Raw genomic sequence first — 57,671 nt, 5'->3', positions numbered from 1 at the left:
GGTGTAGGTATGTCCTGCGTAAACGCGCTGTCTACCCACATGACTACACAAGTATTCCGTAATGGCAAAATCTATCAGCAGGAATACGAGATCGGTAAACCGCTTTATTCTGTAAAGGAAGTCGGTACAGCCGACATTACGGGAACCCGCCAACAATTCTGGCCGGATGGTACCATCTTTACTGAAACGGTATACGACTACAAGATTCTGGCTTCACGTCTGCGCGAATTGGCTTATCTGAACGCCGGTCTTCGCATCTCTCTGACTGACCGTCGGGTAGTGAACGAAGACGGAAGTTTCAAGAGCGAGCAATTCTATTCAGAAGAAGGTTTGAGAGAGTTCGTGCGTTTTATCGAGTCTTCACGCGAGCACTTGATTAACGATGTGATCTATCTGAACTCCGAAAAACAGGGAATTCCTATTGAAGTGGCTATCATGTACAATACCGGATTCTCCGAAAACGTTCACTCATACGTCAACAATATCAACACCATTGAAGGTGGTACGCACTTGGCAGGTTTCCGCCGTGCGCTGACTCGTACGTTGAAAAAATACGCCGAAGACAGCAAGATGCTGGAAAAGGTGAAAGTTGAAATCTCGGGAGACGACTTCCGTGAAGGTTTGACTGCCGTTATTTCTGTAAAAGTAGCTGAACCACAGTTTGAAGGACAGACTAAAACAAAGTTGGGTAACAACGAAGTGATGGGTGCTGTTGACCAGGCAGTGGGCGAAGTATTAGCATATTATCTGGAAGAACATCCGAAGGAAGCCAAAACAATTGTCGACAAAGTGATTCTTGCCGCTACTGCACGTCACGCTGCAAGAAAAGCCCGTGAAATGGTACAACGCAAGTCGCCGATGTCGGGTGGCGGTCTGCCGGGTAAATTGGCTGACTGTTCGGATAAGGATCCTTCTAAATGTGAATTGTTCCTCGTCGAGGGAGACTCGGCAGGTGGTACTGCCAAGCAGGGACGTAACCGTATGTTCCAGGCGATCCTCCCATTACGCGGTAAGATTCTGAACGTAGAAAAAGCCATGTATCACAAGGCTTTGGAAAGTGATGAAATCCGCAATATCTACACAGCTCTCGGTGTGACTATCGGAACTGACGAAGACAGCAAGGAAGCAAACATACAGAAGCTGCGCTATCACAAGATTATCATCATGACCGATGCCGACGTCGATGGTTCTCACATCGACACACTTATCATGACGTTCTTCTTCCGTTATATGCCGCAAGTTATCCAGAACGGTTATCTGTACATCGCTACTCCCCCGCTCTACCTCTGCAAAAAGGGTAAAGTAGAAGAGTATTGCTGGACAGACGCACAACGCCAGAAGTTTATTGATACTTACGGCGGTGGTTCAGAAAATGCAATTCATACACAACGCTACAAAGGTTTGGGTGAGATGAACGCCCAGCAGTTGTGGGAAACAACTATGGACCCTGAAAACCGTATGCTGAAACAAGTAAATATTGACAACGCCGCAGAAGCTGATTATATCTTCTCTATGTTGATGGGTGAAGATGTAGGGCCACGCCGCGAGTTTATTGAAGAGAATGCAACGTATGCAAATATCGATGCATAATTTAAATAATACGTTTTTATAAACCAACCTCACATCTTACAACGAGGAAACGCCGATGGCGAAGGAACATCCTTCGATCGGCGTTTTTCTTTTATCTGAAGGGGCTTTCATGTTCGAATCGTTCAACCGCCCATCTCTTAATAAAACCTAACAGCAGAAACGTTTTCCATACAAAATCACTATCTTGCATAAAAAGCAAAGAAAACATAACTATGAAAATGAAAACTACTGCCCCCAATCCGTTATTTGCAAAGATCAGGTTGTTTCTTATTGTACTGACTTCCTGCGTGATCGCGACTTGTATCTTCTTGATTATTATCCATCCGGAAGCATGGATTATGCCGGCATGCGGAATCATAATCGCATTGTGCATTTTGCTTTATCAGCTATATTGCATACGCAAGAACCGGAAGAGAATTTAAATATATTGTTGCTTTTTCAGCTCTTCAGCAACAGTAACCAGCTCTTTGTACCATTCTTCACCGAACTTACGGATTAAAGGCTCTTTCAAAAACTGATATACGGGAAGATTCTCTTTTTTCCCCAGCAAAACTGCTGCTTTGCATACATCCCAACGATTATAATTCACCGCTTTATAGGGCCCGTAATCGCCGATCCGGATAGGATAAAGATGACAGGACACCGGTTTATAGAAGTCTGTTTTCCCCTCCCGATAAGCCTTCTCAATAGCACAGTAGCAACAGCCTTTTTCATCGTAGCAGGTAAACACACAGTCTTTATTATTAACAATAGAAGTCACCAGATCACCTTCCTCATCCGTATATACTACTCCTTGCTTTTCAATCACCGCACGTGCTTCCGGAGCCAGTTCATCCCAAATAACCGGCAAAACCTCTTCCAACTCCATCACCTCGTCCAGCTCTACCGGAGCACCGGCATCACCTTCAATGCAACAGGCCCCCTTACAAGCGCCCAAATCGCAAAGGAACTTCTCCTGAAATACATCAAGAGACACTACTACATCACCTATTTGTATCATTTTAAACCTTATGTGAGACAAAAAGGGCGGAGTTCTACTCCGCCCTCCCAATTATAGAAATCTAAATTACTTAATCAAAACGTTTCCGTCCATTTCTGCCGGAACTTCCAGTCCCATAATCTTTAAAATAGTCGGAGCAACATCTGCCAAACGACCATCTTCTACTTTCGCAGCCTTATTCTCTGTCACGTAAACACAAGGAACAGGATTCAAAGAGTGAGCAGTGTTCGGAGTACCGTCTTCGTTCAAAGCATGGTCAGCATTACCATGATCGGCAATGATAATTGCTTCGTAATCTTGTGCTTTAGCGGCTTCGATTACATCTTTCACACAAGCATCTACAGCAACAACCGCTTTCTCGATTGCTTCGTAAATACCGGTATGACCAACCATGTCACCATTAGCGAAGTTCACTACGATGAAATCATATTTGTTCTCGTTGATGGCAGCTACCAGTTTATCTTTTACTTCAAAAGCGCTCATTTCCGGCTTCAAGTCATAAGTAGCAACTTTTGGAGAAGGAACAAGGATACGTTCTTCTTTATCGAATGGAGTTTCACGTCCACCGTTGAAGAAGAATGTTACGTGAGCATACTTTTCTGTTTCAGCGATATGAAGTTGGCTCAAGCCTTTGGAAGCAAGATATTCGCCCAATGTGTTGGACACGTTTTCTTTGTCGAACAAGATATGAACGCCCTTGAAAGATGCATCATACGGAGTCATACAGTAATATTGCAGCCCCGGGATAGTATGCATGCCAACTTCCGGCATATCTTGTTGAGTCAGTACGACAGTCAACTCTTTGGCACGGTCGTTACGGTAGTTGAAGAAGATCACTACATCACCCTCTTTGATTGTTCCGTCGCAGTTAGCGTTTACAATCGGTTTGATGAATTCGTCTGTCACGCCTTCGTCGTAAGATTCCTGCATTGCCTGAACCATATCAGTAGCTTTCTTGCCTACACCGTTTACGAGCAGGTCGTATGCTTCTTTTACACGTTCCCAACGCTTGTCACGGTCCATTGCATAATAACGGCCGATGATAGAAGCAATCTTTCCTGCTGATTTCTCGCAGTGTGCAGAAAGTTCTTCGATAAAGCCTTTACCACTCTTCGGGTCAGTATCACGGCCATCCATGAAGCAGTGGATAAATGCATTGTTGATGTTGTATTCTTTTGCGATATCGCAAAGTTTGAAGAGATGAACGAGTGAGCTGTGTACACCACCGTTAGAAGTCAGCCCCATAAAGTGAATATTCTTTCCATTTTCTTTTGCATAAGAGAAAGCAGAAACAATTTCAGGATTTTTCATGATGCTATTGTCCGCACATGCACGATTGATTTTCACCAAGTCCTGATAAACCACGCGTCCGGCACCGATATTCAAGTGACCTACTTCCGAGTTACCCATCTGTCCGTCGGGCAAACCCACGTTTTCACCGCTTGCCTGAAGTTGAGAGTGAGGATAAGTACTCATCAGATAATCCCAATAAGGAGTGGGAGTGTTGAAGATTACGTCGTCTTTCTTTTGGTCGCCTAATCCCCAACCATCGAGGATCATTAAAAGGGCTTTCTTACTCATAATATTTTAATATTTAAATTATCACACTGATTTTCGGGTGCAAAGGTACAAAAAAGATGGTTACGTAAACGTTTAATCTATGTTAAGTTACAGGGCAGAAGTGTATCAGGCTATGGGTCTTTTTCTTACTTTGTAAAACAACTTTCAACATGTTTATCGAAAAACAGGATACAAAAGGCGGAACTTACTTCATTTTTCCGTACCTTTGCCTCGCTTTTAAATTAAAATCATAGAAATATGGACGATTCAAACCCGCGAACGTGCACAACTAGTATTAATTAAAGCGAACAGAGCCATTGAAGACTGATGCCTCTGCTCGTGTCAAACAAACGAAAGGAGGCAATAAGATGAGAACGTATCTTTATTGTGAGGCTGGCTTTGTGGAAAAAGCACAATGGCTTCCCAACAGCTGGGTAAATGTAGTATGCCCAAACAATGATGACTTTGAATTTCTAACTCAAACTCTCAACGTACCCGAATCATTTCTGAACGATATAGCCGACACGGACGAACGTCCGCGTACGGATACGGAAGGCAACTGGTTGTTGACGATTCTTCGTATCCCGGTAGTGAACAAACAGAATGGCAGTCTGCCTTTCGACACCGTACCGATTGGAATTATCACTAATAACGAGATTATTGTGTCCGTCTGTTATCACAACACAGATTTGTTACCGGATTTCATAGAGCATACCCGTCGAAAAGGGATCGTTGTACGCAACAAGCTGGATCTGATTTTCCGGTTAATCTATTCTTCTGCCGTGTGGTTCCTGAAATATCTAAAGCAGATAAACATAGACATCAGTGCCGCAGAAAAGGAATTGGAACGGAGTATCCGTAACGAGGATTTGCTTCGCTTGATGAGACTGCAAAAAACACTTGTCTACTTCAATACTTCCATCCGTGGAAATGAAGTGATGATCGGTAAGTTAAGGACTATTTTTCAGGATACGGATTATCTGGACACTGAATTAGTGGAAGATGTAATTATCGAGCTGAAACAGGCGCTCAATACGGTGAATATTTACAGTGATATCCTCACAGGGACAATGGATGCTTTTGCCTCTATTATCTCCAATAATGTGAATACGATCATGAAACGTATGACAAGCCTCTCCATCGTCCTGATGCTTCCGACATTGATTGCCAGTTTCTATGGCATGAATGTGGATATTCACCTGGAAGAAGTGCCCTTTGCTTTCTCTTTGATTGTGCTCTTTTCCATCGGATTGTCAACGCTTGCGTTTGTAATATTCCGGAAGATTAAGTGGTTCTAAAAGGAGGAACATAAAAAAACAGCTTACCATCTATAACCCTTTATAAGGATTCTTTATGACGGTAAGCTGTAATTATACGTTTTTTATTCTATAGAGAATTAATTAAAAGAGAATGTTTAGAGAGAAATTAAAATATTTATCCTTCTTTATTTGCTTTTCTTCCACCTAACGGAATAGATACCCCAACGAATCCATTAACAGAGTTAGAGTTCTTTCCTAAGAACATATAGTCAGTTCCGACAAACAGAGGACCTAACTTCAGACCCAAACCGAAAGATTTACCGGCTGACTGGATAACTGAATAACTAAGTGCTACATTGAACCAACTTTTCGGACGGTAGTTTGCAGAGAATGTTAATTCAGTAAGTGCATCGGGTTGCACAAAACGAGTTGTAGACAATGCGCCAACAGCCAGTTTGTTATTGAAAAATCCGTATTCTGCACCTATTACTAATGTAGAAGCCAGACGAGACTTGCGAGACTTGCTTGCTTCTTCCGTTCTAAGTTGCAACATTTCATAGTCAAGTACGTCACCGCCACTAACACGTTCCATATATCCATTGGCATCCGTCTGCAAATTCTTTATGTTATTTTCAATAGCAGTAATACTTCCAGGAATATCACTAGGATCAATACCTGATGTATAGTCACTTCCCTTCATATCAATACCTGATGCTTTAGCATTAGCTATTTGAGTGCTACTTTTCGACCATGATATAAATCCCAAGTCCAAAATAGAAGCAGATACAGTCAGATTATCCATAATCTTATAAGATGCTCCCAAGTCAATACCAAAACCGTAACCTGCGATTCCCATATCTTTACTCTCAAATTCGAAATCACTAATATAGTCTTGTCCATCTTCCTTTTTCAAATTCAACCCCTTGAAAGAACTTTCCAAATGAGCATCTACTGCCAGATTAGCATGGTAGCTCTCAATTTCACTTCTTAACTTCGTTATATCGTCAACACCCAAACCTGATAAATATGCAGGATCCTGTAATTGACTAATACGAGCATCACTAGGCAAACTAGCGTTCATTGCCACATTATTAAGTTTCAAATCCATATTACCAATACCCAGCAAAGCTTTCACTCTAGCACCCACCGTCAAACGACTATTGATTTGACGTGAAAGTCCTAAGCCAACTTCAGCGTAAGCATTTATATTCAGTTGTTGATTGCTAATATCATAGTTACTATTTCTCCAATTATCTTCTATTCCATCCATCTCATTCAAGAAGGTAAACATAGATTTTGTCAAGTTAGCACCGATATCTGTACGCAGACCGATATTGAATGACCAGAAGTTTTTACCTTTATACCATCCTGCAGAAAGAATTTCCGTACTGAAATTCACATTCAGCTTATTATTATCTTTCAGACGATTCATAAAATCTGGTTTAGTATAGAAATCGTCACCATCATCAATGATATCAATGATATCTTGATAACCTAATGAAGTAGAACCAACAGTTGCATTAACTGCACCAATTACCGGAAGGTTGAAATAACCTTTCGTCGGTGTTAAAGCCGGATTTAGTTGTTGACGATAATGAGTACCTTCCATGAAATAAGAAGTACGTAAAAACTGTGCATTTGCAGAAAGAGTGCAAACCAACATCATAAAAAATACCCCAATAATTTTAGAAGACCACAATAGTTTGTTCGTTGCCATGATTTTAAACTTTTTAATTCTTATTATTGTTTGCAAAGATATAGCATTTCAATAACAAATAAAAGCACTAGATAACACTTTTTTAGCCTAAACAGAACAATCTTAGGGTTATCCGTAACAAAATCGTGCTTATTTTGCAGAAAAATGTAGAAAATATGTGCAAAATGAAACAAAGTGACTTTAGAAGTTCAAAGTTAGCTGTCCATCTCCTAATAGATTGAACGTCATTCGATGGTAAGGAGTGGTTCCACGTTCGGCAATGGCGGCGCGATGTTTTTTAGTTGGGTAGCCTTTATTGTGATCCCAGTCATAATAAGGAAACTCTTCGTGGAGACGGTTCATATAATCGTCCCTGTATGTCTTGGCTAAAATAGAAGCCGCAGCTATTGAAAGATATTTCCCGTCGCCTTTCACTACCGTGGTATGGGGGATGTCGGGATATTTAGTGAAACGGTTTCCGTCGATTAGTAAATGCTGTGGGCGGGTAGTCAGTTGATCCACTGCACGATGCATGGCTAAGAAAGAAGCCCGCAGGATATTTATTTCATCAATTTCTTCCGGTGACACGACGCCAACCGCCCAGGCTATCGCTTCCTTCTCTATTACCTCACGCAGTGCATAACGTTGCTTTTCCGACAGTTGCTTGGAATCATTCAACAGTTCATTCTTAAAATCTTTCGGAAGAATAACCGCAGCAGCGTATACTGCTCCCGCCAAACATCCACGACCGGCCTCATCACATCCGGCTTCAATCAGATTCTCGTTCAAATAAGGTAATAACATATTTATCGCTTCTATTTTGACACAAAGGTAATTCAAATTAAAAAAGGAGACTTGTTTTGCCTCCTTTTTCTTACTTCTTTCCTGCTTTTTTTAGAATAAACTCCAGGCAACAGTAAGCCCTGCCATTACAATGGCTACCATGCTCATTAGCTTTATTAAGATATTCAAGCTCGGCCCGGATGTATCTTTAAACGGATCGCCCACGGTATCTCCTACTACGGTTGCTTTATGAACTTCACCGCCTTTTCCTCCAAAGTTTCCTTCTTCTACATATTTCTTTGCATTATCCCATGCACCGCCGGCATTAGCCATGAAGATAGCCAGTACGAAGCCACTGCTCAAGCCACCAATCAGCAAACCGAGCACACCGGGAACACCGAAAATAAGACCTGTAAGGATAGGGGCAATAATAGCGATTAAGGAAGGCACAACCATTTCACGTTGCGCACCTTTTGTTGATATTGCAACACAACGTTCGTAATCCGGCTCCGCTTCTCCTGTCAAAATACCCTTTATTTCACGGAATTGGCGACGTACTTCATCTACCATGTGCCCCGCTGCACGTCCTACGGCATTCATTGTCAATCCACAGAACAGGAAAGCCATCATGGAACCGAGGAACATACCCGAAAGAACTTTCGGATTCATCAGATGTACTTCATAATAATCCATGAAGTCGATAAAAGTAGCATTCGCCACACTGATGGAACTACCATCCGCAAAGGTCAAATCTACATTACCAAGCCGTGTAAGGCCGATTCGGATTTCTTCAATATAAGAAGCCAGCAAAGCCAAGCCTGTCAATGCAGCGGAACCGATTGCAAAACCTTTTCCGGTGGCAGCAGTCGTATTCCCCAATGAATCGAGCGCATCGGTACGTTTGCGGACTTCGGCACCCAAGCCAGACATTTCTGCGTTACCTCCTGCATTATCCGCAATCGGTCCGTAAGCATCCGTTGCCAGAGTGATACCTAAAGTAGAAAGCATGCCGACAGCCGCAATACCGATTCCATACAGTCCCATACCGACATTGGCAAAATCGCCGGCGGAAGCCAACAAATAGGAAGCAATGATACCAATTACGACTGCAATTACCGGAATAGCCGTAGAAAGCATACCTAAACCGATACCGGAGATAATTACGGTGGCGGGTCCGGTCTTACCGCTTTCACTTAGTTTCTGGGTAGGGCGATAGGATTGGGAAGTATAATATTCCGTAGAACGTCCGATGATAATACCTACTACCAGTCCGACTACTACGGCACAAGAAATCCAAATCCAGTTATCAAGTTGCAGAAGCCACAGAATAAGGAATGTAGCAGCAACAATTAATACGGAACTAAGATTCGTGCCGAAAGCCAACGAACCGAGCAGGTCCTTCATAGTCGCATTCTCCTTGGTACGGACAGCAAATATACCTATAATAGAAAGGATAATACCAACAGCCGCGATCAGCATCGGGGCGATCACTGCCTTGAATTGCATCACTGTATCTGCCGAATGGATAAAAGCAGCAGCACCCAGAGCGGCTGTTGCCAGAATCGAGCCACAGTAAGATTCGTATAAATCGGCTCCCATACCGGCCACGTCGCCTACATTATCGCCCACATTATCGGCAATAGTGGCAGGATTACGAGGGTCATCTTCCGGGATTCCGGCTTCTACTTTGCCTACCAAGTCGGCTCCGACATCGGCTGCCTTTGTATAGATACCACCGCCTACACGGGCAAAGAGCGCCTGGGTAGAAGCTCCCATACCAAATGTCAGCATGGTGGTAGTGATTACACAGAGTTTATGAGTAGGTGTCAGTGCATCAGCAGGAATCACTGCATTCAGCAACAGATACCAAAAAGAAATATCGAGCAGTCCCAGGCCAACGACTACCAGTCCCATTACGGCACCACTTCGGAAAGCAATTCTTAACCCTGCATTCAGAGAAGTACGGGCAGCATTAGCGGTACGAGCGGACGCGTATGTCGCCGTCTTCATTCCCAGAAACCCGGAAAGTCCGGAGAAGAATCCACCTGTAAGGAAAGCAATGGGAACCCAGGCATTCTGTACATGAAAGCCATAAGCCATAATTGAAAACAAAATAACCAGCCCCAAGAATACCCAACCTACTATTTTGTATTGTTGTTTTAGATAAGACATAGCTCCTTTGCGCACAGCAGCAGCTATTTTTATCATTTGGGATGTACCTTCACTCTCTTTCATCATTTGCTTATGAAAGTAATAAGCAAAACAGAGGGCTAACACGGAAGCGACTGGAACGAGCCAGAAAAGAATGTTGTCCATAGGGTCAATTTTTAAAGGATTACGGAGGCTAAAAGTATGGAAATCAATCGAAATAAGCAAGTAAAAAAGAAAGAATTTACAGAGTTGAATCATTCTATTTTTTATACGTCTCTTTGGACAAATGAGCAGATGGTAGTTATTTTTAGACATAAGAACAAAAGAACATAAAGGCTGCGCTTTGAAAATTATTTCTGTTGCTTATTGAACTGCTATTCTATTTTTTGTTCTTATGTTCTTCTGTCTGAATTAAATTCCCATTTAACCAGAAACTGCCTGGTTTGGAACCAATTGCCACTAATGATTTTATTAGTTATTTTTAAGCAAGCGTTTACCTATTAATAGTTATTTCATTGCCTAACAAATTTTCGTTTGACTATAGTCAAGCGATAGTTCAACATATGTCAAGCGTTCGTTCAACTATAGTCAAACGAAAACTCCTTAGGCAATTGAAAAAATAATATAAGCAAGAGAAAGAAATAAAAGCTGCATACTGACGAGTTATTGCCAGCAATAGTATTTGGGGTTATTTCCGTATAGAAATGAACTAATTTCAGTTCAAATTCAAACAAAGAGATAACGAATAATAGCCAATAACAACTAACTATATGCCATTCTCTACTTATTCTGCTGGGCAAACTCCGTAGAAGTAACTTTAAACTGTTTCTGAAATACTTTGGCGAAGTAAGAAGGTGACTGAAATTCTACCCTGTCGCAAATTTCATTGGTGCGCAATTCTCCCTCCTGCAACAATTCCGCAGCATGTTTTAGCCGGATGATACGGATAAAATCGAGTGAGGAAAGGTCGGTCAATGCCAACGGAATGATCGTAAAAGAGATCCCGCAGATACTTGTCGAACTCGACCCAAGCTACAACATCACGAAAGACTTACGCCTCTAGCTTAGTTTCCGCTATTTCGGCAAGACGTACGCCAATCTTCAGGAAGCGCTCTACTTCAACGGCCGCTGGGAAACGTTCGGAGGAATCAACTGGAACGTAAACAAACACCTGTCTCTGGGGGCAACAGTCATCAACTTCCTGAATCAGAAAGGAGCCAGCGGAACCATCAACGGTTCGGAACTGATTACGAAAGAAGAAGCTGCCCAATACACCGGAAATTATATGAGTGGAAATTATTTACGCCCATTCACCGTAGAATTTAGCGCAAGCATCAAATTCTAGTTCATACCAAACGAATTATAACTATCTTTGTGACATTATATGCCCACAAACTAACTAATACCTAATTAATTATTAAAAACCATGAAGAAACTTTTCGTATTACTTACGGCATTGTTTACCCTGGCACAAGTGAATGCCCAGGAAAAGAACGTTATCCGCATCGCAACGGACAACACCGACTTAATTCTCCAAGTAGCTCCCAACGGACGACTTTATCAGGCTTATCTGGGCGATAAGTTACTGAACGAGAAAGACATCAACAACTTTTCTCCTTATGTGAAAGGTGGCAGTGACGGCAGCGTATCCACCCGTGGATGGGAAGTATATCCGGGCTCCGGCGCCGAGGATTATTTTGAACCGGCTGTAGCAATCACGCACAATGATGGAAACCCAAGCACGATTCTCCGTTATGTATCTTCCGAGCAAAAAGCAGTGGCAGGCGGCACGGAGACAGTCATCCAACTGAAAGACGATCAGTACCCGGTGGAAGTCACACTTCATTACATCGCTTATCCAAAAGAAAACGTCATCAAGACGTGGAGTGAAATCAAACATGCTGAAAAGAAGCCTGTCACCATCTGGCGTTATGCTTCGACCATGCTTTATTTCTCGGGAAACGAGTATTATCTGACTGAATTCAGCAGCGACTGGGCTAAAGAAGCACAAATGAGCACACAACCTCTATTGTTCGGCAAAAAGGTGATCGACACCAAACTGGGAAGCCGTGCCGCCATGCATACCCACCCGTTCTTCGAACTTGGTTTTGAACAACCGGCACAGGAAACACAAGGACGTGCCATGTTAGGGACCATCGGATGGACAGGCAACTTCCAGTTTACCTTTGAAGTGGACAACGTAGGCAACCTCCGCGTCATCCCCGCCATCAACCCGTATGCATCTGATTATGAACTAAAACCGAACGAAGTATTTACCACACCCGAATTCATCTTTACTTTCAGCAACAACGGTACGGGCGAAGCCAGCCGCAACCTCCACGCATGGGCACGCAACTACCAACTGAAAGACGGACAAGGCGACCGCATGACTTTATTGAATAACTGGGAAAATACGTACTTCAAATTCGATGAGAAACTGCTTGCCGAACTGATGAAAGAAGCCAAACATCTGGGTGTAGACATGTTCTTGTTGGATGATGGCTGGTTCGGCAACAAGCATCCGCGCAACAGCGACAATGCCGGACTGGGTGACTGGGAAGTGATGAAATCCAAACTGCCGGGCGGTATTCCCGCACTCGTGAAGTCTGCCAAAGAAGCCGGAGTGAAATTCGGTATCTGGATCGAACCGGAGATGATAAACCCCAAAAGTGAATTGTTCGAGAAGCATCCTGACTGGGCTATCACTCTGCCCAACCGCGAAACATACTATTACCGTAACCAACTGGTGCTCGATCTTAGCAACCCGAAAGTACAGGATTTTGTGTTTGGCGTAGTGGATAACATCCTGACAGCGAACCCGGAAGTGACTTTCTTTAAATGGGACTGCAACTCTCCCATCACAAATATTTATTCTCCCTATTTGAAGAATAAACAAGGACAACTTTATATCGACCATGTACGTGGTATATATAATGTATTGGAACGTATCAAAGACAAATATCCGAACGTACCGATGATGCTTTGCTCCGGCGGTGGCGCCCGTTGCGACTACGAAGCATTGAAATACTTCACAGAATTCTGGTGCAGTGACAATACAGACCCGATAGAGCGTCTGTTTATCCAATGGGGATTCTCACAAATCTTTCCTGCAAAAGCAATGGATGCACACGTAACCAGCTGGAACAAGAAGACAAGCGTGAAATTCCGCACCGATGTAGCAAGTATGTGTAAACTGGGCTTCGACCTCGGACTGAAAGAACTGAATGCGGACGAACAGACTTTTTGCCAAAACGCAGTTGCCAACTGGACGCGTCTGAAGAAAGTGATTCTGGATGGTGACCAGTACAGACTGGTTTCTCCATACAATGGTAATCACATGTCTGTCATGTACGCCGCACCGGATAAGAACAAAGCAGTGCTTTATACCTACGATATCCACCCACGCTTCGGTGAGAAGCTGCTCCCGGTTAAACTTCAGGGACTGGATGCGAAGAAAATGTATAAGGTGAAAGAAATCAACCTGATGCCGAACTCTAAATCGAATCTTGCTGCCAATGAGAAGACTTATTCAGGAGATTATCTGATGAAAGTAGGAATCAATGCTTTCACTACCAATCAGGCTTTCAGCCGTGTGATTGAGCTGACTGCCGAATAATATTCACCACAGAAGTACGGAGGACACAGTGTTTTATACTATTGATACTAAACAAAGTATATGCGCTGCGTCTTCCGTGTTCTCTGTAGAAAAAAACAATAATCAATTAATCCTCTTCAATCTTTACGGCTGTGCCGTTAGCAGTCACCATCAGCATACTGCCACTACCTCCAACTGTCTCATAATCCAAATCAACACCTATCACGGCATTAGCTCCCATTTGAGCTGCTTGTGCCTCCATTTCCTTCAACGCTGTATCTTTTGCCATACGCAGCACTTCTTCATAAGAACCGGAACGACCACCCACAATATCCCGAATACTTGCAAACAAGTCGCGGAATACATTAGCACCTATGATTGTCTCTCCGGAAACTATTCCATAATATTTCACTATTCGTTTTCCCTCAATGATGGGAGTGGTTGTCATCAGCATAGTTTTTTCTTTATTAGTTATCTGTAAGTTATATGTATTTAGTTAGACGCAAGTCCCCCTAAAAAAGTTGCAGCTACACCGTAATTTCTTACGATATAGCTGCGATTAATGTTAAAGAGAGAGAATTTATATAATATGAGCATGGTCTCACGACCCTCCTAATATTCAATGAACATTTTGTTTCTTTACCTATTAGACGCACAAAAGTTCAAATCACTGCACTTGAAGGCATCTTTTTTTAGTTAAAGAATAAAAAAAGCCGCCATCCCACAGGAATAGCGGCTTATATTGTTAGAACATCTTGCTGACGCGTTCAATTCCTGCCACCAATGTATCTATTTCCGATTTCGTATTGTACATGGCAAACGAAGCCCGTACAGTTCCTTCTATACCAAGACGTTGCATGAGAGGTTGTGCACAATGATGTCCCGTCCTCACGGCAATACCCAAACGATCCAGCAACGTTCCGAGGTCGAAATGATGGATATCTCCTACCAGGAAGGAGATGACTGCTCCCCGTTCGGCTGCTTCACCGAATATACGCATCTGGGGAATCTCTTTCAGCCGTTGCAAAGCGTAAGTTGTCAGTTCATGCTCATGGGCGGCTATCTGCTCAAGTCCATGTCCATTCACGTAATCAAGGGCTTTTGCCAGTCCAGTAGTTCCAATGTAGTCGGGCGTACCGGCTTCAAACTTGAAAGGAAGTTCGTTGAAAGTGGTCTTCTCAAAAGAGACATGCTGAATCATCTCTCCTCCTCCCTGATAAGGCGGAAGGCGGTCTAACCACTCTTCTTTTCCATAAAGCACTCCGACACCTGTCGGACCGTATATTTTATGGGCAGAGAACACCAGAAAATCAGCATCCAACTCCTGTACGTCCACTTTCATGTGAGGGATAGACTGTGCAGCGTCTATCAGGCAAGGTACGCCGTGCGCATGAGCCGTTGCAATCATTTCTTTCACCGGATTCACCGTACCCAGCACATTCGAAACATGAACCACGCTGACTATTTTCGTTCGTTCGGAAAATAGTTTTTCGTATTCATCCAGCAAGAGTTCGCCTTTGTCATTCATTGGAATCACTTTGATGGCAATTCCCTTTCGGGCAGCCAACAGTTGCCAGGGAACGATGTTACTGTGATGTTCCATTACGGAAAGAATCACTTCATCCCCCTCTTCCATAAATTCGTCGCCAAAACTGGAAACAAGCAGGTTGATGCTTTCCGTCGTTCCGCGGGTGAAGACAACTTCGTTCGTGCTACGGGCGTTGATAAACTGACGCACCGTTTCACGGGAAGCCTCATGCAATTCCGTAGCTTGTTGCGAAAGATAATGCACACCGCGATGCACATTGGCATTAACGGAATAATATTCATCCACCAACGCATCAACCACCAGACGGGGTTTCTGCGTTGTCGCACCGTTGTCGAAATAAACCAAAGGTTTACCGTAAACCGTACGGCTCAATATCGGAAAATCCTCACGTATCTTTTGAATATCCACGTTTATTAATTATTAGTGGTTACTTACAAATGGCACAGCCCTGACATCTATTCAGCTCGCCACGGAAACGTTTCTCTACCAACAGATGCAGGCGGTCTTTCAGTGCCTCCAAACGGATGGTATCAATCACTTCATTGACAAATGCGAACATCAATAACAAACGGGCTTCTTTCTCTGCAATACCTCGTGAACGCATATAGAATAATGCACCCTCATCCAACTGGCCTACCGTTGCTCCATGCGAACATTTCACATCATCCGCGTAAATCTCCAATTGAGGTTGTGTGTACATTCTCGCATCACGCGTAGCACAAAGATTCCGGTTAGTTTGCTGGGAGTTCGTATGTTGCGCATCGGGACGCACCAATACCAATCCGGCAAACGCGCCTACCGACTGATCGTCGAGTACGTACTTGAACAGCTCATTGCTGGTGCAGTTCGGTACGGCATGGTCAATGCTTGTATGATTGTCTACGTGCTGGTTCTTATCGGCAATTGCCATGCCACAGAGGTTTATCTCGGCTCCTTCTCCTGCCAACAATACTTCAGTGGTGTTGCGGGTAGTACCATTATGCAAGGTCATTCCATTCAACAATACATTGCTGTTTGCCTCCTGCTTTACATACAGGTTACTGATACGAACGGTGCTTGTATGTGTTTCTTCCAGTTCATACATATCGAATACCGTGTTCTCACCTGCAAATACTTCAATCACTTGTGTTGCCAAGAAGTTCACGTTATCCATTGCATGGTCACAAATCAGCAGACGGGCTTGCGCGCCATCCTCCAAGATGATTAGTACGCGGCGGTTCACCATGAAGTTGACATCTGCACGCAGGATATTTACCAGCTGGATCGGTTTTTCTACTACTACATTCTTCGGCACATAAAATACAACACCATCTTGTGCAAAAGCTGTATTGAAAGCAGTCACCCCATCTTTGGAAGTATCTGCCAACTGACCGTAATACTTCTTCACCAATTCCGGATGCTGTCCGGCCACTTCTTTCAAGCTGCCGAAAATCACACCTTCCGGCAGATTGACTTTAGGAAGTGCTCTATTATAAAATGCGTCATTTACCACAAAATACAGGGCGGTACTCATATTCGGCACATCGCACTTAAACACTTCATACGGATTGACCGGAATAGCCAGACGATTCAAGTTTAAACCATAATCCGGTTCAAAATACTTGCTCACATCCGTATATTTGTACTTCTCCATCTTACGAGTCGGAAATCCGAGGCGTTCAAAATCGGCAAATGCAGCTGCACGAGGCGCATTCAGCACTTCGGCGCTATGCTTGCAGATCATTGCTTCCGTCTGTGAGAAGAGGTCTATATATTGTTGTTCAACTATCATAACTTATTATTTGTTATTCTCCTACTTCTTTCTTGATCCAATCATATCCTTTTTCTTCCAGTTCCAGTGCAAGTTCCGGTCCGGCAGTTTTTACGATACGACCTTTATAAAGGACATGTACAATATCAGGTTTGATATAATCAAGCAAACGTTGGTAGTGGGTAATAACGATCGTGCTTGTTTCAGGAGTTTTCAGTTTGTTCACTCCTTCCGCAACAATACGGAGCGCATCAATATCCAAACCGGAGTCCGTTTCATCAAGGATACTCAACCGCGGTTCCAACATGGCCATCTGGAAAATCTCATTCCGTTTCTTTTCACCACCCGAAAAACCTTCATTCACCGAGCGGTTAGCCAACTTATTATCCAACTCTACTACCGCACGTTTCTCACGCATCAGTTTCAGAAACTCACTGGCTGTCAGCGCAGGCAGACCTTTATATTTGCGTTGCTCATTCACAGCAGCACGCATAAAGTTGACCATGCTCACACCCGGAATCTCTACCGGATACTGGAAACTAAGAAAGATTCCTTCATGGCTACGATCTTCAGGACTCAACTCCAACAGGTTCTTTCCATAAAACGTGACCGAACCTTTTGTTACCTCAAAAGCCGGATTTCCCACCAATACGGAAGAAAGCGTACTTTTACCGGAACCATTCGGCCCCATAATAGCGTGCACCTCACCGGGATTCACCGTCAGGTTAATACCCTTCAATATCTCTTTGCCATTAATGCTGGCATGCAGGTCTTTTATTTCTAACATGATTATATGTACTATTTTTCCATTTACTATTTACTATTAAAAACCCATACTACCGACAATTTACCTCCTACAAGCGCGCAGCCAAATAGTAAATCGTAAATTGCCAACTAGTAAATCACCCCACACTTCCTTCCAACGAGATAGTAAGCAACTTCTGTGCTTCTACCGCAAATTCCATCGGAAGTTTATTCAATACTTCTTTTGCATATCCGTTCACAATAAGCCCGATAGCGTCTTCTGTCGGAATACCGCGCTGGTTGCAATAGAATATCTGGTCTTCACTGATCTTGCTCGTTGTGGCTTCATGTTCCACCACTGCCGTTTCATTGTGAATATCCATATAAGGGAAAGTATGCGCACCACATTTATCTCCCAGCAACAGAGAGTCACACTGGCTATAATTACGGGCATTATCCGCTTTCTCGGCCACACGTACCAACCCACGATAGGAGTTCTCACTATGTCCGGCGGAGATACCTTTACTTACAATCGTACTGCGGGTGTTCTTGCCCAGATGAATCATCTTCGTTCCGGTATCAGCCTGCTGATAGTTGTTCGTTACAGCTACGGAATAGAATTCAGCGGTCGAGTTATCGCCTGTCAGAATACAGGAAGGGTATTTCCAAGTGATTGCCGAACCAGTTTCCACTTGTGTCCAGGATAATTTACTATCCACTCCCTTGCAGTTACCGCGTTTTGTCACAAAGTTGTATACACCGCCCTTGCCTTCTGCATCGCCCGGATACCAGTTCTGAACAGTGCTGTATTTTACCTCTGCGCGGTCGTGCACAATTATCTCAACGATAGCCGCATGCAACTGATTTTCATCCCGCATCGGCGCTGTACATCCTTCCAGATAAGAAACGTATGAATCGTCGTCCGCCACAATCAGCGTACGTTCAAACTGCCCCGTGTTACGGGCATTGATACGGAAATAGGTGGAAAGTTCCATCGGACAACGTACCCCTTTCGGAATATACACAAAAGAGCCGTCAGAAAAGACAGCGGAGTTCAACGCCGCAAAGAAATTATCCCGGTAACCTACCACCGAGCCCATATATTTCTTCACCAAATCAGGATGTTCCCGCACGGCTTCACTGAACGAGCAGAAGATAATTCCTTTCTCCATCAGCGTTTCCTTGAAGGTAGTCTTTACGGAAACGGAGTCCATAACGGCATCCACCGCCATTCCGCTAAGAGCCATCTGTTCCTCCAAAGGAATACCCAGTTTATTAAACGTCTTTATCAATTCAGGATCGACTTCCTCCATGCTCTTCGGTCCTTCTTTCTTCTTCGTCGGATCGGCATAATAAGAAATCGCCTGATAGTCAATTTCAGGGATACGGAGATGTGCCCAAGTCGGCATCTCCAGCGTCAGCCAGTGGCGGTACGCTTTCAGGCGAAACTCCAGCAACCACTCCGGTTCGTCTTTTTTCGATGAAATCAGACGAATGACATCTTCATTAAGTCCACGCTCAATGATGTCTGTATGCACCTCTGTGGTGAAGCCGTATTTATATTTCTCCTCCGCAAATTTCCGGACAAACTCATTATCAGTCTTCTTTTCGAGTTCGTCTTTCTGATTGGGTTTCATTTTATTGGGTTCTTCTTGTTGCATCTTTATTCTCTAATATATATTGTTGCGTCATATTCTTCGCAGCAGGGAAAAAGATCCCCGCAAACGTTTCCATCGGATAATATAACAAAGATTCTTCCTTTTTTGTTGCACTAATTAACTTATTATCGCTGTCCACAAACTCTATCGCACCGATCACTACACTCGTTAACAACAAAAACTTAAGTGCTCCCAGCCCACTCCCTAACCAGCGGTTCAGCCAGTTCAGCGAAATTGCCTGCATTGCTTTTGTCAATAACGAAGCTATCAGTACAAAAATCAACGGCACGGCAATCCAAATCATGATAAAAGCCAACACCTGCGCAACTGTCATCGAATCCGTCACTGTCGGGCAAAGTTTCTCCGCCAAAGAGGCATACAAAGCTTTCGCCGCCAACAGCCCGACTATTAACCCCAAAATAGAAGCCAACTGACGGATAAAGCCTTTTACAAAGCCTACCACCGCTCCGGCGCCTATTACAATAAGGATAATGATATCAATCGTTGCCACGTTGTGATTTATGATTTGTGATTTATGATTTATGTTTCTATGATTATGATCTGTGATTTATATTTCTGTCAGGTGATAAAACAATAAAGTGGTAAGGTGGTGTCCCATATAAAATAGTACCACATTACCACCCATCTATTGTTGCAACCATTACTTCGCGAATGGCCTTATACCTTTATAATTCATAAATCATAACTCATAAATCATAAAGTCTGTTTCACTTCTATTTCTTCGAATGTCTCGATCATATCGCCTACCTTCATGTCGTTGCAGTTCACCAGACTGATACCACACTCGAAGTTTGTACCTACTTCCTTCACATCGTCCTTGAAGCGCTTCAACGCGTTGATGTTTCCGGTAAAGATGACGATACCATCGCGGATCAAACGAGCCTTGTCGCTTCGCTTCACCTTTCCGGTCTTCACCATTGCACCGGCTACCAAACCCACCTTCGTAATGTTGAATACTTCGCGGATTTCGATAGTTGCCGTGATTTGTTCCTTCAGTTCCGGAGCCAACATACCTTCCATAGCAGCCTTCACCTCTTCGATTGCATCGTAGATGACAGAGTACTTACGGATGTCGACACCTTCCTGTTCAGCCATCTTAGCGGCAGCACCCGAAGGACGTACCTGGAATCCGACGATAATCGCATCCGAAGCGGCAGCCAGAGAAACATCCGACTCGGAAATTGCTCCCACACCCTTATGGATGACATTTACCTGGATTTGTTCCGTAGACAACTTGATTAACGAGTCGCTCAATGCCTCAACAGAACCGTCCACGTCACCCTTAACGATGATGTTCAATTCCTGGAAGTTACCCAAAGCAATACGACGGCCCAACTCATCCAACGTAAGGATCTTCTGCGTACGCAAGCCCTGCTCACGAGCCAACTGTTCACGTTTGTTGGTGATTTCACGAGCTTCCTGATCGCTTTCAACAACATGGAATGTATCACCTGCGGCAGGTGCACCGTTCAATCCCAATACCAAAGCCGGTTCGGAAGGTCCTGCTTCTTTGATGCGTTGGTTACGTTCGTTGAACATAGCCTTCACACGTCCGTAGCTGGTTCCTGCCAGTACGATGTCTCCCACTTTCAGAGTACCGTTAGATACCAATACAGTAGCTACATATCCACGTCCCTTATCCAGTGAAGATTCGATGATGGAACCCGTAGCATTACGGTCCGGATTTGCTTTCAGGTCGAGCATTTCTGCTTCGAGCAATACTTTTTCCAGCAAGTCTTCCACACCCATACCTTTCTTGGCAGAGATATCTTGTGACTGATACTTACCACCCCATTCTTCAACAAGGTAATTCATTGCAGCCAGTTCTTCTTTAATCTTATCCGGATTCGCAGTCGGTTTATCTACCTTATTGATTGCAAATACAATAGGTACACCGGCAGCCATCGCGTGATTGATTGCTTCCTTCGTCTGTGGCATCACGTTATCATCGGCAGCCACAATAATGATAGCAATATCCGTTACTTTCGCACCACGTGCACGCATAGCGGTAAACGCTTCGTGACCCGGAGTATCGAGGAACGTAATGCGGCGACCGTCTTCCAGTTGCACGTTATATGCACCGATATGCTGTGTAATACCTCCGGCTTCACCGGCAATTACGTTCGCCTTACGGATATAGTCGAGCAAAGAGGTCTTACCGTGGTCAACGTGTCCCATCACTGTAACAATCGGAGCGCGCGGTTGCAAATCTTCCGGAGCATCTTCTTCTTCAACGATAGCTTGTGCCACTTCCGCACTTACATATTCTGTCTTGAATCCGAACTCTTCTGCCACCAGATTAATTGTTTCCGCATCCAGACGCTGGTTGATAGAAACCATGATACCAATACTCATACAAGTAGCGATAACCTGATTGACAGATACATCCATCATTGTTGCCAGTTCGTTAGCCGTAACAAACTCGGTCAACTTCAATACCTTGCTGTCTGCCATTTCCTGATCTTCCAATTCCTGCATGCGGTTGGAAGCCATTTCACGCTTTTCTTTACGGTATTTGGACGTCTTGTTCTTACCTTTGGTTGTCAGACGTGCAAGAGTTTCTTTTACCTGTTTTGCTACGTCTTCCTCGCTCACTTCCTGTTTGATAACCGGCTTCTTGAAGCGATCCTTATTATTGTTGTTATTTCTTCTGTTATTATTTCCTTGTCCGCCCTGACCGTTGTTATTGCCATTACCATTGCCGCCTTTACCTTGTATATTAGGTCTCGGCGCAGCAAAGTTGGAAGTCGCAACGTTATTAACGTCTACCTTTTCTTTATTGATACGGTTGCGTTTTTTCTTAGCAGCATCTGCGCTTTCTTTCGGACCGTTCTTCACCACTTTAGAATCATCCTTACGGATTTCTTTGATGATGGCTTCCTTCATCAGTTTCTTCTGATCCTGACGGATTTTCTCTTTCTCTTCACGTTCGCGACGCTTCTCCTCCTTCGATTTTTTCTTCGGACGAGTAGACTGGTTCAATGCAGCCAAGTCGATCTGACCGATCACATTGATCTTCGCGCCTAATTCCGGTTGACGGATTTTGAAAACACCATCATCCTCCGGAGCTTTTTCTGCTACCGGGGTTACTTCAGCCTGTGCAGTTTCCACCTTTTTTTCTTCTTTATGTTCTTCCGCCTTCACAGGTGCAGTTTCTACTACCTTCGGCTCTTCTTTTTTCACTTCTTCTACTACTTTTTCAACTTCTACCGGCTTCGTCTCCACTACAGGTTCCGGCACTACTACGGGCTCAACTACCACTGGAGTAGGCTCTACTACAGAAACAGGAGGTATCACCACCTCTTCTTTCTTCACCTCGGGTTCTCTCTTCTCGGGCTCCTTTTTTACTTCGGGTTTAACGACAGGCCGTTCTACAACAGGTTCTTCTTGTTTCTGTTCCGGTTCCTTCTCCACCTTTTCAGGTTTACGACCATTCAGTTTATCCAAATCAATTTTTCCGACAGGTTTAAACTTCGGACGTGCATCCTCAGGTACGACTGTCTTAATCACATCTTCCGACTTCTGTTTCTCCGGCTGCTTTTCGAAGCCTTCAATCGAAACAGACGCCTTATTACGTTCCTTATTCTGACGTTCCTGTATGAAACGCTCCGATTCAAGTCTAAGGTTCTTATCTGTACTAAACTCTTTTACGAGTATAGCGTATTGCTCCTCGCTAATTTTGGTATTAGGATTAGCCTCTACGGTATGCCCTTTCTTTTGCAGGAACTCAACTACCGTCGCGATTCCTACGTTCAAATCTCTTGTAACTTTGTTTAACCTTATCGTCATATTTTAAAATTAATGAATAAATGGAGCTTGTTTAAATGAAGAATTAAGAATGAAGAATTAAAAGTTACGATGTAGTATAACAGAGATAACTTTCATTTTTCAATTTTAAATTCTCAATTTTCTACTGAATTTTCACCTTCTTCTTCAAACTCCGATTTCAAAATGCGTATTACCTCGTCCACTGTCTCTTCTTCCAAGTCCGTCTTTTCAATCAACATCTCACGAGGAGCATTCAACACAGCCTTCGCTGTATCAATGCCGATAGCCTTGATGGCGTCGATCACCCATCCGTCGATTTCGTCTCTGAATTCGTCGAGATAGATATCTTCATCCGCTACATTCTCATCCAACTCACGGAACACGTCGATAGTGTACTCAGTTAACATACTGGCCAGTTTGATGTTCAAACCGCCTTTACCGATAGCCAGCGAAACTTCTTCCGGTTTGAGGAAAACCTCCGCTTTCTTCTCTTCCTCATTCAGACGGATAGAAGAAATCTTAGCCGGGCTTAAAGCGCGCTGTATAAACAATGAGATGTTCGATGTGTAATTGATTACATCGATGTTCTCATTGCGAAGTTCACGAACAATGCCATGAATACGACTTCCCTTTACACCTACACAGGCTCCTACAGGGTCGATTCTGTCATCGTAAGATTCTACCGCGATCTTGGCACGTTCGCCAGGGATACGGGCAATCTTCTTGATGGTAATCAAACCATCATTAATTTCGGGTACTTCCATCTCGAACAAACGCTGCAGGAAAACGGGAGAAGTACGTGACAAGATTATCTTAGGATTATTATTCTTGTTATCCACGCGGGCAACTACTGCACGGGCCGTTTCACCTTTGCGATAGAAATCGCTCGGGATTTGTTCGGTCTTAGGCAACAGCAACTCGTTTCCTTCATCATCTAAGAGCAACATTTCTTTCTTCCAGATCTGATACACTTCTGCATTGATGATCGTACCTACCTTATCTATATATTTATTATAAATACTGTCTTTCTCGAGTTCCAGAATCTTGGAAGCCAATGTCTGGCGGAGATTCAGGATAGCACGACGTCCGAATTTGGCAAAAATCACTTCGTCAGTCACCTCTTCACCTTCTTCGTAGGAAGCATCAATTTTCTGTGCTTCGCTCAACGAAATCTGCATATTCGGGTTAGTCAAATCTTCATCGGCCACAACTTCACGGTTACGCCAGATCTCGAAGTCACCCTTATCCGGGTTCACGATCACGTCGTAATTCTCATCGGTGCCAAACATTTTCGCGATTACGCTACGGAACGACTCTTCGAGTACGCTAACCATCGTCGTTCTATCGATATTCTTCAGTTCCTTAAATTCCGAAAATGTATCAATCAAGCTGATTGTTTCTTCTTTTTTGGCCATAACTATTTAAAGCTAATTAAGTATTTAGTATATTTTATTTGCTCATAAGTAAAGGTTTCGTCCTCTTCTTGCAGTTTCGGACGTTTTGCTCCTTCTAGTTTTACTTTCTTTTGTACGGCTACCGTAAACTTCTCTTCATCGGCATCTTTCAGTATGCCGGCCAGTTTACGTCCGTCTTTAGTCAATACCTCCACTTCTTGTCCGATGTGGATATAATACTGTTGCAGTACTTTAAAGGGCTGTCCGATACCGGCCGACCCTACTTCCAGTTCATAATCTTCCTCTTCACGGTTCAGTTTTGACTCTATGTAGCGGCTAAGCTCCACACAATCTTCGATCCAAACACCTTCTGCATGGTCAATTTCGACCACAATTTTGTCATCCGGGCTCACAGTTACTTCTACTAAAAAGTAGTCTTTTCCTTCCAGCCACTCATCTACAATCTGACAAACAGTTTTCTTTTCTATCATTTATTAACTATATAAGAACAAAAAAAGGAGCTTAATTGCCCCTCCACCTTTCATCCGTTTCCGGTTGCAAAGATATAAATAATCTATTCGACTACAAAAGATTAAAGAAAAAAAGTATGAATTAACAGTGCTATATTCGTATCTTTACGCCACAATTCAAAAAATAACGACTATGGCACATCGTCTCAACACAAATAAACAGTTTATGGTAGGTAACGGAATTCTTGCTTTTGCCGTCATTTTTGTAGTGGTTATTTTCGTATACATGAGTATGCGGCTACAACGGGAAAAGCAGGAAGAACGTCATTTCATCGAAAGCTACACAATCAGTCTGGTAAAAGGTTTTGCCGGAGATTCTATCTCTTTGTTTGTCAACGACAGTCTTATCTCCAATAAAACTATATCGGAAGAGCCTTACACTGTAGAAGTGGGACGTTTTGCGGAACAAAGCGCTTTATTGATCGTAGATAATAACACAGAATTAGTCTCTACGTTTGATCTTAGCGAAAAAGGAGGAACTTATCAGTTTGAAAAAGAATCGGACGGGATTAAACAATTAGACAAATAAACGAAATACTGTTTCAATTATCTATATTTAGAGTTGTCTTAATAACTATTCAATCTCTTCTAATGCGTTGACAAGACCTCTTTCATTTCTTGACGCAACAAGAATGTATCAAACCCATGAGATTTTATTCTTTCTTTTAATATGGAAGCCGCAAGCTGTTCCGCTTCTTTCCTTTTACCTTGTTTGAGGTATAGCATAGCGATTCTTGCTCTTGCCCATTGATTGGAAGGAAGCATATAATAAGCACTCCAATAAAATGTCTCTGCTTCTTCATACCGATTGTGCCAATATAGACAATCGCCCTTCATTCGATATAATGTGGTTGAAGGTGACAAGGAGATCGCCTTGTCTAATTTTTCAAGAAGGGTCTTTTCTTCAACTATATCCTTCGCCAGAACACAATAGTTCTGTAGAAATAAATAATCCCCTGACAATATAGGCACCAATTCATTTAGTTTTGCGGTAATATTAGTCCTATTCGTTTCCAATAATGACTGAAATTCCTGATAGGCATAATGAAACCTGATCGTATTGAAAAGTAATCCTAAAGATATGAATGCAAAAGGAAGTCCTATAATAGACCGATGTAAAAATCCAAACCGTAGCTGATACGTAACCTTGTCCTTTCGTTCATTCAGCAAACAGGCAAAGGATATGACTGCAAGCACTTGCAGAGAGAATATTTTATTGGGATATGAGAACAGCCCGAACAGAATATAGGCAGAAATTACCATTTTGGCAGCCATTGAAACGGTCTCTCGCTGTTGAGTTCGAAACAATACGAAACAAGCGAGTAACATATATATGGACAATCCTATTAAACCGTACTCTATCATTATCCGGATAGGCTCATTATATGCGGAAACCACATTCCCTGCCAGATATTTTTCAGTCTCGTCTCCTTTACCCTGTTTGAAGTATTCACCCTGATAATTCATATAATTGGCTTCAAAGCTATTGTATCCAAGACCTGTAACGAAAGTTTTCTTTATCATTTCCGATGATACTTTCCAGATAAATAGCCTTCCTTTAACCGATTCCGGTCTTACATGATATAAAAGCAGACAAGACAAAATGAATACCGCAAATAAACTTATCACGCACAAACGACCGATACTCCTTGGCAATTGTCGCAATTTGTTTTTGCTTTTAAGCAAGAACATAAAGAGAAGAACAGCACCACTTGCCAGCCATGCAGCCCTTGATGCCGAGAGAGCGAGTGCAGGAAGAGAAAAGCCGATGACACACAAGGAAACATGTTTATGGGCTTTTTCGGGAATCGTGATAACAACAGTGATTATAATAGAAATAAAGAAACAAATGAGCGCACCGTATGGTGCAGGATTATAGAAAGGTCCAGTCATGAGGTATTCTTTATTCCGAACGAGTAATACACCGGCACATTGCAAATACCCGTAGAACGATAAAGCTACAGTAAGGCATAGTATGATTATATATAAAAATTTGTAATCAAGAGCATCAGTCATCCTGATGCAAATATATAATAACAGGATGATGATATCACCCAACTGATTAAGATTAAAATCGGTATCATTCTTGAAAGCAGCAAATATAAAATAGCAAACAAACAAAATATCAGGGATTTGTATCCGCACACTTTTTTTTACCCTAAAGAAAGTTGTACGAATACAAAATAAGGCGATCAAATAAGAGACAGATATTATGGAAGAAGTTCGTTGGCTATCAAACAAACCAGCGCATAGATTAAACACCAAGCATACAAGAATAGCAGCAATAATGAATGTATCTATTTTTATTTCTATCCTCTCATTTACCACCATACCTGTTTCCCGTTTTCATAGGTAAAAATCCTCTCCTCTTTTCCTTGTGTCAGGTTTCTTAATAGGAAAAGAGCTTGAGTAGGGGCATTATCATATTCCAAGTATTGATTGGTGGCAGTCTGTATACCTAAAGATACCCACCTGTCGTTGTAATACATCAATTCATATTTATTACCCACCTCTATAACATTAAAATTATTTCTCGGAAGATATTTCACTTTCGTAATGGATTGAGGGGACTTTAAGTCCAATCCAACCCAAGAATGGGAAGGTGCATTGAAATTGGTACGTATATTATTGTCGAAAGCGTTCTCTGGTTCGCTGTTAGGAATACTGTCACTGCCTAAATGCACAATGGGCGTTCCTTCCAACATGACAGCCTTTCCTTCTCTATCTGTACCCCAGAATTGTATTTCCGCTGCAAAGATTCCCGAATGAACAGATGTATAGCGTACATATCTGTAGGAAGACATCACGTTTATGTCAACTTCTGTCAGTGAATAGGGAGCTTCTTTGATTGTAAAAAGTGTTTCCGGATGTTTAAAGTCCGGAGTGTCGCTACCTTCAAAACGTCCTCCAATCATAGACTCCGCAAATCCTTGCATCAGCAAAGAGGGCTTGCATTTTCTGGTAAGAATCATTTTTTGTTTGCGCACGGTGTCCGGTTTGAGTATTTCTGTCTTACCCAAGGAGTCCCGCAACAAGATGGGATAAGAAATAGGCACAAGCCGTTCATGCCCGTATGCGCAGACAAGATAAACGATACCGCTTCCGATATGCTCAAATCTCACTTTGTTATTTTTTACTTGGGCATAGTCTGCCTCCCTGATATGGCTTCCATAGCCAAAGACAGCCAGATAAACGGCTTCATTATCCTTAAGTTGTAGCTCGGACGGCATGTCGTATATTACAGGGTGCATGTCGAAAACATACTGATCGGACACGTTCTTAACACACGAACTACGGAAAAAGGGAGGCAAAGCATGTTTGTTCTTCGTTTTTTTTGCCAAACTGTTTCTGTTGATAGCGTATGTATAGCGAAACACATTGGAACCAAAGCCATCAGCCAAGGGGATGACAAGCCCTGCCGGAAAGGCACATCTCAAATTGTCCTTGAGGAATATTTTACCTCGTATGCGTCCTGCATCGCAGGGACGGTAATGATGCAGGCTATCCAAATAGACCACCCATTTATGGTCTTTAAATGTGTTATTGTGTTGTGGTGCATAGTCCATCATGGCAGGCACCCCCATCGCCCGTAGCAAGGAAATCATTAATACGTAACGCTGGTCGCATCCTCCGGCTTTTGCCTTTTCGAGCAAAGGAACAGACACGAAAGGAATGTCTAGTTCGTCCAGCGTCCAAAAGTCTTTTGCAATCAAGTCATTAAGATGAAGCACCAGCTCTTCTGTATCGGATACATTCTTAAGTGAATCCTTCACCCACGAATATTTCTCGTACAGATATTTCCTCCAGTCTGATATAGGTTCGTGAAGAATGCGGTAAGGCAAAATATATTCACAAAACTCATCAAATGTAAAGTGACAAGCCCAAGGTTCTTTCCAGACTTTAAATGCCAAATCTATATTTTCAATAAGGTACTTGCTTGAGATAACATCAATGTCCTTAACCATAAGCGGTACCCATCCTCCCGACAAATCTTTCAGCATATCTATCTGCTCTGCCAGAGAATCTTCGTATGCCACACGATTGTTGCGTTTATTGGCATCTTTACCGCGCAAAAACATCTCGTATGCTTGTTCGTTGCAACTATAATACTCGGCATACTTCCCTGGCATATTGGCTATGAGGAAGTATGCTGCCTTCAATTTTTGTATTTCTCCAGTGGTTTTATAGTGCTCAATCACTTTTTCCAGTTCTTGACGGTTTATTCCGGCTTGTTCTAATGCTATGCGGACATCAGAAGGGACAGAGGAGCAGCTTGTCAGCAGGAGGAATAGTAGTATGCTTTGTAATAATAAGTTCTTCATTGATTTAGTAAAAATAAGTATCAGTGGTTTTATTATAGAACATCCCTACCTTATTTTTGTTATACATATATCGGAACATGATGTAACCTTCTCTGTACCAGGTAATACTTGATGCGTCACACACATCATAATCATATCTTTCATCTATAACATGCTCAAATATATTATGATTGCCATAATAAAAGCTCAGCTTATAAGCTGTCGGATACGTATTATAATAGTTGCCAGACATGTCCAATATATCATCAAAATAGAAGATTATAGAAACGACACCTCCATCATTCTCAACTACCGCTGTTCGTGAATTAATATCTAACCGAGGTCCTCCATTTATACTTATAGAAGATATTCGAGGCCTGTATGTGTATCCGGGCTCATCCATCCGAACTGTTAGTTGACCCAAATCCAGAATAATGTCCCGGTCGGTAACATTGATAAAAGACAGTGTGAATGCCGCTTCGCCCGTCCCCGATATATAAATATTTCCTTGCGTTTCAGTTGAACCATCTGTGTAATTGAACATGCCAGAATAAAAAGAGACATAGCTCCTTCTATTCAAATAATCCGCATAATAAGTGGCAGTTGGAAAAACATTATCCAGTTGGATAGCGATATCATCATTCCATGAGGGGGCAACAGGGTGATAAAGTCGCGATTGAAGTTGCTCCAAATCAACAAAGACACAAGATTGTACATAGTACATATCATTCCTAGGAGTACCAATAGGAGTTACCTTAACCTTTCCATTAGCCTTTAGGGATGTTTCGATTTGTTCTATCACCGTAAGTGGAATATTTATTTTAGACGGATAATTAAATTCACAATATATCAGATTCCCTTGTAAATCAATCCATATTGTTGTTTTAAAGTAATCATCTTCCATTAATTGAATATTTTTTAAATAAGGCCCAATGTAAGGTTCTATATATTTAGACAGATTCTTTACTTCCCTCCAATCAAAATGATACCAATCTTGCCAATTTAAAGGATTTTCTTTTCCCGACAATGGATAAACGTTATTACCAATGGATACAAATCCTGAATAATAGTGCATATAATATGCATTATTACTCGTTGATTTATATATTATCTCCGTATCTGTTTGACCAAGTACGTGTAAACAATAGATGGAAAAACTAATCAATAAGTATATAGTTCTCATAATAACTGAATTTATTTAATAACAACTTGATGCCAATTCTAAAACTTTTGCTAACGGCTTAGGTGTATAATCTATATTGTAATTATACCCATTGTCTGGTGAATAGGTCCTGCTATTCTCGGAAAATAACGATATCCATTCTTTAAAATCATCGTTGGGAATAGAGATAGGAGTTCCTTTTTTAGTAAGTTTACTAAGCCAATTTAAATATTTTGCTTGTTTTTTATCCCATTCAACAGCTTTAATTTTATCCTCGCCTGGCCTATTCCCATACACAAACGAACTTCTTTCTACTTTTTCATACCACGCATCACTAAATTTCTTACTTCCTTTAATTTTTGAATAATACATGATATCATCTATCAATGCCCGTTCATATTCCATCATACCTCTTGATATAGTACCGCTATATACTCCTAAATGAATCTGAAAGAGGTGAACCAATTCATGAGCAAAACTTCCATAGGTTATATCATCCTCTCCTCTAAACACTAAATCTACTGTTCCATTAGATAAAATAGAATTCCCTGCATTTGCCCTTCCTCCTCCTAAATTAGGATCCATATAAACATAATTAAAAGCGAAACCTTCGCTCTCTAAATAATTAATAATCTGCTTAGCATAACATATTTTTTCCTCCATTTCTTTAATGACTCTTTCTAATTTCTCTAGTTGTTGAGGGGTTAACTTATCAGTATTCTTTATAATTTTTTTTACATGAGACTTCACCGGAACTGAAGGATCAGTGGGAGTTCCGATATAACCGCCTCCACCTCCATCAGAAGAACCATCATCATAACATTCGGTATATGGAACTTCTCGGTAAGTCCAATAACATGCAGGTGCAGTTATTGTTGGACCTTCTAATTCACCACCTTCTAGGGTAGGGTCACCTCCGCTTCCACCACTATTACCACCATTACCATCATCAATACCGCCTCCAAACTCACCGGTACCATAAAAACTCGCCCAGTCATCCATAAAGGCAGAACGTGTAATCGGAGGACAATAGTAATACGATTCGGTATAGTAATTCGTGTAACACTGTATAGCTCGAGTTGTAGCAGAAGATAGCGTATCCGATAATGCCGCCTCATCAAGAACAGGAGAAAGACGCTTTATTATCTTACCATTCTTGTACTTCCAACCGTTTACAAACTCACCGCTGGGACAAAAATATAAAACCATACCGTCAAAATGGGGAACCCGATGCAAATAATTGTTATCTGACAAATCATCGTACTTCATCAGATAATTCAGACTACCTATAAATATCATATTGAAAGTAATGATTTCTCCCGTCGTAATATCTTTCAATATAACAGACCGAGCAACGTTCATCACCCGTCTTTTTTCTTTCTTGCTCATCTTCTTTTTCTGCTTCTTCGTATCTTGGTCATAAAGGATAACATTCATGTTGGAACGCAAAGAGGCTTCCACCACTTCATACCTTCCTTTCTTCCATTCTTTAGCATGATTCCACGAAGGAGTTACCAATATTCCCGATACATTGCTTTGCGTCACCCCCATTCGGGTAACGGGAGCCCCATTGTCGACATACCATTCTTTGGCAGCTGCAACAGTTAACTCCCGATTCTTACCGACAGCCAGTTCGTTTGATAATTCCTGTTGTCTGTCCGTGAACAATTCGTCACGAACGCAAGCGTACAACAAGAGGGCGGCCATTCCAAACGCAAAAAGAATTTGTTTCTTTCTCATGTTTTCCATCTCATTAAAGGTTACTTTATTGAAAAGACGAAAATTATATCAGGATGTAATCAGTCTTTTTTATTTTTTTACGACATAATAGATGTGCTTTACACAAGGAGAATGATGCTATCCTCCATGAATAGGGAGAAGTGAAGAATGTTCTTAACAGTGAAGAATGTGAAGAATCCGTTTTTGCTCGATGAACTCCGCAAATAGGCTGATAAACAAAGACCTATTTATAGAAAGCATGAGGGATAAAAACTAACTTTATTTTATATTTCTGTACGGTACTTTCTCAATTCTCCCCGCAAGGTCAATGCTTTTCCTTCTGTATATTGATTGAGTAACGCCCAGAATCGCTCGCTATGATTCATCTCGCGGGTATGGCATAATTCGTGCAACAACACGTAGTCTATCAAATGAGAAGGCAGCAAAACCAGGTAATAGGATAAATTAATAGCTTTTCGAGCCGAACAACTCCCCCATCTGCCCTGACTGGAGTTTATTTTCACACTCGAATAGGACAATCCGCATTGCTTGGACAAGAAGGCCAGACGTGAAGGCAGAATACTTTTGGCATTTCGTCTCAATGATTCTTCAATAACCTTATGCAACCAGCTTTGCAGTTTTTCATCTGTAAAATCGGCATGAGGCGGACAAACGATCTCCATTACACCCAACCGGGAATTAGCCAGAAACTGATCTTTCTCGCCCGACACCAAAGATAGTTTAAAATGCTCCGCATCAATCTTATAATTCAAATCAATCAACGGACGAGCGATTTTTTGCCGGGAGGCCAGAAGCTTTCCACGCAGGTTCTCGATGGCCTGTTTCACTTCTTTCAGGGTAGTACCGGGAGGAACTGAAACATAAACAGCATCACTCTTGGTACGAAACACAAGACTTCTCGCACGTGAATTGACGCGTATCACCAGACGCCCTAACTCATCATCTTCTATAATCTTATCCATTATAATCCTCCTATCAACAGCCACAAAAGTAATAAAAAAGAAGACGCTAACGAAAAACTTTATGGAAGATGCAACTTTAGATCAAATTCTTCCGTCTAACCATTATATCAATCATAGAAAAGCGTAATTATGAAAACAAGTTTATTGCTCGTATTAGTCACGGGAATGTTTCTAGTACTTACTGCCGGCTCTTGCTTGCGGGGAAAACACATCGTAGGCAGTAAGAATTACATCTCCAAAGAAGTGAAAGCCGACCACTTCAATGAAATCAAACTAGTGGGAAGCGCCAACATTAGTTATTGGCAAGACACATGCAGCCATGTCGAAATTCATGGTTCCGACAACATCATACCACTTATAGAAACGTATGTGGAGGGTAGTACATTCATTATAAAATTCAAGAAGAATGTCACTATCTGGAAAGGAAAACTGGAAATAAAAGTTTTTGCTCCGGAACTGAATAAGCTGTCGGTCAACGGTTCAGGAAATATAAGATTAATCAATGGGATACAAACCTCTAAAGATATTGAGTTCCACATCAACGGTTCGGGCAACATTCAGGGAGAAGGATTCAATTGCCAAAAAATGGCCGTTTCAATTAATGGTTCGGGAGATGTAAGACTACAACAAATAGAGAGCCAGGAATGTCAGGCAAGTATTTCCGGTTCGGGCAATATCAATCTGAACGGCAAAGCCATTCAAGCGAGCTATTCTATTGCCGGATCAGGAAATATTCAAGCTGCCGATTTGCAAGCAGAAAACACAGACGCAAGCATTAGCGGCTCCGGCAACATCAGCTGCTATGCCAGTCAGAAGCTGGTTGCCCGCGTCAAAGGAAGCGGTGATATTGCCTATAAAGGAGATCCTCAAGAAGTGGATGCGCCACGAAAAAATATACGGCAGATCAAATAAAGACAGCTTAAATAAAGACAGTTTAAAAACATAAAAGGGCTACTGCATCGCGCGGTAGCCCATTTATTTAGTTAGTTTCATTATAAAAATTTGAGAGAATTGAAAACTTCACAGTTTCGCCTTCGTTGTTGTTTTAATTAAGCACACTAACTATATTATATGTTTAAAGCAAATGAAAATGTCTATTCGTTTATAACTTGCACCTTGTGGTTGATCTTCGCCAGGCTATCCGCCAGGACCTGTTCCGCTTTCACATCATTTGAGATAGCGACCGACGGTGCAGTTACTTGTTTACCAATGGTATCCGTAGCCAATACACTTCCATCATCTCCGGAGAAAGAATGTTGTGCCACATTCCCCAAAGAAAGGATGATTGCAATTACGGCAGCAGCCTTGAACAGAGGAATAAAACGACCGGTCAGTGTCAAACGTTTCGCTTTTACTACCGTAGGCTCCACCTCTGCCAGAATACGTGCATCAAAGTCTTCGCCCAGTCCTACTTCCTGCTGAACCTGCTGATAAACAAACAGATTCTTATAGCGAAGCAAATGAGCCGGAACTTCTTCCTTTGCGAAGAAGTCGCGCAATGTTGCTTCCTCCTCAACGGAAGTTTCGCATTGCCAATATCGCTCGAGGAGCTGTTCTATATCCTTATAATCCATATTCGTCAATTTCTAAATACCTTTGTTTTACTTTTTGCCTGGCTCTGAAGAGATTCACTTTGACTTGTTCCTCTGTCAGATTCAGCAAGGTTGCAATTTTTTTATAGCTTTCACCTTCAATGTCCCTCAGTTGCATGATAAGCCGCTGTTTTTCGGGAAGTTCGTTTACCAGTCTATTAATGATGTTCATTCTTTCATCATGAATCATCTGGTCATACGGACTGTTTGCATCAGGTTCTTCCGCCATTTCGGGGGTGAGTTCCACGTTTTGAGCTTCTTTCTTTTGACTCCGGTCTATCGCCAGGTTCTTTGCCACTGTCAGGCAATAGGCTTCGACCGATTCAAATTGAGACCACTCATCACGCTTGTTCCACACTCTTATCATGGTGTCCTGAACGACATCCTCGGCTTCGGCCCTATCCAGGGTGATTCTGAGAGCCAATCGAAAGAGTTTATCCTTCAACGGCAAAATATCGTTTCGGAAGCTGATTTCTTGCATCTCTATAATAATGACGGGCTAGGATATGAAAAGTTACAGTCGCCCACTACTTTTTTTTGAATTATTTTTTTATTCTCGTTCCTCCAGAGTCGTTAATCGCTGACGCTAAGGTGATTACCACTTCAGAAACTCCTGCATTTATTGCTTCAAAAGAATTTTCCAACTTAGGAATCATACCTCCTTGAATAACGCCATCGGCTACATATTGTTCAAATTCGGTACGGGTGATTTGAGGAATCACACTGTCGTCATCATTCTCGTCACGCAACACACCTTTCTTCTCGAAACAATACACCAATGTCACATCAAACAGAGCCGACAACGCTTTCGCTGTCTCCCCGGCAATGGTATCTGCATTCGTATTCAACATATTGCCGTGACCGTCATGTGTCAATGGAGCCATCACGGGAACAACGCCTTTATGTATCAAATCCGACAATAAAGTGGCATCCACCTGTTCCACATCCCCCACAAACCCGTAGTCTACTTCTTTCACCGGACGTTTCACCGAACGGATTACATTCATATCCGCTCCGGTCAATCCGAGTGCATTGACTCCGCGTGCTTGCAGACCTGCCACAATGTTTTTATTCACCAATCCGCCGTACACCATCGTTACGACTTTCAACGTTTCGGCATCGGTAATCCGACGACCATTTACCATTTTGCTTTCAATACCCAGTTGCGCGGCAATCTTTGTTGCCGAACGACCGCCACCATGAACCAACACTTTATGTCCGTCAATAGCGGCAAAGTCATTTAACAACTGACGAAGGGTGGCTTCCTCTTCTACGATTTTGCCACCCACCTTAATTACTGTTAGTTTTTCTCTCATTTCTTGATTTCTAATAAGTTCACCGAATGGAGAATCCGGCTCCGGCACCCTGCCGGTTATTCCAAATAAGTATATCCGTAAAGCCCCGAACGATAGTTGGAAAGGAATTCTTTTCCTTCTTCCAAGGAGATTTTTCCTTCTTTCACTGATTTAGTCACCCAAGTTTCGAGCGTACGTACCAGCTTCTTCGGATTGTACTGCACATAGTCCAACACCTCCGCTACCGTTTCTCCGTCGATAATCTGTTCGATATTATATCCTTTCTCGTTCACCGAAACATGCACGGCGTTCGTATCACCGAACAAATTATGCATATCTCCTAAAATCTCCTGATAAGCACCCACCAGGAATACAGCCACATAATAAGGTTCTGTTTTCTTCAGTGCATGTACAGGCAGATAATGAGCCACGTTACGGGTAGAGATAAAGTTGGCAATTTTGCCGTCCGAATCACAGGTTATATCTTGCAAGGTAGCCGAACGCTCCGGTTTTTCATCCAATCGCTGAATAGGCATGATCGGGAATATCTGGTCAATTGCCCAAGAGTCAGGAAGTGACTGAAACAGCGAGAAGTTACAGAAATATTTATCGGCAAGCAGTTTGGACAATCCACGGAATTCATCGGGTGCATGCTTCAAACCGGCTGCAATCTGATTAATCTCACGTGTAATAGACCAATACAGACGCTCGATTTGTGCGCGGGTTTTCAGATCTACGATTCCATGACTGAACAAGTCCAATGCTTCCTCCCTGATCTGCTGTGCATCGTGCCATGCTTCCAACATCTTGTTCTGATTCAGCGAATCCCAGATTCCATATAACTCCTGCACCAATTCGTGTGCATCCGGAGCAATTTCCTCCTCGTCATCCCATTCGGGTAAAGTAGCGGTTTCAAGAACTTCAAAGATAAGAACAGAATGGTGTGCCGTCAATGCACGTCCACTTTCCGTTATGATATTCGGATGCGGGATACCATTTTTATCGCTCACGTCTACCAGCGTAGAGATAGAGTCGTTTACATACTCCTGAATGGAATAGTTTACGCTACCTTCGCTATTGGATGAACGAGTTCCGTCATAATCCACTCCCAGTCCACCGCCAATATCAACAAACTCCACCTTAAAGCCCATTGAATGGAGCTGCACGTAAAATTGTGAAGCCTCGCGCAAAGCCGTTTTGATACGACGGATCTTCGTCACCTGACTGCCGATATGGAAATGAATCAGTTTCAGACAATCTTTTAAGCCTTTGCTCTCCAGAAAATCGAGCGCTTCGAGAAGTTCACTGGAAGTCAAGCCAAACTTGCTGGCATCTCCTCCCGACTCTTCCCACTTTCCGCTACCGGAAGAAGCGAGTTTGATACGTATACCGATATTAGGCTGCACATTCAGCTGCTTTGCCATTTTTGCTATCAGCTTCAGTTCGTTCATCTTCTCCACAACGAGATAGATACGTTTACCCATCTTTTGGGCAAGCAGAGCCAGTTCAATATAACTTTCGTCTTTATATCCGTTGCAAACAATCAATGAGTCAGAGTCCGTATTGACCGCAATCACCGCATGGAGTTCCGGTTTAGAGCCGGCTTCCAGTCCGAGATTGAACTTCTTTCCGTGGCTGATAATTTCTTCCACCACAGGGCGCATCTGGTTGACCTTAATCGGATAAATAATAAAGTTCTGGGCTTTATAACCATACTCCTCGGCTGCCTGTTTAAAGCAGGATGACATCTTTTCAATACGGTTGTCCAAAATATCCGGGAAACGCACCAGCATGGGAGATGCCACATCACGCAATTGTAACTCATCGACCAGTTCTTTCAAATCAACGGATACTCCATCTTTACGAGGTGTAACAACGACATGACCTTTGTCATTAATACCAAAGTACGAGGTACCCCAACCTGTGATGTTGTAGAGTTCCTCAGAATCTTCAATACGCCACTTTCTCATTTTCTGTTATTCAGTGTTTTTAGTAAATAATTGGACGGCAAAAATACGGATTAATCTACATGTTGGCAATTAATTGGACATTAATTGTTTCAAACGGTCCATATAACCACTATTTCCGTTGCGGGCGTCATAGCGAAGTGCCAGCTCTTCCGCCTGCTGATAGAAATAATTGCGAAGCTCGCTGACCTGATAAATTCCATCCGGACGATAAAGAGGGAATTCCTCCGGCAACGACAAGGAGACTTCCGGACGGGTCTCATACTTCAAGGCCTCTACCATATCGCAAGAGAAGCGATATTTCTTCAACGTATTCGTACGCAAACTCCAACCGATGCATCGCTCGGCATACTCCCAGCCTCTTTCCGGCTTCGTCATTATATTATAAGCAATAAACAATCCCAAGTAAAGCAAAAGATATTCATCCTTTTCTCTTCCCTGCAATGCTTCTTCGGCACGTGCACACATATCAGCGGCAACCTCCGGTTTGCCAGCTTTCTGTGCATAATAGGAGAGCTTCAAGTAAGCCCGCAAATTGGCTTCATAACAGGTGACCTGCTTATTAATCAATGGCTGCGCCCGGCTGTAAGCCTCATCAAACTGCCCTGTTTCCAAATAATAATCCAGCATAAAATTCAGTTCGCAAGCCTCACACGACTGACCGTCTATCTTTTCATTCAGCATCTTGTCAATGTATTCTTTTGCCTTGTCATACTGGCGCATCCAAACACATTCCACAGACCAGCGGTGATAATAACTCCGCAAAGAATATCCATTCCGGAGAATACGGGTTTTATAATCCTCACCGATCGCTTTCACCTGTTCCATCGGAATTTCCGGCAGATCGAACGTACAAGCCCAGATCCATTTATATTTCCACAACAAGTCATCTTCTTTGATTACATCCTTGTGATTCTCGTAATCATCCAGGATTTTAGAGAACACGGTAATCTCTTCCGCATCTGCCGAAAGAAGATTCAGTTCATAGATAAGATCCAGTCTCAACTCCGTAGCCCATTCCACATCTTCGTTCTCATCAGCGATGCGGATAGCTTCTTTCAATAGATTGGCTTTTTCACGGGGATGCAGGCTGTCATTCTGTGTCTGCAACAGCAGTTTTTGTATTTCAAGTGTGTATCTCATACTCTTTTTTTAATTCAGGAAATTTATAAAATCATTCATTTTCGAAGTCATCAGTTCGCTAAGCGAACGGTTGAAAAGCTCCATTTCTTCACTGTTCACCGGATATTTACCTTGCAAAAGCGACTGTACATACAATATATGCACCACATGCTGAAACAATTTATTGTCTCCCTGTATTTGCAATAAAGTCTGTACCATTTCGTTATCCGCATTGAAAGTGAGTGTCGGTGGGATTTGCTTGGCAGTATTGACAGCCCCCAATACAGCCGCCAACGGATTATTGGCACTTTTAGCTACATTCTCCTTTTCCTCCGCCACAAAGATTACCGGAATATCCACCGGAGTAAAATGTTTCAGACGACAGACACAGCCAAACCGCTTCAACAGCTCGTTCGCTTTCATTTCAAAAGCCTGAAACTCTTTATTCGCCTCCACTTCGCCAAACTGTTCCAGCAACCGTGAAGGAGATATTTCATCCAACGTAAGTTCCGGATTCAGACGGACATACTTTTTCAACAAAGTCTCATCAAAAGTGTAAGCAGCATTCACCACCAGCCATCCTTGCGCTCCGGCTATACGGCGCACCTGACGGAAATCTTCCAGATTCTTGGTATAGCATATCACATTGCTTGCCGAACGAATACTTCCAAAACCACGCAGCCCCTTATTTGTTTCAAAAGGAAGGTAATCCATAAACAAACGGAGCAGTTCATTGTCTTCCGAAGCAATCGCCTTGATATGGAAGTGATGAACATCCAAGATCCGGTTGAACATGGCTCGGTCATTCTGCACCAATCCCCGCAAATAATCCTTGATAGCTATCCCGATCTCTTTCCGCGCATCCTTCAACTGGTCATTGCTCACCAAAGACTCGCGGGAAGCAGTAGACAGCAATCCGTCCGCATTCACCAGACAACGGATAAAGAAAGCCCACGGCGGCAACAGATTACAATCGTCCTCACTCAACAGCATACGTTTAAGGTAGACCTTATGAGAATTGCGTACTGAAAATTGTGTTCGGAAAGGCAAAACATAAAGCACCCCTTCTACCTTACCACTTTCAGTATAAATCCGGAAAGCATCAAGAGCAGACGACTGGAATACTTTTGCCCCATAATCCAGCAACTCCTTGCGAGTCGCCTTCGGGTCAAGCCATACGGGCGAAGGCGTATTTACCAACTCCTCTTCCCCCTGATAATGCAGATAGATAGGATATGGCAACACTTCCCCATAACTGACCAGTATCTTCTTAAACGTTTCATATTCAAAAAGATGCATCCAGTCTCCTTTCGGATGCAACACCACCTGCGACCCGATAGGCCGTTCTTCGTCCGATAAAGTCAGCTGATACGTCCCATCTACTTTGCCACACCAGCAAACAGGTTGTCCGCCCATTGCCGAACGACTCTCCACGGTGATTTCATTAGTCACCACAAAACAAGATAACAATCCGATACCGAACCTTCCGATAAAATCGTCCGCATCGGGAGTATCCCGTTTTGAACTCTCTCCGATAACCGTCAGAAAACGATAAACTTCCTCTTCTTTCAGTCCGACTCCATTATCCCTGAACACCACCGTTTTGTCTTCATTCAGAAAGACATCGATACGTCCTTTATAATTCTCGTCGATATTGCGTAGTGCCGTGATGGCATCTACGCAATTCTGCAACAGTTCGCGAACAAAAGTATTCGGGTTACTATAAATGTGCTCTGATAACAGGGCAATCATACCTTTAAGATTGACCTGAAACAGATTATTCCCTTCTTTTTCCATGTTCCTCTTTTACTTTCTCCTCCTTCCGGTAATTTTAAGAGCTTTCTCATTGCCATTCTCTGCGGCCTTTTCGAACCATTCCATTGCAATTTCATCGTTTTCTTCCACGCCTTTGCCCGTCAGATAGGCATTTCCAAGTTCAAATTGCGCTTTGTCGCTATTTTTTTCAGCAGCTTTCAGCAGCCATTGCACCGCAGCTTCCGGATCAGGAGTACAACCTTCGCCATACATCATCATCTTACCGAGATAATAAGTCGCAGCAATATTTTCATTCCCTGCCGCATCCGTAAACCAGCGGTAAGCTTCGGCATAGTTCTGTTTCACACCTACTCCGTTGTAATAGCAAAGTCCGGTACGATACATACTCATCGTATTTCCATTATCCGCAGCCAGCGTATAATATTTAAAAGCTTCCGTTTCATTATCTTCCACTCCGATACCCATTTCATAACAGATACCCAATCCTTCGCTATACCACTCGTATTCGGCAGCTTTCTTGAAATAGGCAAAAGCCTTTTCCGATTCGTTCAGACTGTCATAATCATACAGGTAATACTCACCCATACGCAACATTGCCATTGGAATTTCGTTGGCCACAGCCTTCTCATACCATTCCATAGCCTTTTTATTGTCTTCCAGACAGGGACCGCAACCAAAGAAATAATAGTCTCCCATCTTAAACTGGGCATAACCATAGTCCTGTTCAGCAGCTTTCATCATATATTCCACAGCCTTTTGCGGATTTTCTTCCACGCCATTGCCATTTTCATAAGCCAGGCCCAGCTCTGTCAGACAACGGGACTCTTCCTTCTCCGCTCCTTTGCCGAACCATTCGAGTGCCTTATCCCAGTCTTCTGCCGTTCCGATTCCTTCTTTATAACAGCGTCCCAGAGCAAAGATCGCATCATTATCATCCGCTTCTGCCGCCTTTGTATACCAAGCGAACGCCTCTTCCGGTTTTGCTTCACCAAGAACACCTTTTTCCATATAAAGACCAGAACGGAACATCGCATAAGGATAACCCTGTCCGGCAGCCCTACTAATCAGTTCAAATGCCTTTTCATAGTTCTTCTCCACCCCATCGCCATTCTCATACAAGAACGCCAGTTCTACAAGAGCAAAGCAGGAACCCAGTTCGGCTGCTTTTTCATAACATTCTCTCGACTTATCAGCATCTTTTACACCGCTGTATCCATTAGCCCGGTAAAGCGCCATCCGACAATATCCGTCGGCATTGTTCAGCGAAGCTGCCTTTTCATAATACTCTAACGCCTTCACATAATCCGGTTGTTCAGACAAGAAGCCACGCTCATACATCCAGCCTAGACGATAAGCTGCATTTCCCGAACCCAGTTCAATAGCCTTCTCCAACAATTCTTTCGCACGATTCATGTCCTCTTCCACCAATTCACCGTTGAAATAGATATTAGCCAGTCCTTCTATACCTTGTATATAGTTATCTTCCACGCAACGGTTCAGACACATCAGTCCGCGTTCCACGTTCTTATATTCATCATTATACAGGTAGATCAGCGCCAGTTCATACGCACTGTAAGATTCACAATAAAGCATCCCCTTTTCCAGCCATTCAATAGCTTTCGGCATATCCAGCCATTCTTCTTCCTGATAATTATATCCCAGGAAGTTAGCGGCAGACCACACACCTGCATGCCAGGCTTTTTCCCAAAGTTCAAAGCCCAGTTCTTTCGGTTTATTCAGTTCCGGATAACGGAAATAAAGGGTAGCCAGATTTTTAAGACTATAAAGATTGGGAACTATCTCCAGAGACTTTTCGTAGTAAGCAGCTTCCTCTGCCACACTGCCTTCCGCCCTGTCGAGCGCGTCTCCCAGTGCTGCATATACATGAGCACGCAAACGTTCTCCTTCAGGCAGTTCGGCAAGCAGGTCATTCCGTATCTGCAACGCCTTCGCTTTATCTCCTGTAAATTCTTCGACAAAAGCACGATAATGTTTTCCCCATAAAATAGCTTCGGGAGAAGTGAGAGCGGCAAAACGTCGTTCGCCCTCTTCTTTATTTTGCTCGCAATAGAATCCCATGTATCGCCAATAGGCAACAGTTGCTTCCGCTTCAGCCCAACCCATATCGGCAGCCTTTTCGTAATACGGAAACAAATAACTCATATCCCGCTTTCCATAACGGGCTTCAGAATATTGCGCACCCTTCTGTGCCCATCCCGCACCGCTAAACACAGCTACACGGTCGCATACCTGCATTACCTTCTCCCACCAGAATTCATATTCTTCTGCGTTGAGATCGACCTCTACGTTACAGTCAAAAGCACTGAATATCAGTTCAAAAAAATCTTCTGTTAATTTCTCGTCTTCTTTTGTGTCCAAAGCATATTCACATACAGCCAATGCTTCCCACCAATTTTCCGCATTTAATAATGAGGCCGGTGTATACTGTGGAAACCATGCCCTTGCAGGCTGTCCGGACGCTTTTATTCTAGCGGATAACTCTCCAAATTTCTCTTTTAAAATTTTCATGATATAGACTTTACCTTAATTTTGTGTTATTAGTCAATAAAAAAAATCTCATAACGAGTGCAAGGTACTAATATTGACTGAATGAACAATAAAGAGTATCAAAAAAATAAAGTCTGATATACAATTTAGGCACAGATTATAATCCAAGAAGTTGTTGCAAACGTTGCACCGATGTTTCAATCTGCCAACGGTCTTCCAATTCGTCTGCATTAAAGATATATTGTGCCTGGTGATAAAAAGGTGCGCGTTTCTCAAGCGCCTGAACGATGAACGCTTTCAGTTCGTCATCCTCTTTCCCCTGAAGAATAGGGCGTTGCTGTTTAGCCACACGCAAGCGTCTGAACAGCACATCCGGATGCACATCGAGAAAAACCGTCTTTCCGGTCCGGTTCATAAATTCCATATTATCAAAAAAACAAGGCGCTCCACCTCCCGTCGAAATTACCACATTCTCAAACTCGGCTACTTCATGAAGCATATTCCGCTCCAGTTCCCTGAATCCTGTTTCGCCTCGTTCAGTGAATAATTCTCCAACGGTTTTGTGAAAACGCTCTTCGATATACCAGTCCAGATCAACGAACGGTATATTCATTTGCCGGGCAAATGCTTTACCCAACGTCGTTTTTCCGGCACCCATATAGCCGGTAAGAAAGATACGAACCATAAATGACTAATTTTGCTCACAAAATTAATCATTTAATGAAGAATGAAGAATGAAGAATGAAGAATTTTAGCCATTATGCCATCCAATTCTTCATTATTCATTCTTCATTCCCGATTTATTTAAAGATTCTCACCCGTTCTTCAAGCGGCTGAAATTCTTTTTCACCCGGTTTGCCAATAGGAAGTCCGAACGGCATTTCCGCAATCAGATGCCAATGTTCCGGCAAGTTCCATGCACGGCGCACTTCTTCATCAATCAACGGGTTATAGTGTTGCAGCGATGCTCCGAAACCTACATCCTCAAGCATCACCCAGATAGCCAGCTGGTGCATGGCAGAAGTCTGCAATGACCATCCCGGGAAGTTCTCCTGATAAGACGGGAAAGCCTCCTGAAGTCCTTTCACTACTTTTTGATCCTCAAAGAACAGTACAGTTCCGTAGCCACAGGCAAAGGAATGATCTATCTTCTCTTCTGTCTTTACAAAAGCTTCAGCCGGTACAATCTTCTTCAATGTATCTTTCACGATCTGCCACAGTTTCTTATGAGATTCTCCCAACAGGAGCACCACACGTGTAGTCTGTGAATTGAATGCTGACGGTACGTGACGCACGGTCATATTAACGATACATTCGATCTCCTGATCGGATATAGGTGACTGATTAGTAATTGAATAGTAAGTCCGACGTTGTTTCAAAGCTTCACTAAAAGATCTTTCCATCATAGTTCCTTTCTTATTTTATATTCTTAAAACTCTCTTTTTTTTATAACAAGTATCCCCCCTAACTTGTTCAGTTAGAGAATATATTTGTACCTTCGCAGCGTCAATTCATTGACTATCTAAATTTATCGTCAGAAAAATGGCAAAACAAAAATTTTATGTCGTATGGGAAGGCGTCACACCCGGGATTTACACTTCCTGGACAGACTGCCAGCTTCAAATCAAAGGATACGAAGCTGCCAAATACAAATCATTCGATACGCGCGAAGAAGCGGAACGCGCGCTGACAATGTCTCCATACGCTTATATCGGCAAAAACGCAAAGTCTAAATCAGGAGGTTCCAAACCTTCGTCAGATACTTTACCCTCTTGCGTGATCGACAACAGCCTGGCAGTCGACGCAGCCTGTAGCGGTAATCCGGGACCGATGGAGTATCGTGGAGTACACATTGCCAGCCGGCAGGAAATTTTTCATTTCGGCCCGATGAAAGGCACGAATAATATCGGCGAATTTCTAGCCATCGTACACGGGTTGGCGTTGTTGAAGAACAAAGGTTTCGACATGCCTATTTACAGTGATAGCGCCAATGCGATCAGCTGGGTACGGCAGAAGAAGTGCAAAACCAAGCTCCCCCGCACTCCGGAAACGGAAGAACTGTTTTTATTGATCGAACGGGCAGAAAAATGGTTGCGGGAAAATACATATACCACTCGTATCCTGAAATGGGAAACGAAAGAATGGGGAGAAATTCCGGCCGACTTCGGCAGAAAATAAAAGAACATAAATTTCAATCATAAGAAAAGATGAAAACATTGACTTCAAACAAAGCTTTCTGGCTGTTATTAGTCATTTGCGTAGTTACTATCCTGCCTTTCCTCGGCTTGTCGGAATACCACACGAAAGGTGAGCCTCGCGAAGCTATTGTTTCCTATTCCATGCTGGATAGCGGAAACTGGATCTTACCCAGAAACAACGGAGGAGAAATGGCTTATAAACCGCCTTTCTTCCATTGGAGCATCGCTGCTGTATCAGCAGTAGTGAACGGAGGGCAAGTCACAGAAATGACCTCCCGCCTGCCGTCCGCCATCGCCTTGATTGCCATGACTCTCTGCGGCTTTCTGTTCTTTGCCAAAAGAAAAGGAGTGCAACTGGCGTTATTGGCCGCCTTTATTACCCTGACTAATTTCGAATTACACCGGGCCGGAGCCAACTGCCGGGTGGACATGGTATTGACAGCGCTCACCGTTGGCGCTCTATATTGTCTCTACAGATGGTATGAGAAGGGGCTTAAAGGTATTCCCTGGCTGGCCATTCTCCTGATGAGTTGCGGAACACTGACTAAAGGACCGGTAGGTACTATCATTCCATGCTTAGTTGTAGGCATATTCTTGTTACTCCGGGGTGTCAACTTCTTCAAGGCATTCCTGCTACTTTCCGCCTGGGCTATCCTTTCTCTCATCCTGCCTATCTGCTGGTACGTAGCTGCTTACCAACAAGGTGGAGAAGAATTCATCGCATTAGTGATGGAGGAAAACCTCGGCCGCATGACCAATACTATGAGCTATAATTCATGCGTGAACCCCTGGCACTATAATTTCGTGACCTTGTTTGCCGGATATGTTCCCTGGACACTGTTAGTCGTACTTTCCCTGTTCAGCCTGACTTACCATAAATTCAATATCCAGCCTGCCGCTTGGTGGAAACGTTTCACTGCTTGGATAAAGAATATGGATCCGGTGGATTTATTCTCTTTCACCAGTATTGTCGTCATCTTCGTTTTCTACTGCATTCCGCAGAGCAAACGCAGCGTCTATCTGATGCCTATCTATCCTTTCATTGCTTATTTCCTTGCCAAATATCTATTTTATCTGGTCAAGAAGCAATCCAAAGTCATCAAAGTATATGGAAGTATTCTTGCGGTAATCAGCCTGTTGCTGTTCACTTGCTTCATTGTATTAAAATGCGGGCTCATCCCTGAAACAATCTTCCACGGCCGTCACGCACAGGACAACATTAATTTCATGCGCGCCATACAGAATATCAGCGGTGCAGGAGCCTTGTTGCTGATTGCCGTTCCTACCGTCCTCGGTATCTACTGGTGGTTCTATCAACGGAAACATGCATTGAGCAACCGCTTCCTGTATGCCCTCGTCGTGCTTACCATGGGATTATACCTTGCATTGGACGGTGCTTATCAGCCGGCAGCATTAAATTCGAAATCCGTCAAATTCGTCGCTGCAGAGATCGAAAAGATTGCGCCGGAAAGCGAAGGGACTATGTACGAATTCATTGAAGAAAGTCTGCATGCAGCAGGTGACCCTGTACATTACTTCGAGATTAATTTCTACCTGCATAACCGTCTCGACAACTTCTACCAAAAACGTCCTGCCAAAGGTTTCTTGTTGATCGGCACCAATGACGCAGAGAAATATCTTCCTGAATTTGAGAAAGAGGGGTATCAGTTCGAACAGGTTTACGAATCTCCTAAACGAGTGCTCCGGCAAATAGCCAAAGTATACAAGTTCGTTAAAAACGAACAGCCTGAAAAAACCGAAACTACTCCTATTGTTGAGTAAAAGGGACAGAATTTACCGTTTTTCCATGCTTCACAAGGAACTCTGCCGATTGGAGCATGGAAAAACTATATTCTTTTAAAGGCAAAAAGCGATCATCCATCGGAACGGCTTTCAATTTGCCATTGTCTATATGATAAGTAAATTCCTGCTGCGTCTCGTAATTATAAAGATACAATAACGTATCATTGCGTCCCACAATCATATTGTCGGCAGTATAAAACATACAGGGACGTTCTTCTTTCAGCAAATCCACTCCAAAATTATTCTGTAGATAATCAATATTCAACAGCCCCAATATCGTAGGCTGTATATCTACCTGACCTCCAAAAGTGTTTTTCTCTTCCGGATGAATACGGCTGGAGTAAATCATCAGTGGAATATGATTATAAGATTCCGGTAGTTCACATTCGGCGTCTCCCACCAGTTTGCCATGATCTCCTTCCAATACGAATATCGTATTATCAAACCAGGGTTGTTTACGCGCCTCTTCAAAGAACTGACGCAAAGCCCAATCCGCATACTCAACGATCTGCATCTCCGGTTCACTTGTTTTCGGATGGAAGAAAGGAGGTATCACATACGGCGGATGATTACTGATGGACAGTAAAGTAGCAAAAAACGGTTGTCCGGTGGCAGCCCGCTGATTCAATACCGGAATTGCATAGTCATACAAGAAATCATCCTGCACTCCAAAGCTATTCACAACCTTATCAGCCGGATAGTCTTCTTGTGAAAACACTTCATCATAGCCGTTCGTCCGGAAGAAAGCGTTCATATTATCATACTGCCCTTCATGCGTCATAAAGAAAAAGTTGTAATAGCCGTTTTCTTTCAGTACGGTAGGCAGTCCCGAATAGCGGGGAATGACAGAGCCTTTCATCAGGTTCCGTTTCATCATAGCCGGAAAAGAATACAAGGTGGCATACAAACCATGATTCGTATGGATTCCTGCCGAATAGAAATTACGGAAGCTAATAGAACGGGTATACAGACTATCCAGGAAAGGAGTCAGCGTTTCTGATTGCCCGAAATGCTTCATCAGTTTACTGGACATGGATTCCATCATAATCAAGACGACATTAGGACGGCGTTGTTGCACGCTATCCGCTTTTGCAGCATGCCTGTAGACAGCCAACGGGGAAACATTCGCATCTCCCTGACGGTTGAGCAGAGCTTGCGCCTTAGTTATGGCTTCCTGCTCATCCATCAGATGCAAGTATTTATTTTCAGGACGCATATCATCCATCACACTCGTCAACAGATTAAAAGTCGGACTTACTCCCAATTGATTCAGAAAAGCATCCTGACAGAAATATGCCGCACTCACTTTGATCGGATTATAACCTGTACGCCCCCGAATTCCAAAGATGCAGAGGCCGATCAGACAAGCTCCGACCAGAACCACAACTCCTCTCTTCCAAAATGGGAACGAAGCGGAAATAGTAAGGCTACGACGATGGAAATAACGCGACAGACAGACAAGCCATACTATGAACCCGGCCAAGAAGAGCAGGAATAATCCGATGGACAAGTAATAGGCACTTTCTCCCAATATCATTCCGGCGGTAGTTCCTGCATAACCGAACCATTCGAATATAGAAGAATTGATATGCTTAAAGAAATAGGCAAAGTAGGGTATGTCCGACGCACTGATTAAATAGACCAGCCCATAAAACACACTGAAAAAGATCGTGAAGAAACGGAACAATGCTTTCCCATAATAGTTGCAGACTCCACACACCACCGCAACTGCCAGCGGCAACAGAAGTATGTAGCAACCAATCACATTATCAAACCAGACACCATGTACAAAAGCAAGCATTGAAAGGCTCTTATCCGACAAGGCTTCAGAAGTCAATTGATGATAGGATGAGATAAAAAGTACCAGGCGAAACAGTCCTGCGATCAGCAAAGCCGAAATATGTATCGAAAGTATATATACAATAAGATTTAGAAAACGTTTCATAATAGCCTTTTCTTTTTATGAATTAAATGAAAGAGATTTAATAAAATTATTTTCTCCCTTTGTAGATATAAACGAAATGAAGAATTAGGAAATTGATAGGTACTACAATTATCATCACCAGTATCGGCGCCAGAAGTTCGCCTGCCCCTATCCAAAGAAAGAGATTCAACAAACCAATCTCAAGCAGATAATTAATCAGATGGCTAAAGCCAAACCCAACCGCATTGCGAGACGAGGGCTTGGAACGAAAAGTAAAAAAGGTAGTGAGGAAATAATTGCAAATAAATCCGACGGCATAACCTGCCGTAAAAGAGATATTGGCGTTTGCAACCAGTAAAACCAGACAATACACTCCGTAATGAATAGCCGAGGATACAGTGCCGACAACTCCGAAACGAACGAATTGCCAGAACTTATCCCGCCAGTCCGGATGCCTGTCAAATATAGCTTTACTTATCTTGGTCATCGTATAGTACTTCTTCCACATTATAGAGCGGACGACGTTTTACTTCTTTATAGATTTTCCCAATATACAACCCGACAGCTCCTATTGACATTAGAACAATTCCACCGACAAACCAGACAGACAACATCAAAGACGCCCAGCCATGCTCTGCCGTACCCGAAATTAAAGAGTACAATACATAAATTCCGATCAGTATACTGATAAAAACAAATATAATTCCCAGATAAACAATACCGTAAATAGGCTTCACCGAGAAAGAGGTTATTCCGTCCAAGGCCAGGCTGAACATCTTTCTTACTGTATATTTGGAGGTTCCGGCTGTCCGTTCCCGGATTACGTCATCTACCGTAGTAGAAGGAAAACCCAGCAATGGGATAATACCACGCAAATAGACATTACGTTCTTGATAATGAGACAGCTGTTCCAGTACTCTCCTACTCAAAAAACGGAAATCCGCATGATTGTAGATTGTCTCTACTCCCATCCGGTGCTGTAATTTATAAAAAGCGGTTGCGGAAAGACGTTTCAGCATCGGATCTGCCTGGCGGGATACTTTCACCCCGTATACGACATCATATCCTTGTGTATAAGCATCGATCATCTCCTCAATCGCATTCAGATCATCCTGCAAATCGGCATCAATGGTAATAACGGCATCGCTCCAATCTTTAGCGGTCATCATACCGGCCATGATAGCATACTGATGTCCCACGTTGCGAGCCAGGTTCATTCCTTTTATATATGGATTCGTCCGGTGCAGTTGTTTAATAATGCTCCATGTACGATCTTTACTGCCATCATTCACAAAGAGCACAAAACTGTCGGCGCTGATCTTTTTTTTCGCCACCAAGTCATCAAACAAAGCTGTCAAACGGGTGGTTGACTCTTCCAACACTTCCTCCTCATTATAACAGGGGGATACAATAGCCAATTTAATCATTTTTCGTCCGGTTTATTTAGTTCAGCCAGTTTTATCTGCGCAAACTCCGAGTAAGTCATAAAAGGATAGCCTTTTTCTTTCAGGTTGCGGATAAGCATATCCAAACGTTCCTCCATTCCTTTGCCGGAATGGTTGCGGATGATAAAAGGCATTTTAAATTCAGGGTGTTCACCCAACGGATAGAACTCCCACGGGTGGAAATAGGTCACAAAATATCCGTCATGTTTCAACACCCGGTTTACCAGGCTTTGATAAAGCCACATCGGCAGATTATGACAAGACAACCAAAATAGTGGGAAACGAATCCATGGAGTTACAGAAGCCGGGATCTGAAGTAGTTTACCTGTCATAAAGCAGGTACGCGGCTCTGATAAATGCATATATCTTCCGGGGATAAATGCGGGATTCAATGAGGAGTTGTACACATACCCCATTCGTTCAAGTTCCGTATCTGATACGGGAAACATACGCGGTTGGCGATAGCCTTCTATCGTTCTGCCGGTAAGACGTTCCAGAATTTCTTTTGAACGGCTGACATCTGAAGCCTGCGGCTGCCAATGGTCACATCCATGCGCAGCCACTTCATGTCCTTCGTCCATAATGCGCCGCATCACCTCCGGCGCATTTTCTGCAAAATTGCTTGTACAGAAGAAGGTAGCTTTCACCCCGTTTTTTTTCAGGCAGTCCAGTATCCGGTTCGTACCATAGACTGATACTTTCATCGCTTCATCCAACGGAAAGTCTACGCCATGTTCACGAGGTACATCAAATTCTTCTGTATCAAAACTTAATAATATCATTGCATTATCAAAAAATTACAATTGCCGCATTACAGTTGTTGCATATCATGCAGGCGTTTGTAATAGCCGTTTAATTCTATAAGTTCCTCATGCTTACCACGTTCTACAATCTCTCCTTCATACAACACGCAGATTTCATCTGCATTCTTAATAGTAGAAAGACGGTGGGCAATAGCAATCGTTGTACGTGTTTTCATCAAACGTTCCAACGCTTCCTGCACGAGACGTTCTGATTCGGTATCCAATGCAGAAGTAGCTTCATCGAGAATCAGAATCGGAGGGTTCTTCAGGATGGCACGGGCGATACTGATACGCTGGCGCTGACCACCGGACAATTTTCCACCACGGTCACCGATATTCATGTTATATCCTTCCGGTTTCTCCATGATGAAATCATGTGCATTGGCAATCTTTGCTGCCTCTACCACTTGTTCCATTGTCGCATTCTCCACACCAAAAGCAATGTTATTGAAGAATGTATCATTGAACAAAATAGCTTCCTGGTTTACATTACCAATCAGACTACGCAAATCAGCAATACGCACGTCGCGGATGCTCGTTCCGTCAATGGTAATATCACCTTCCTGTACATCATGGTAACGTGGCAACAAATCGACTAAGGTAGATTTACCGGAACCCGATTGCCCAACCAGTGCAATCGTTTTTCCTTTGGGAACTGTCAAATTTACATGTTTCAATACCTCTCTCTTACCATCGTAGCTGAAAGAGATATCTTTAAATTCAATCTTGTCATTCAAACCTTTCAACGGTTTCGGATTCGGAATCTCCTTTATCTTATTCTCTGCTTTCAGGATTTTATCAACACGTTCCATAGAAGCCAAACCTTTCGGAATGTTGTATCCTGCTTTAGCAAAGTCTTTCAACGGATTGATTACACTATACAGGATAACCATATAGAAGATGAATGTAGGAGCATCGATGGTTGCATTCTGTCCCAAAATCAATGTACCACCAAACCACAGTACGGCTACAATCAGAATGGTTCCCAAAAACTCACTCATCGGATGTGCTAATGCCTGACGTATAGCAACTTTATTCGAAGCATCACGCAATTCATTACTACATTTGGTAAAACGATTAATCATCTTATCTTCTGCAATAAAAGCTTTGATAATACGCAATCCACCCAATGTTTCTTCCAATTGCGACATCGTATCACTCCATTTTGACTGTGCCTCCAATGACTGGCGTTTCAGTTTTCTTCCGACCGCTCCCATCAGCCAACCCATTCCCGGCAATACAACGATGGTAAAAAGGGTCAACTGCCAACTCGTTATAACCAAAGTGATAAAATAAAGAAGAATCAGAATCGGACTCTTCATCAACATATCCAACGAACTAGTAATGGAGTTTTCAACCTCTCCCACGTCACCACTCATACGAGCTATGATATCTCCCTTTCTTTCTTCAGAGAAAAAAGACATTGGCAAGCGCATTACTTTTGCATATACCATAATACGGATATCACGTACCACTCCCGTACGCAATGGAATCATTACAGCTGAAGAAGCAAAGTAACAACCGGTTTTAAACAATGTCATTATCATCAGGAACAATCCTAAAAAGATAAGGGCTATAGTAGGACCATTATCCATTATCATTTGAGATATGTAATAATAGAAGTTATTCTTGGCAACATCTGCTAAATCACCACTACCCCATTCCATAAAATGGTATACTTTATCCGCTCCTTCTGTTTTAAACAGAATACTCAAAATAGGAATCAGGAAAGTAAATGAAAATACGTTGAATACAGCAGACAAAATATTCAGCAAAATAGCCCAGCCGATATACTTCTTATAAGGCGACACGAAACGTCGCATTAGTTGTAGAAATTCCTTCATTATTTACCATTAAAAAAGTTAAGACCGCAAAGATACAATAAAACTGATTAACAGGCAGTAGTTTCAGCTAATTATTAACGCGATTTATCGAAAAGCACGTTTCAACAAACAAAAAACGACTCAATAATTCTCTTTCAACCAAATACCCAAAAAACGATCATATATTTGATACACTCCCTTTTCCTGGGTCACAAAATCCTTTTCCAGTAACCCTTTCAATGCTGCCTGCACAGAACTGGCTGAAGCCAGTCTGTATTTCTTTATGAAAGCACCGGAAGTAATAGCTTTCGCTTTTCCCTCTTTAGTGATAGCAATCAGTAACTCCTTTTGCTTTTCCGGCAAACGAAAAAGGATTTCCGAATAAGTATATCTGAATGAATCAATAATCTGCCGAATAGCCTCTGACACCATTTCCACTTTACAGACTCCGTGCTCCGGGGTCATATCATAAAGTGTATTCAATACTTTTTGTATATACCATGTGACTCCTTCAAACTGTTGATAAACTGTGGTAACAGCACTTTCTTCCATTTCTTTGCCTGCACGTTTGAAATGCATACATGCAAAACGCATGTATTCTTCTAAAGGAATACTTTCCAAATGCATCATTGACACACTTTGATAAAAAGGTCTGGAAGGCGTCAAAAACATATTCCCCATCACATGCCGCTGGCTCCCGGCAAAAATGAAACGCGCATTATTACAATGCTGCACATAAGTCCGGAGAGTAGCCTCTACATTTTTCTCTGCATATCCGGTAATCTGCTGAAATTCATCAATGGCAATCAAACAAGGCTTATCCGCTTGCTCTAAATACCGGAAGATTTCATCGAGCGTAGTAGCCGGAGCTTGTATATCTCCTAATCCCAAATTCAAAGAAGGCATACCATTCACATCAAAAGAGATACTGGCCTGCAAAGATTTCACACATTCCCAAAAACCATGCAAAGCTTTCTTCCCTATAGGTTTCAGTACTTCCAAAATCTCTTTACTAAGTGCAAATACCAAGTCGCGCAATGACCGGCTGTCATATATATCAATAAAGAAAGTGTAATAGTCCTGCTTAATTTCAGGAAACTGAAAGCAATGACGGATCAGCCCCGTCTTTCCCATTCGTCGGGTAGAGACAAGAGCCAGGTTATTCCCATTCATCACTTCGCGTACCAACTGTTCGCTTTCCTGCTGACGGTCACAAAAATAATCAGCAGACACATATCCACTTGTTATAAAAGGATTTCTTATCATAGCCTTCATATATCTCACGTTATTACGCAAAGATAATTATTATAAAATAATAAAATGCACATCTCATGCATTATTTCATCATCACCCTTACCCAACAGCCACCACATGATAATAAACTCCGCGTGTTTTCCTGAATGACTTTACTCCCAGCCTCTGCAAAATACGCCCGAAATAATTAACCTGTCCGGAAGAAATCTTCATTTTACTTGCCTTTTGTATCCGCTGAAGTATATCTGCAGCAAGTAACCATTCTCCCTCTTCTTCCTCTTCCGCTACCCGGTAATACACCTGGAACAACTGCTCGATTGCCGGCGACTGCTCAAACTCCCGGTTCGCCTCCGTCATAATAGCCTCTTCCTTCTCATCAAACCAGTAGCGTTCATTACTGCGCAGCAGTGCCATTGCCTGTGCATACAATTGCTCATAATCAATAGGACGGACCACATCAATCACTCCAGTCACCTCAACACCGATAAAACGGCGACTACCGGAAGTATCCGTCAGCAAATCTTTATGATTACTCGTTCCTATAAAAGAGGCATACCGACGCAATTCCTCCACAGCCGAAGCATTCGGACGTCGTGTGTTGACAACGGGCTTTTGCAGAATATGCTTGAGGAAAGACTGCTGATTGATGCCAATCTGATCGAACTCATCCATATTAATCAATAAAAAGCGATTCAAGTATAACTCGGCATCCCGCTTCCGGCTGAAATCAATGCTATCCGTATAATAAGCCTGCAAGCATGGAGGCAAAATCAACCGGCAGAATGTAGACTTACGATAAGCCTGTGGACCTATCAATATAGGGGAAGTGCTATTTGCATGATTCTTTCCCATTCCACGCCAATGCGCTATCATACTAAGAAACCAACGACGAAACAATTGCGCCCAATGAGGATGATCGCAAGGAACTCGTTTGGCAAGATCGCCGATGTGATCCTTACCATCCCAATGAGGAAGGTCATAAAGAAATTCCTCGATAGGCTGATAAACCGGCACATGATCCGAATTCAGGTAACGTACCACGTCTTTATCCCACAGCTTAAGCCCTTCATAATGTGCATTCATTGCAATACTTGCCATCAACCGTTTATCCACCGGATGAAAATAAAAATTAAAGCTGTTCCGTTCACGACATTCCACTTGTGATGTCAACTGGTTGAAACGAAAATCATAACGCCGTTTCATAAACTCATCCATCTGCATGACAAATAATTGTTCCGGCAACAGACTACTTTTACTCGCAAATCCCTCACAAGTGCGGTATACATTTCGCACGGTTCCCCGAACCAATGTATCGTCCTTCGGCAAGCGATAATGAGCGCGAGACCATCGCACTGTATCTTCCTCTGGAATACCGGCACGGAAACAATGTCCTGCTAGATTAATCAACAGCGATTGTTTGTCTCCTTCCGGTTGATAATCAGTCTCTTCATCCAACGCACGTGCAAAAGCAGCTTCGAAAAGGACAGAAAGCGCATTACACTTTTCATATCCCGGCGCAAGCCGTTGTAACGGTGAAGTTTCCGTTTGCACCCGTTCGCGATAAGTCACCTCACCCGGCATAGCGGCAGGCTGCTTCATATAAATAGGCATTGCTTCGGGATTAAAATACAAGTGCGGGTCAAAAGTTAAACGACAATATTGCTCCAACGAAGGTACTTTCAGCTCGATATCATAAGGAAGTTGTGGCTGATAAAATTTCACTGCCAACCGATAGGCATGCGCATGAAAAAGCTCCGCTTCTTCACTAGTTGTCGGCAAACGATCATTGGGATAAGTAAAGCGTACCCATACTTTCACGGACTTTCCGGAAGAACCGGTGAAAGCTAAGTAAGTCTGCGGAAGCTCCTTTACCCGTTCTTTCACTTCATCCGCTTCCATACGTCCGGACAAGTTGTTGACCTGAATCATCACAATTCCATTGTATTCACTCATCGTCGTTATGCCGCCTTTGCGAAAAAAGGCGGCTGCAGGTATCAGCTTCGGCACTTTCTGTACATAGTCATTTTTATCACCCGGAAGCATAAAAGGCAGGACTTCTCTCATTTTTGAGACAGGCTGTGTTTTGGTTTCCACTTTCATTTGCTCCACGAGCTGTTCAATTCTTAACGTACGCATAGTGTTCACCTTGCCATCGTCTCTTACCAGTGTTATTCTCATTACTTTATTTATTTGTCCTGCATGTGTTTTGTAGGGCGATTATTACGACACAAATATACTGTAAATATTCCACACAAACAACTTTTCAGAGAATACTTATTTCATCTTTCTACTAGAAAGATTTTTCAATTCTATTTCTCATGTTCTCATAGATTTCAGATAAAGCACATATAATCAAAGAAGTACATTATGAGAAACGTTTTTAAAACAGGTGTTTCTCATACTATCCTCATCGATTTTCTTCAAAAAGCCGCTATTTCTCATACTCTATCAGGGTATTTCTCATAGTCAGACACAACTATTCTCCTGTTTATCCGCCAAGCTTATCTTAGAAAACAGCTAGCTATTTCTTTCATGAAAACAACTAGTTAATTACTTGTTTTTCACCTAATAATGTCGTATCTTTGAAAGAGCATCCCAATCGTTCCACTGGAGTGCACAGGCCTGTTCACTACAGTAAAAAGTTCTGTCTACTAGAGTGAAAAGAACCGTTCACTGTAGTGGAACAATCAGGATGGCGGTTGAATACAGGGTCGACGCATTATATTTTTTACTATCTTACAACTTGTATTTTATTTTTATATTATTGACTATTAGTGTATTATCTATTGTATATGTCGATTATTTTCCTTATCTTTATAAGATATTATAAAACATAAACTAACATGAAAATTGGCATAATTGACCTTTGTAAACAAATAGAAGATCCTAGGATGAACCGCAAAAAAGTACATAAAATGGAAACTATTATCTATATATCCATTGCTGCT

44 protein-coding genes and 1 pseudogene (1 of these 45 running past the window's edge) are annotated in these 57,671 nt (G+C 42.6%); 9 read left to right on the top strand and 36 right to left on the bottom strand.

Annotated features, from left to right (window positions below; genetic code table 11):
• On the top strand, positions 1-1,590 hold the 3' portion of the coding sequence (gene gyrB, locus HMPREF0106_RS19370; RefSeq protein ID WP_004315406.1) for a DNA topoisomerase (ATP-hydrolyzing) subunit B. The gene continues 369 nt to the left of window position 1, outside the view; only the last 1,590 of its 1,959 coding nucleotides appear in the window; its start codon lies off the left edge, out of view; the stop codon is at positions 1,588-1,590.
• 212 nt (positions 1,591-1,802) lie between these two features.
• The gene (locus tag HMPREF0106_RS27345) at positions 1,803-2,012 is read left to right on the top strand and encodes a hypothetical protein (RefSeq protein ID WP_008770429.1); all 210 of its coding nucleotides are present in this window, start codon (positions 1,803-1,805) and stop codon (positions 2,010-2,012) included.
• On the opposite strand, the gene HMPREF0106_RS19380 is transcribed toward HMPREF0106_RS27345, so the two are convergent.
• Together HMPREF0106_RS19380 and gpmI are read right to left on the bottom strand one after the other, a co-directional pair.
• The gene (locus tag HMPREF0106_RS19380; RefSeq protein WP_004315408.1) at positions 2,009-2,590 is read right to left on the bottom strand and encodes a DUF3109 family protein; all 582 of its coding nucleotides are present in this window, start codon (positions 2,588-2,590) and stop codon (positions 2,009-2,011) included. The genes HMPREF0106_RS27345 and HMPREF0106_RS19380 overlap by 4 nt on opposite strands.
• Before the next feature lie 66 nt (positions 2,591-2,656).
• Positions 2,657-4,171, bottom strand: a complete 1,515-nt coding sequence (gpmI, locus tag HMPREF0106_RS19385; protein WP_004309469.1) for a 2,3-bisphosphoglycerate-independent phosphoglycerate mutase — start codon at positions 4,169-4,171, stop codon at positions 2,657-2,659.
• 347 nt (positions 4,172-4,518) lie between these two features.
• Here gpmI and HMPREF0106_RS19390 point away from each other — a divergent pair, with 347 nt between their 5' ends.
• A complete protein-coding gene (locus HMPREF0106_RS19390) occupies positions 4,519-5,448 on the top strand; it encodes a magnesium transporter CorA family protein (RefSeq protein WP_008770430.1) in 930 nt (309 codons plus the stop codon).
• Positions 5,449-5,584: 136 nt separating this feature from the next.
• Here HMPREF0106_RS19390 and HMPREF0106_RS19395 read toward each other — a convergent pair whose 3' ends face one another.
• From HMPREF0106_RS19395 to HMPREF0106_RS0124330, 4 genes are all read right to left on the bottom strand, one after another.
• On the bottom strand, positions 5,585-7,126 hold the full coding sequence (locus HMPREF0106_RS19395; protein WP_004309465.1) for a DUF5723 family protein: 1,542 nt from the start codon (positions 7,124-7,126) through the stop codon (positions 5,585-5,587).
• 180 nt (positions 7,127-7,306) lie between these two features.
• Positions 7,307-7,909 carry a ribonuclease HII gene (locus HMPREF0106_RS19400; RefSeq protein ID WP_008024096.1) on the bottom strand — a complete coding sequence of 201 codons (603 nt, stop codon included), beginning with the start codon at positions 7,907-7,909 and terminating at the stop codon, positions 7,307-7,309.
• Positions 7,910-7,999: 90 nt separating this feature from the next.
• Positions 8,000-10,204 carry a sodium-translocating pyrophosphatase gene (locus HMPREF0106_RS19405; RefSeq protein WP_009039154.1) on the bottom strand — a complete coding sequence of 735 codons (2,205 nt, stop codon included), beginning with the start codon at positions 10,202-10,204 and terminating at the stop codon, positions 8,000-8,002.
• A 615-nt stretch (positions 10,205-10,819) separates the two neighbouring features.
• A complete protein-coding gene (locus HMPREF0106_RS0124330) occupies positions 10,820-11,020 on the bottom strand; it encodes a helix-turn-helix domain-containing protein (RefSeq protein ID WP_004309462.1) in 201 nt (66 codons plus the stop codon).
• Here HMPREF0106_RS0124330 and HMPREF0106_RS27690 point away from each other — a divergent pair.
• Both HMPREF0106_RS27690 and HMPREF0106_RS19410 read left to right on the top strand, forming a co-directional pair.
• A pseudogene (locus tag HMPREF0106_RS27690) lies at positions 11,007-11,384 on the top strand (TonB-dependent receptor); the annotation flags it as partial. The gene HMPREF0106_RS0124330 and the pseudogene HMPREF0106_RS27690 overlap by 14 nt on opposite strands.
• Positions 11,385-11,465: 81 nt before the next feature.
• Positions 11,466-13,655, top strand: coding sequence for an alpha-galactosidase (locus tag HMPREF0106_RS19410; protein WP_009039153.1), 2,190 nt, complete (start codon positions 11,466-11,468; stop codon positions 13,653-13,655).
• Between the two features lie 106 nt (positions 13,656-13,761).
• On the opposite strand, the gene HMPREF0106_RS19415 is transcribed toward HMPREF0106_RS19410, so the two are convergent.
• The 9 genes from HMPREF0106_RS19415 to rimP form a co-directional block, all read right to left on the bottom strand.
• The gene (locus tag HMPREF0106_RS19415; RefSeq protein WP_004315412.1) at positions 13,762-14,088 is read right to left on the bottom strand and encodes a heavy metal-binding domain-containing protein; all 327 of its coding nucleotides are present in this window, start codon (positions 14,086-14,088) and stop codon (positions 13,762-13,764) included.
• Between the two features lie 291 nt (positions 14,089-14,379).
• Positions 14,380-15,591 (bottom strand): aminotransferase class V-fold PLP-dependent enzyme, encoded by a 1,212-nt coding sequence (locus HMPREF0106_RS19420; protein WP_004309460.1) that lies wholly within the window; start codon positions 15,589-15,591, stop codon positions 14,380-14,382.
• Between the two features lie 19 nt (positions 15,592-15,610).
• On the bottom strand, positions 15,611-16,954 hold the full coding sequence (sufD, locus tag HMPREF0106_RS19425) for a Fe-S cluster assembly protein SufD (protein ID WP_004309459.1): 1,344 nt from the start codon (positions 16,952-16,954) through the stop codon (positions 15,611-15,613).
• 13 nt (positions 16,955-16,967) lie between these two features.
• A complete protein-coding gene (sufC, locus tag HMPREF0106_RS19430) occupies positions 16,968-17,720 on the bottom strand; it encodes a Fe-S cluster assembly ATPase SufC (RefSeq protein ID WP_004307398.1) in 753 nt (250 codons plus the stop codon).
• Positions 17,721-17,835: 115 nt separating this feature from the next.
• Positions 17,836-19,338, bottom strand: coding sequence for a Fe-S cluster assembly protein SufB (sufB, locus tag HMPREF0106_RS19435; protein WP_004309458.1), 1,503 nt, complete (start codon positions 19,336-19,338; stop codon positions 17,836-17,838).
• Complete coding sequence (locus tag HMPREF0106_RS19440; protein WP_004309457.1) at positions 19,316-19,846, bottom strand: CvpA family protein; 531 nt, start codon at positions 19,844-19,846, stop codon at positions 19,316-19,318. The genes sufB and HMPREF0106_RS19440 overlap by 23 nt, the downstream gene beginning before the upstream one ends.
• Before the next feature lie 203 nt (positions 19,847-20,049).
• Positions 20,050-23,145 carry a translation initiation factor IF-2 gene (gene infB / locus HMPREF0106_RS19445; protein ID WP_008642742.1) on the bottom strand — a complete coding sequence of 1,032 codons (3,096 nt, stop codon included), beginning with the start codon at positions 23,143-23,145 and terminating at the stop codon, positions 20,050-20,052.
• A 113-nt stretch (positions 23,146-23,258) separates the two neighbouring features.
• On the bottom strand, positions 23,259-24,539 hold the full coding sequence (gene nusA, locus HMPREF0106_RS19450) for a transcription termination factor NusA (protein WP_008024083.1): 1,281 nt from the start codon (positions 24,537-24,539) through the stop codon (positions 23,259-23,261).
• A gap of 2 nt (positions 24,540-24,541) precedes the next feature.
• On the bottom strand, positions 24,542-25,009 hold the full coding sequence (gene rimP / locus HMPREF0106_RS19455) for a ribosome assembly cofactor RimP (RefSeq protein WP_008642741.1): 468 nt from the start codon (positions 25,007-25,009) through the stop codon (positions 24,542-24,544).
• 172 nt (positions 25,010-25,181) lie between these two features.
• Here rimP and HMPREF0106_RS19460 point away from each other — a divergent pair, with 172 nt between their 5' ends.
• Positions 25,182-25,577, top strand: coding sequence for a hypothetical protein (locus tag HMPREF0106_RS19460; RefSeq protein WP_009039152.1), 396 nt, complete (start codon positions 25,182-25,184; stop codon positions 25,575-25,577).
• A gap of 59 nt (positions 25,578-25,636) precedes the next feature.
• Here HMPREF0106_RS19460 and HMPREF0106_RS19465 read toward each other — a convergent pair whose 3' ends face one another.
• From HMPREF0106_RS19465 to HMPREF0106_RS19485, 5 genes are all read right to left on the bottom strand, one after another.
• Positions 25,637-27,193 (bottom strand): O-antigen ligase family protein, encoded by a 1,557-nt coding sequence (locus tag HMPREF0106_RS19465; protein ID WP_225739845.1) that lies wholly within the window; start codon positions 27,191-27,193, stop codon positions 25,637-25,639.
• 176 nt (positions 27,194-27,369) lie between these two features.
• Complete coding sequence (locus HMPREF0106_RS19470) at positions 27,370-29,370, bottom strand: discoidin domain-containing protein (RefSeq protein ID WP_008642737.1); 2,001 nt, start codon at positions 29,368-29,370, stop codon at positions 27,370-27,372.
• Positions 29,371-29,374: 4 nt separating this feature from the next.
• Entirely contained in the window at positions 29,375-30,532 is a 1,158-nt protein-coding gene (locus tag HMPREF0106_RS19475) for a hypothetical protein (RefSeq protein WP_008642735.1), read from the bottom strand.
• 15 nt (positions 30,533-30,547) lie between these two features.
• Positions 30,548-32,251 carry a hypothetical protein gene (locus tag HMPREF0106_RS19480; protein WP_225739844.1) on the bottom strand — a complete coding sequence of 568 codons (1,704 nt, stop codon included), beginning with the start codon at positions 32,249-32,251 and terminating at the stop codon, positions 30,548-30,550.
• 263 nt (positions 32,252-32,514) lie between these two features.
• Complete coding sequence (locus HMPREF0106_RS19485) at positions 32,515-33,213, bottom strand: SprT family zinc-dependent metalloprotease (RefSeq protein ID WP_008642733.1); 699 nt, start codon at positions 33,211-33,213, stop codon at positions 32,515-32,517.
• A 129-nt stretch (positions 33,214-33,342) separates the two neighbouring features.
• On the opposite strand from HMPREF0106_RS19485, the gene HMPREF0106_RS19490 reads away from it, so the two are divergent.
• Positions 33,343-34,125: a head GIN domain-containing protein gene (locus tag HMPREF0106_RS19490; RefSeq protein WP_008024080.1), complete on the top strand. Its 783-nt coding sequence runs from the start codon at positions 33,343-33,345 to the stop codon at positions 34,123-34,125.
• 182 nt (positions 34,126-34,307) lie between these two features.
• On the opposite strand, the gene HMPREF0106_RS19495 is transcribed toward HMPREF0106_RS19490, so the two are convergent.
• From HMPREF0106_RS19495 to HMPREF0106_RS19535, 9 genes are all read right to left on the bottom strand, one after another.
• Positions 34,308-34,787, bottom strand: a complete 480-nt coding sequence (locus HMPREF0106_RS19495; RefSeq protein ID WP_004315419.1) for a hypothetical protein — start codon at positions 34,785-34,787, stop codon at positions 34,308-34,310.
• On the bottom strand, positions 34,777-35,286 hold the full coding sequence (locus HMPREF0106_RS19500) for an RNA polymerase sigma factor (protein WP_009039151.1): 510 nt from the start codon (positions 35,284-35,286) through the stop codon (positions 34,777-34,779). Before HMPREF0106_RS19500 ends, HMPREF0106_RS19495 begins: the two co-directional genes overlap by 11 nt.
• 61 nt (positions 35,287-35,347) lie before the next feature.
• A complete protein-coding gene (argB, locus tag HMPREF0106_RS19505; RefSeq protein WP_022198948.1) occupies positions 35,348-36,121 on the bottom strand; it encodes an acetylglutamate kinase in 774 nt (257 codons plus the stop codon).
• Positions 36,122-36,177: 56 nt separating this feature from the next.
• Positions 36,178-38,070, bottom strand: a complete 1,893-nt coding sequence (gene speA, locus HMPREF0106_RS19510) for a biosynthetic arginine decarboxylase (protein ID WP_008024078.1) — start codon at positions 38,068-38,070, stop codon at positions 36,178-36,180.
• 69 nt (positions 38,071-38,139) lie between these two features.
• Positions 38,140-39,210 (bottom strand): hypothetical protein, encoded by a 1,071-nt coding sequence (locus tag HMPREF0106_RS19515; RefSeq protein WP_009039149.1) that lies wholly within the window; start codon positions 39,208-39,210, stop codon positions 38,140-38,142.
• 9 nt (positions 39,211-39,219) lie between these two features.
• Positions 39,220-40,986: an HSP90 family protein gene (locus HMPREF0106_RS19520; protein ID WP_009039148.1), complete on the bottom strand. Its 1,767-nt coding sequence runs from the start codon at positions 40,984-40,986 to the stop codon at positions 39,220-39,222.
• Positions 40,987-40,995: 9 nt separating this feature from the next.
• A complete protein-coding gene (locus tag HMPREF0106_RS19525; RefSeq protein ID WP_009039147.1) occupies positions 40,996-43,494 on the bottom strand; it encodes a tetratricopeptide repeat protein in 2,499 nt (832 codons plus the stop codon).
• A 136-nt stretch (positions 43,495-43,630) separates the two neighbouring features.
• Positions 43,631-44,158 carry a shikimate kinase gene (locus HMPREF0106_RS19530; RefSeq protein WP_009039146.1) on the bottom strand — a complete coding sequence of 176 codons (528 nt, stop codon included), beginning with the start codon at positions 44,156-44,158 and terminating at the stop codon, positions 43,631-43,633.
• Positions 44,159-44,273: 115 nt separating this feature from the next.
• A complete protein-coding gene (locus HMPREF0106_RS19535) occupies positions 44,274-44,876 on the bottom strand; it encodes a nitroreductase family protein (protein ID WP_009039145.1) in 603 nt (200 codons plus the stop codon).
• 139 nt (positions 44,877-45,015) lie between these two features.
• On the opposite strand from HMPREF0106_RS19535, the gene HMPREF0106_RS19540 reads away from it, so the two are divergent.
• Both HMPREF0106_RS19540 and HMPREF0106_RS19545 read left to right on the top strand, forming a co-directional pair.
• Positions 45,016-45,651 (top strand): viroplasmin family protein, encoded by a 636-nt coding sequence (locus HMPREF0106_RS19540; protein ID WP_008024073.1) that lies wholly within the window; start codon positions 45,016-45,018, stop codon positions 45,649-45,651.
• 29 nt (positions 45,652-45,680) lie between these two features.
• A complete protein-coding gene (locus HMPREF0106_RS19545) occupies positions 45,681-47,453 on the top strand; it encodes an ArnT family glycosyltransferase (protein WP_009039144.1) in 1,773 nt (590 codons plus the stop codon).
• On the opposite strand, the gene HMPREF0106_RS19550 is transcribed toward HMPREF0106_RS19545, so the two are convergent.
• From HMPREF0106_RS19550 to HMPREF0106_RS19580, 7 genes are all read right to left on the bottom strand, one after another.
• Positions 47,440-49,419: an LTA synthase family protein gene (locus HMPREF0106_RS19550; protein WP_009039143.1), complete on the bottom strand. Its 1,980-nt coding sequence runs from the start codon at positions 49,417-49,419 to the stop codon at positions 47,440-47,442. The two genes, HMPREF0106_RS19545 and HMPREF0106_RS19550, sit on opposite strands and share 14 nt — an antisense overlap.
• 46 nt (positions 49,420-49,465) lie before the next feature.
• Positions 49,466-49,885, bottom strand: coding sequence for a GtrA family protein (locus HMPREF0106_RS19555; RefSeq protein ID WP_004314482.1), 420 nt, complete (start codon positions 49,883-49,885; stop codon positions 49,466-49,468).
• Positions 49,869-50,825 carry a glycosyltransferase family 2 protein gene (locus tag HMPREF0106_RS19560; RefSeq protein ID WP_004314479.1) on the bottom strand — a complete coding sequence of 319 codons (957 nt, stop codon included), beginning with the start codon at positions 50,823-50,825 and terminating at the stop codon, positions 49,869-49,871. Before HMPREF0106_RS19560 ends, HMPREF0106_RS19555 begins: the two co-directional genes overlap by 17 nt.
• Positions 50,822-51,625: a polysaccharide deacetylase family protein gene (locus tag HMPREF0106_RS19565; protein ID WP_004314478.1), complete on the bottom strand. Its 804-nt coding sequence runs from the start codon at positions 51,623-51,625 to the stop codon at positions 50,822-50,824. Before HMPREF0106_RS19565 ends, HMPREF0106_RS19560 begins: the two co-directional genes overlap by 4 nt.
• A gap of 29 nt (positions 51,626-51,654) precedes the next feature.
• The gene (locus HMPREF0106_RS19570; RefSeq protein ID WP_008024069.1) at positions 51,655-53,490 is read right to left on the bottom strand and encodes an ABC transporter ATP-binding protein; all 1,836 of its coding nucleotides are present in this window, start codon (positions 53,488-53,490) and stop codon (positions 51,655-51,657) included.
• A 120-nt stretch (positions 53,491-53,610) separates the two neighbouring features.
• Entirely contained in the window at positions 53,611-54,744 is a 1,134-nt protein-coding gene (locus tag HMPREF0106_RS19575; protein ID WP_008642709.1) for an AAA family ATPase, read from the bottom strand.
• Between the two features lie 78 nt (positions 54,745-54,822).
• The gene (locus tag HMPREF0106_RS19580; RefSeq protein WP_009039142.1) at positions 54,823-56,901 is read right to left on the bottom strand and encodes a BT4734/BF3469 family protein; all 2,079 of its coding nucleotides are present in this window, start codon (positions 56,899-56,901) and stop codon (positions 54,823-54,825) included.
• Between the last annotated feature and the right edge of the window lie 770 nt (positions 56,902-57,671).

Origin of the sequence: Bacteroides sp. D22 (genome assembly GCF_000163675.1) — a bacterium.
Classification (GTDB): Bacteria; Bacteroidota; Bacteroidia; order Bacteroidales; family Bacteroidaceae; genus Bacteroides; species Bacteroides xylanisolvens.
Note: the sequence above shows the minus strand (reverse complement) of the source record. Positions and strands in the feature narration are given on the sequence as shown.

Bases quoted from the DNA above. Each gene is read 5' to 3' on its own strand.
- HMPREF0106_RS19540 (WP_008024073.1), top strand. From the start codon at position 45,016: ATGGCAAAACAAAAATTTTATGTCGTATGGGAAGGCGTCACACCCGGG.
- HMPREF0106_RS19495 (WP_004315419.1), bottom strand. From the start codon at position 34,787: ATGGATTATAAGGATATAGAACAGCTCCTCGAGCGATATTGGCAATGC.
- HMPREF0106_RS19415 (WP_004315412.1), bottom strand. From the start codon at position 14,088: ATGCTGATGACAACCACTCCCATCATTGAGGGAAAACGAATAGTGAAA.
- HMPREF0106_RS19520 (WP_009039148.1), bottom strand. From the start codon at position 40,986: ATGGAAAAAGAAGGGAATAATCTGTTTCAGGTCAATCTTAAAGGTATG.
- HMPREF0106_RS19460 (WP_009039152.1), top strand. From the start codon at position 25,182: ATGGCACATCGTCTCAACACAAATAAACAGTTTATGGTAGGTAACGGA.
- HMPREF0106_RS19545 (WP_009039144.1), top strand. From the start codon at position 45,681: ATGAAAACATTGACTTCAAACAAAGCTTTCTGGCTGTTATTAGTCATT.
- nusA (WP_008024083.1), bottom strand. From the start codon at position 24,539: ATGGCCAAAAAAGAAGAAACAATCAGCTTGATTGATACATTTTCGGAA.
- HMPREF0106_RS19490 (WP_008024080.1), top strand. From the start codon at position 33,343: ATGAAAACAAGTTTATTGCTCGTATTAGTCACGGGAATGTTTCTAGTA.
- HMPREF0106_RS19470 (WP_008642737.1), bottom strand. From the start codon at position 29,370: ATGAAGAACTTATTATTACAAAGCATACTACTATTCCTCCTGCTGACA.
- sufD (WP_004309459.1), bottom strand. From the start codon at position 16,954: ATGATAGTTGAACAACAATATATAGACCTCTTCTCACAGACGGAAGCA.
- HMPREF0106_RS19525 (WP_009039147.1), bottom strand. From the start codon at position 43,494: ATGAAAATTTTAAAAGAGAAATTTGGAGAGTTATCCGCTAGAATAAAA.
- HMPREF0106_RS19380 (WP_004315408.1), bottom strand. From the start codon at position 2,590: ATGATACAAATAGGTGATGTAGTAGTGTCTCTTGATGTATTTCAGGAG.
- gpmI (WP_004309469.1), bottom strand. From the start codon at position 4,171: ATGAGTAAGAAAGCCCTTTTAATGATCCTCGATGGTTGGGGATTAGGC.
- infB (WP_008642742.1), bottom strand. From the start codon at position 23,145: ATGACGATAAGGTTAAACAAAGTTACAAGAGATTTGAACGTAGGAATC.
- HMPREF0106_RS19565 (WP_004314478.1), bottom strand. From the start codon at position 51,625: ATGATATTATTAAGTTTTGATACAGAAGAATTTGATGTACCTCGTGAA.
- HMPREF0106_RS19400 (WP_008024096.1), bottom strand. From the start codon at position 7,909: ATGTTATTACCTTATTTGAACGAGAATCTGATTGAAGCCGGATGTGAT.
- sufC (WP_004307398.1), bottom strand. From the start codon at position 17,720: ATGTTAGAAATAAAAGACCTGCATGCCAGCATTAATGGCAAAGAGATA.
- rimP (WP_008642741.1), bottom strand. From the start codon at position 25,009: ATGATAGAAAAGAAAACTGTTTGTCAGATTGTAGATGAGTGGCTGGAA.
- HMPREF0106_RS19575 (WP_008642709.1), bottom strand. From the start codon at position 54,744: ATGAAGGCTATGATAAGAAATCCTTTTATAACAAGTGGATATGTGTCT.
- HMPREF0106_RS19550 (WP_009039143.1), bottom strand. From the start codon at position 49,419: ATGAAACGTTTTCTAAATCTTATTGTATATATACTTTCGATACATATT.
- HMPREF0106_RS19395 (WP_004309465.1), bottom strand. From the start codon at position 7,126: ATGGCAACGAACAAACTATTGTGGTCTTCTAAAATTATTGGGGTATTT.
- argB (WP_022198948.1), bottom strand. From the start codon at position 36,121: ATGAGAGAAAAACTAACAGTAATTAAGGTGGGTGGCAAAATCGTAGAA.
- HMPREF0106_RS19390 (WP_008770430.1), top strand. From the start codon at position 4,519: ATGAGAACGTATCTTTATTGTGAGGCTGGCTTTGTGGAAAAAGCACAA.
- HMPREF0106_RS19485 (WP_008642733.1), bottom strand. From the start codon at position 33,213: ATGGATAAGATTATAGAAGATGATGAGTTAGGGCGTCTGGTGATACGC.
- HMPREF0106_RS19405 (WP_009039154.1), bottom strand. From the start codon at position 10,204: ATGGACAACATTCTTTTCTGGCTCGTTCCAGTCGCTTCCGTGTTAGCC.
- HMPREF0106_RS19570 (WP_008024069.1), bottom strand. From the start codon at position 53,490: ATGAAGGAATTTCTACAACTAATGCGACGTTTCGTGTCGCCTTATAAG.
- speA (WP_008024078.1), bottom strand. From the start codon at position 38,070: ATGAGAAAGTGGCGTATTGAAGATTCTGAGGAACTCTACAACATCACA.
- HMPREF0106_RS19535 (WP_009039145.1), bottom strand. From the start codon at position 44,876: ATGGAAAGATCTTTTAGTGAAGCTTTGAAACAACGTCGGACTTACTAT.
- HMPREF0106_RS19515 (WP_009039149.1), bottom strand. From the start codon at position 39,210: ATGAGATACACACTTGAAATACAAAAACTGCTGTTGCAGACACAGAAT.
- HMPREF0106_RS19500 (WP_009039151.1), bottom strand. From the start codon at position 35,286: ATGCAAGAAATCAGCTTCCGAAACGATATTTTGCCGTTGAAGGATAAA.
- HMPREF0106_RS19475 (WP_008642735.1), bottom strand. From the start codon at position 30,532: ATGAGAACTATATACTTATTGATTAGTTTTTCCATCTATTGTTTACAC.
- HMPREF0106_RS19580 (WP_009039142.1), bottom strand. From the start codon at position 56,901: ATGAGAATAACACTGGTAAGAGACGATGGCAAGGTGAACACTATGCGT.
- HMPREF0106_RS19555 (WP_004314482.1), bottom strand. From the start codon at position 49,885: ATGACCAAGATAAGTAAAGCTATATTTGACAGGCATCCGGACTGGCGG.
- HMPREF0106_RS19480 (WP_225739844.1), bottom strand. From the start codon at position 32,251: ATGAGAAAGAAACAAATTCTTTTTGCGTTTGGAATGGCCGCCCTCTTG.
- HMPREF0106_RS19410 (WP_009039153.1), top strand. From the start codon at position 11,466: ATGAAGAAACTTTTCGTATTACTTACGGCATTGTTTACCCTGGCACAA.
- sufB (WP_004309458.1), bottom strand. From the start codon at position 19,338: ATGCAACAAGAAGAACCCAATAAAATGAAACCCAATCAGAAAGACGAA.
- HMPREF0106_RS19530 (WP_009039146.1), bottom strand. From the start codon at position 44,158: ATGGTTCGTATCTTTCTTACCGGCTATATGGGTGCCGGAAAAACGACG.
- HMPREF0106_RS27345 (WP_008770429.1), top strand. From the start codon at position 1,803: ATGAAAATGAAAACTACTGCCCCCAATCCGTTATTTGCAAAGATCAGG.
- HMPREF0106_RS19560 (WP_004314479.1), bottom strand. From the start codon at position 50,825: ATGATTAAATTGGCTATTGTATCCCCCTGTTATAATGAGGAGGAAGTG.